We start from the raw sequence: 57671 nt of genomic DNA on the forward strand, positions 1-57671 counted from the left end.
ATGTGTCCTATTTTATGACACTTTGTGCACTCTGCTTACTTTTTTTTCTGTGCTACCCCTACTTATTGAGCCGATACAAATTCTCTATACTATGCTGATTAAAGATATCGGAGAACAAGGTCTTTTAAGAATACTACAAAAATTCTGCCCCGCCGAAATTGTGGGAGATGATTGTGCGGTACTTCCGACAAATCCTGACCAATCTCTGGCGGTGACGACGGATATGTTGGTGGATGGTGTGCATTTTAGCGATCGCACCACAGGCCCTTATTACGCAGGCTGGCGCGCCGCAGCGGCGAATTTGTCGGATCTCGCGGCAATGGGAGCAACCCCTCTGGCGGTGACGGTAGCCCTGGCTGTGGCGGCGGATACGGCTGTGGATTGGGTGGAAGAGTTTTATCGGGGGATGACGGCTTGTTTGGAAGTTTATCATACGCCGATCGCCGGTGGGGATGTGGTGCGATCGCCCGTGGTGACAGTTGCGATTACGGCTTTTGGACAAGTTGAGTGCGATCGTACCATCTGTCGGTCTAATGCGCGATCAAATTGGGCGATTGTGGCGACTGGCGTGCACGGAGCCTCCCGCGCGGGATTAGAATTGTTGTTGAATCCAGAATTTGGGATCAATCTGGAAAAGGGCGATCGAACTTCCTTAATTCTCGCTCATCAGCAGCCTAAACCGAGACTGGATGTTTTGCCGATTGTTTGGGAAATTTTAGATGCTGCGGGTGCGATGGAACCCCCCCTCAATCCCCCCCTTGCTAAGGGGGGGAAGCAAGAGTTGGAAATGGAACCCCCCCTCAATCCCCCAATTACTAAGGGTGAGAAACAAGAGTCGAATTCTCTTTCTCCCCCCCTTAGCAAGGGGGGGCCGGGGGGGGTTAATCCCGCGATTTCCATCGCCGGAATGGATAGCAGCGACGGTTTAGCAGATGCGATTGTGCAAGTTTGTCGGGCTAGCGGTGTGGGTGCAAAAGTCGATCGCGCCACAATACCAATTCCTCCTATTTTAAGGGAAATCGTATCAACCGAAACAGCTTTAGATTGGGCGTTGTACGGCGGCGAAGATTTTGAGTTAGTGTTGTTTTTGCCGATCGCCCATGCTAAGCTATTGGTCGATCGAATTGGTGATGGTGCTGCGATCGTGGGAATCACTACCGAAAGCAGGGATATTTTGTTGAGTGATAGCAGCGGTATTTTTCCTGATGTTGGCTTAAAGATCGATCGAGGATTTCAACACTTCTAAATTCTCTCTTATTTCTTATCTCTTAGTCCGCGAAGGCGGACATCGTTTGTGTAGACGCGGTTTCAACCGCCGAGTCTCTCTTTCTGAGTTTGTATAGACGCGGTTTCAACCGCCGAGTCTTTCTTCTGCCGCTTCCTGTGCAATATCATTAACTGGTGGACGTTGGGAATCGTGCAATCTCCGAGGTTCAGACTTGCGCCGAAACCATCTCAAATGATTAATCTTCCACGCACCATTAATCCAGCCCATCAATCCAGAAACCAGAATTACAACCAAAAGACTCAACAACAGACTAGCTACAGCCGGATGAAGCACATCCCCTTTTTGAGGTATTCTAAACACTAGGGGTGTCTGGATATAATTTGAAACCGCAGACACCACAAGGCCTCCAGCCCCTAATCCAGTACCCCATATTTGAATAGTTCTTTCTAAAGAGCGATCGATTTCTGCTTGTTCGATATCCACAATCCCCGCTACCAAATCCACCGCAATCTTAATCAAATCAGTACCATGTTTAAAATAGCCTAAATCGCCCTGAATTTGTCGTTGAAAATACGGACAACTTCTCTCAATGAAAAAATTAAATGCGCTCAATTTATCCGTTGAAAATTGCCATTTATAAGAAATCTCAGAGAGCTTTTCCTGATAATTGTAAACGTGAATATTAATCGTATTATTAAAATCTTCGAGATATTCTAAGGCTCTTTCATAATTCAAACTTTCTCCCAGTAACTCTTTTAGTTTGATTTTGAGATAGGTTAAAGACTCATCTACATCGACATTTTCCTGGGAATCAACCTCATTGTTCGATTCAAAGTCAGCGACTTTTGTTTGTAAGCTAGCGATTGTCACCTCAATTTCTACATATAGTTTCTTAAGTAAATCATAATTGCTGCGGCTATCCAGAAAAGCTTTAGTGATTTTATGGCGGTAATAAAACAGTTCAAACAAAGGTTGAATAATTTGCCCTAATTTGTCCTCAATATCATCATCAACCAGATAAACAAAGACTTGCAGTTGACTGTTTATCGAACTATACTCAAAAATTGGAGAACCCAGTAACTCAGTATCGCGGTAAAAAGGTGGACGCACAGATGCTTCGGGGAACAGATTATTTAAACATTTATCTGCAACTTGGCGGATGGAATCTTTGGTTGGATGTGAATCAGTTTGTAATTTGTAGGTAATAAAAATAGTCTGTCCTAGCCAATCTTGATAATTATCAGGAATTAGGAGATAATTTTTATTAAATTGTTGTAATTCTGTAATTTCTAGGTTTTTATTTTCCTCGGTTTCGGGGCTGCCAATTCTCGCTAAAATGCCTTCGCTATCATCCAGAAGGCAAAACTTAAAAGAACCATCAATTTTATGGGAATGCGAGAATTTTTTGACTCTAGTGAGGGGATAACCGAGGTTGGCTTGGGAAAAAATTATCTCTTTTTCTGGGCTAAAATGTTGCCAGATACTATTAGCCCAAGTCCAGATTGAGTTAGCTTTGGTTTTGCTTTCCTGGCTGAGTTGGTAGCTGTAGATGTAGATTTGGGGATGGTCAATTTTTAGCATCGGCTTTGTCAATGCGTTTTTTCAAGCTTGCTTCTAGCTTTTTGATGTCGGGATAGGTATTGACGATTGTTTCATAACCGGGCGTGGCTTCTGCTTCTACATCATCGAGATTTTTTCTGACCAGATTTTTGATGGCATCTCTAACATCTTTAAATTGTTTGTAGAGTGTATTGATAGCATCTTCTACAGTATCATTATCAGCACCAGATTCTGCTAAAGGGAGGACTTCGGCGAGCAATCTTTCGATGAAAGGGGGAGTCAAAATTGCCGGGGCGGTGGTAATGGCGTTATAGATTTGGGACAAAATATCGACTTCGTTCATAATTTTACCTCAGAAATGGATGTTGTTTGAATGAGCAATTAGGCAAGTGTCACACTTTGATCGACTTGTAAGGTGGGTCAGTCTTAGGTTGGTTGAAAAATCAGGGTTTTCGTAACTGACGCACCCTACTAATTTTAGCGTGGGTTGATTAATTTTGCTCGGCTTGTTCAGCTTGTTCTTTTTGAGCTTCGGCGATAGTCGCTGTTACTTCAGCTAGGGGTAAGTTAAAGATTGTAGCAATTTGTTCTGTAGCCAATCCCAGACTAAACATTTTGAAAATAAGAGCTTTGTCTCGTTGTTTAGCTTTAGCTTGTTCTTCTGCTTGTCCTTCGGCAAAAACATCTTGATAAAATCGGGTTTGTTTTAAGTCGGTTAGGTTAAACATGGCGGCAACTTCCTCTCTAGTTTTTTGGGGTAATTTGTAAACAATGATGGTTTCTAGTAAGTTGATGAAGTTTTTTCTGGCTGTGGAATCCGATATTTCGGTTTCGGCTTGTCTGGCTAAATCTATGGCAAAGTTTTCGGCGGTGTTGTCTGGTTCGATTACCAGTTTAATCAATTTTATGGGTAGAGATGCTGTTTCTGATGCACTTAGTTCATTGATGTAAATACGGGTGATTTGTGGGAGGGCGAGCATTTCCTGAAAGTGGATGTTGCTTTGTCTTTCGGTTTGCCGATTTGGGTAGATGACTACCAATTGCCAAGGGTGCGGCGGTTGGTATTGTTTGAGATAGATGAATAGTTCGGCAAACAGACGGTAGTAGAGAGTTGGATCTGGTTGAAATTGGACTTCTACAACGTAGAATGGTAGTTGAGGATCGGGAATAATTGGTAGAAATAAACCGTCTAGGCGAAAAGCTAATTGTTTGACTTCTTGGGATGTAAATTGGTATTGGTTGGCACTCTCGGCGGGTATGCCCAGAAGGGCAAAAAACACAAAGGGGAATTCTTGGAAGATGTTGTAAAATATGCTATCGGTTTTCATCGATTAAATTAAATCTTTCCTTGGATTATAAGCCTATCGCACAAAACGCTCCCCAATGATAAACATCGCCATAGGGTTGTTCGTCATTATTGTAGCCTTTTAATTCCTTGAGGATCGGTTTTTTTCTATCGGCCTCGAAACTGTCCGATTCCTGCACCCATGATAGCAAATCGGAAGTTGCGGCAGACTTAAACCAGCGCTGGGTATCGTGGAGGGCTTTACCGATGCTGACTCCTGGTTTGAGCAATTCATAGAATTTTACCATCATCAAGGCGGTGGAGAGGTCGTTGACAGCCCAAAGACTGGCTAGGGTTCCCATTGCACCGGCGTGGATAAATCCTGTCGGTAATCCAATATAATCGGAGCGATTGTTGGTGTCAATTAGCGCGGTTTCGCAGGCGGAAAGCACGACTAGGCGGCAATGTTTGAATTGCAGTAACAAGATATCTGCTAATGTTAGGCATTTGTTAATATCCGCTGTTTTGCCGTCGCGCCATTCCACGTAACGATTCGATTCATCTAAATCCGATCCCGCCCTCGACTGGGAATCTCCGCCGATGATGCCGCCAGACAAGATTAAAAACGATTTTAGCGGATCGTCGGGATTGAAGGAGCCGTGACAGGAAAAGTGCGCGCAGTGGGCGTTTTCTAACTGTTCTAGATACTTTTCTAGGAGATTTGTTTTACTCGCTTCATCGCCGGGGAGAATTTGACTGAGCGCGAATTTGGGGGCGATGCTGGCGACTTCTAAATCGGTGTAGCGCAGATCGGAGGTGGGGTTTTGCAGGGCGAGGAGTTGGTCAAAATTTGGGTGGATGGTAATCTGTTGCAGGAGTTGGCAACTGGGGGCGTATTGAATGCCTTCGAGGAATCTATCTAATAAGAATTCGCCGTCGGTTAGGGGTAGGGCGTGGAGGGGGAACAGGTGCAGCAACCAGTGGGGAATTAGGATTAACCTGGTACTTGATGGCGGCAGAATTGTGGTGATTTGGAGGATTTCGGCAAGACGCTGGAGATAGTCGGAGAGTTTGGTTTGCCAGTGGGTTTTGCTTTGTTTGTAGTCGGCGCGGTAGTCGTTAACTAAGTCGATTAATTCATCGCATTGACGGTTGCGATGCACTGTCAGCACGTCGGGGTAAGTGAGGACAAAGGTGATGATTTCTTGGTCGGTGATGTACCACTCAATTAAGGCGGTGTCTGGGGTGAGGAGTTGGGTAATTTCGGTGAAAGTAATGGGTTTTAGGACTTGGGGAGTTTCCTGTTTTTGGGCGATGACTTCGGCAAGGTTGCGGGCTTTGTTGGCTTCGGCATATAAGAGTGCTTCTTGGTTGCTTTGGCGATCGAGGCATACTTGCACCATGCCTTTGTAGAGCCTATCCCACTCCCAATCGTGTTTTTGCTTGGTTTCATCTCCCGATTCTAACTCTCGTAATTTGGAGGCTCCGGTTATGGCATTTTTAAAGGTATCGTAGGCACTTTGGAGAGTTGCTGCTTTTTGGTTTGTGTTTTCTGGTTTTTCTCGGTTGATGTAGTCTAGTTTTTTCAGATAAGCCCAGCCCAGGTTATTTAAGGTTTCTACATTATTGAGCGGGAAATCCTCAAGGGTATAAACTGTTAAAGCAGCGTCAGAAAAGCCGATCGCCTGTTCCAGATTATCCGCCCGCGAACCGTTGATTCTGTCACTGTAGGCAATAGCTAGGTTATTTTGAGTCGTTGCCCATTTTTCAGGGAAATCCTCAAGGGTATAAACGGTTAAAGCAGCCTCATAAAAGCCGATCGCCTGTTCCAGATTGTCCGCCCGCGAAGCGTTGATTCTGTTTCTGTAGGCTTCTCCTAGGTTATTTTGAGTCATTGCCCATTTTTCAGGGAAATCCTCAAGGGTATAAACGGTTAAAGCAGCCTCATAAAAGCCGATTGCCTGTTCCAGATTATCCGCCCGCGAATCCTTGATTTTGTCACTGTAGACATTAGCTAAGTTATTTTGAGTCATTGCCCATTGTTCAGGGAAATCCTCAAGGGTATAAACTGTTAAAGCAGCCTGAAAAAAGCCGATCGCCTGTTCCAGATTATCCGCCCGCGAACCGTTGATTCTGTCACTGTAGGCAGCAGCTAGGTTATTTTGAGTCATTGCCCAATCTTCAGGGAAAGCCTCAAAGGTATAAACTGTTAAAGCAGCGTTATAAAAGCCGATCGCCCGTTCCAGATTATCCGCCCGCGAACCGTTGATTCTGTAACTGTAGGCATTAGCTAGGTTATTTTGAGTTTGAGCGTATTTTTCGCTTCCCGGTTCTCGATTGCTCAAAACTATTTGATAACCAGTAATTGCAATTTCAATATTATTCGCTATATTCCCGCGGGGAAATTGATTAATATGAATACTCAAATTTTCAATGAGGCCGACAATTGAGCTAATTGTTTCTGCATTTTTGCCATCAAGTAACCTCTGGGCTACTTGCTGTAAAGTTTCGGCAAAACGGGCATTGAGGAGATGTTGCCCTTTAGCCAGCATGGGGTAAATTACTTTAATATCGCTATTACTATCTTGTTCTGCTTGCAATAATTCTATGAAAAAATTTGCATACTCTTGGGGATTTTTACTTGGAGAGTTATTGCTATCTCCGTTATCATTCATATCGATAAATTGTCCTAGCTGACTGGCCAGATTTCGGAGGAAATTAGCGCCATTCTCGCCTCCTTGTTCTGCCAAGGTTGATGCTACTAACTCGCAAGTTTCCAGAAATCCGCGATCCAATAATTCAGAGTTATCCTGTAATATCTGCGGTTCGTCTCCGTTGGGGCAATTCAGCAGGGTGTGAATTAATTGCAGATAGGCTTGGGCGCGGTTTTCTTCCATTGTGGCGAGTTGTCAATAACACCGGGATTTATTTTATCATGATTGGGGGTGGGTTTTTGGGTGGCGAGAAACCGGGTTTTTGCGAAGATATTCGATGCGAGGCGAAGATATCGGAAAAAACCCGGTTTCTGAGATTGTTAAAGCAGCCTCACATTAGGTATTAGCCAGCTTCTTTTGAATCATTGCCCAATATTCAGGGAAATCCTCACGGGTATATACTGTTAAAGCAGCCTCATAAAACGATCGCGCCTTTTCGATATTTTCATCCCGCGAACCGTTGATTCTGTCATTATGGGCATTACCTAGGTTATATTGAATCATTGCCCAATCTTCAGGAAACTGTTCGGGGTTACGAACAGTTAAAGCAGCCTCAAAAAATGCGATCGCGCGATCAATATTTTCGGCCCGCGAACCGTTGATTCTGTTGGCGTAAGCAGCAGCTAGGTTGTTTTGAGCCATTCCCCAATCTTCCGGGAAAGCCTCAAGGGTGTAGACTGTTAAAGCAGCGCCATAAAGGGCGATCGCCATTTCCACATTTTCCGCCCGCGAACCCTTTATTCTGCTAATATAGGCAGCAGCTAAATTGTTTTGAGTTTGAGCAAATTTTTGGCTTCCGGGTGGCCGATTATTCAAAACAATCTGATAAGCAGCAATGGCAATTTCAATATTATTCGCTCTATTCCCACCCGAAAAATTGCTAATATTAATCGTTAAGTCTTCCACCAGGCTGACCATTGACTCAATAGTTTGGGCATTTTCTCCAGCAATTAACCTCTGCAATACTTGCTCTAAAATCCCAGGAAAACTGTCATTGAGGAGATGTTGTCGTTCAGCTAGCATGGGGTGAATTACTGCTGCATTGCTAGTGCTAGCATCTTCTGCTTGCAATAATTCTAGGATAAAGTTTGCATACTCTTGGGGATTTTCACCTTCGGAGTTATCGCCATCGTTGATATCGATTAATTGTAATAGCTGACTAATCAGATTTCGCAGGAAGCGAGCACCGTTTTCTCCTCCTTGCTGTGCCATTTTTTCTGCTACCAACTCGCAAGTTTCCAGAAATTCGACATCCAACAATTCTATATTATCTTGCAATATCTGCGGTTCCGATCCGCTGGGGCAATTCAGCAGGGTGTGAATTAGTTCGAGGTAGGCTTGGGCGCGGTTTTCTTCCATTATTGGGGAGTTGTGAATAATATCGGGATTTATTTTATCATGGTTGTGCGTGTGGCGAGAAACCGGGTTTTTGCGAAGATATTCGATTAGATGCGAAGATATCTGAAAAAACCCGGTTTCTGAGATTCTGCGTGTGGCGAGAAACCGGGTTTTTGCAAAGATATTCGATTAGTGGGGAAGATATTGGAAAAAACCCGGTTTCTGAGATTGTGCAGGGGTAGTAATTATTCAAAATCTCTAGACAAATAATGTGGCTACCGACACGCTAAAACCGGGTAACAAAGGACTGGTTAAATTATCTTCTTTAAATAAAGTCATCGCTAATTTCAAAATTCCGCTTTCCCGACGGTAAATTTCTACTTTTTGCTGTATGCGGTCAAATATCCAATATTCGCGCACGCCTTGAACTGAATATAATTTTAGCTTGGATTGGCGATCGCGCTTTTCATTCTCTTCACCGGGAGACATCACCTCTACCACCAACTCCGGTGCACCCGCCAAATGTCCGGCTTCATCTAATATCTGTGCTAAACATTCATAGCTTACCCAAACTACATCAGGAATAACATTATCACTATCCGTGAAAATAAGACCCGGTACCTGGACAGCTTTACCTAACTTCGTCTGTCTTGACCAAATAGTTAATTCAACACAAACATTGTTAGCAACGTCTTGATGTTCCCAGTGAGGTGCTCTTGTCACAACCAATTCTCCTTCGATTATTTCGTAACGGTTGCCGTTATCGGGTAAGGATTCTAAATCAGCGCTTGTCCAGCGAACTTTTTCTGTGGTTGACATAGCTTTGACTCCGCTCTGTTCTATTTTAATTATATACGAGTCTTTTCATAATTTGACCGCAGATGTTGGCGGATGTACGGGGATGGACGCAGATGAATCATGGGTTGGCCGCGAGAAACCGGGTTTTTGTGACAATCTTTGGTGAAAGGCGAAGATATCGGAAAAAACCCGGTTTTTGAGATTGTTTCTAATGCCTACACAATTCTACCTTGGGCATTAATCTATCTAAGATTTGCTCGATCGCAATTGCCGTCCAATCAATATCAGCTTCGGTTGTTTCGCGTCCCAGTGTCAAGCGAATTCCACCAACCGCGCCGGTTTCATCATATCCCATTGCCAATAATATCGGACTGGGTGTTAGTTTGCCGCTGCTACAAGCCGCACCGGAACTAATGCCAATTCCGGCTAAATTTAGCTGTCTCACCAGAGTTTTGCCTGTGATTCTCTCTGTATCTCTCTTTTGGTAAGGGCGACAGGATGGGGAGACAATGCAAAAACTGGTGTGGTGCGGCAGTCGGTAATATCGATCGCCCGTGGGGACTAAACTGGGTATGTGGGATAATTGGTCAAAAAGTCGATCGCGCAATCCAATCAACCTCGGCGTTTCCACATCCATTTCCTGCAAAGCCAACTCCGCCGCCACTCCAAAACCGACGATTGCGGGCAATGCTTGCGTCCCTGAACGCAGTTTCAACTCTTGTCCGCCCCCGCCGAACATTGGCACCAATTCGAGTCCTGGACGCACGTACAGCGCGCCTGCACCTTGCGGCCCGTAAAGTTTGTGACTGGAAAGCGAAAGCAAGTCTACGGGGAGTTTCTGCACGTCAATCGGTAGTTTGCCGGCAACTTGAACTGCATCGGTGTGAAACAGGATATTGCGATCGCGCGCAATTTGTCCTAAAGTCTCTATTGGTTGCAGTGTACCAACTTCGCTTTGTCCGTAGATGATCGAAATCAGCACTGTGTGCGATCGCAGTGATTCTTGCAAATCCAAAGGATGAATTCGCCCGTACTTATCGACTGGTAATCGCGTTATTTCCCATCCCAATTCTTCGAGTTGTCGCGCCGTTTCTGATACTGCCGAATGCTCTACACTGGAAATAATGATATGCTGGGGTTTTGTATAAAGACGCGCAACTCCCATAATTGCTAAATTGTCCGCTTCAGTGCCGCCCGAAGTAAAAATCATCGATTCCGGTAGCGCATTAATCAAGCTAGCAACCTGCATTCTGGCTAATTCTAAAGCAGTTGCCGCCCTTTGTCCCCACTCGTGCAAACTAGAAGGATTTCCCCACTGTTGAGTGAGAGCTTTTTGCATGGCTTCAATTGCTTCTGGGCGTGTAGGTGTCGTCGCGCTATAGTCGAGGTAAATTTGCATGGCTTTAATTAATGATGAACTAATAATGAATGAATGACTACCTAATGAATAAGGCACTTATCCTAAAGGCATTAATGATTATTGACTAATGACTCATGATTGTTAAATTATGACTGATAACAACTGCCAAATGCCAACTGTCAACTGTCAACTGTCAACTGTCAACTGTCAACTGTCAACTGTCTAATGACTTCCTGGTTTACAAACGTTGTACTCTTCGTGGGACAAAACTTTTTGGGGAATTAAGTAAGTGCCGCAATCTTCACAAAGCATTCTGTAGTTGCGTGTTACAGGAATACTCACAATCCAACGGTTGTGACGCAGACGTTTGCCTCCGAAATCTCTGTAATTCTTATTTTCCCCCAAAGCTGCTATAATAGCGCGAGCTTTAGTAACTACGTGGTCTGGCAGACCTCTGAGATCGATCGCATCTCTAGCAAATGATGCTTCCCTCTCTTGTTTTTTGGTTTGTTTTTCTGCCAGCATTTCAACATATTGCTGCTGCGCCATCAACTCTTGCGTGCAGCGATGGCACGCTTTACCATATCCTTTGTGACCGCAATTAAAAATTGTTTTTCTTTTAGCCATAAAGCAGCAGTATCGGGTTTGACCCACGCCCCTGAATGCTGCTACCCTACCAGTGATGCTTCCGGCATCGAGGCAGTTCTACAAGACGTAAAATCTATTCCCTTTCATAAATTTTATAGGTTCTAAGTTTACTTTATCGAGTATGTTTGAATTGTGGGTAAGCCTATAACCTCAATAATTTTTTAAATTTTGTGACTGTATTTGATGATAATTTACTCGGTTTGTGTTGTGCTGGACTGCTGGCGATCGCTCTGGCGGCCTGCGGACAAGCCAAGCAGGAGGTGCAGAATTTGCCTCCGAGTCTGCCTCCGCTGCCTCAAGACGCCTTGTTGCAAGTATACTTCAATCAGTCCCTCACTTCTAATTATACAGAGCCTTATCGCGCGCAAACTAGACCTGGGGATGATTTAGAAAAGTTGGTCGCCGAGGCCGTAGCAAGTGCTGGATCGACCGTAGATGTGGCGGTTCAGGAGTTTCGCTTGCCCGGTATTGCGCGACAAATGGCCGATCGCGCGCGATCGGGAATTAAAGTCAGATTAATTGTCGAACATCTGTACAATCGTCCTTGGAGCGATTATACAGCCCAGGAGTTAGCGAAGTTACCCGATCGAGAGCGCGATCGCTACAGCGAATTTTTGCAACTCGCCGATACCAATAAAGACGGCAAATTAAGCCCGGAAGAAATCAAGCAAAATGATGCTTTTGTAATTCTCAAAGATGCCGGAATTCCTGTAATTGATGATACTGCTGATGGAAGTAAAGGCAGCGGTTTGATGCACCACAAATTTGTAGTAATTGACGGTAAAATAGTTATAGTAACTTCTGCTAATTTTACAACTAGCGATATCCACGGCGATTTCAAAACAGCAGCCAGTCGCGGCAATGCCAACAATTTGCTGCAAATTGCCAGCCCTAAATTAGCGCAACTATTTACTCAAGAATTTAACATCATGTGGGGTGACGGGCCCGGAGGGAAACCGGATAGCAAATTTGGCATCAAAAAGCCGTTTCGCCCAGTCCAAAAAGTAAGAGTAGGGAATTCGACAGTTGCAGTGCAATTTTCACCTACGAGTGCGATTTTGCCTTGGGAAAAAAGCGTTAACAGTTTGATTAACAAAAACTTGGGCAGTGCGAAAAAGTCGGTTAATTTGGCACTGTTTGTATTTTCCGCCCAACGGTTGTCAAATACTCTAGAACTTGAATCTAGGCGCGGTGTGGCGGTGCGAGCTTTGATTGACTCAAATTTCATTTATCGCCCTTACAGCGAAGGTTTAGACATGATGGGGGCGACTTTGATGCCAGATTGCGGCGCGTTAGAAGCGGACAATCGCCCGTGGAGAAAGCCGCTGACTACGGTGGGGGTGCCGCTGTTGCCAATGGGCGATCGCCTGCACCACAAATTCGGTGTGATCGACGGAAATACGGTGCTTACAGGCTCTCACAACTGGAGTGAGGCTGCCAATCACGGGAATGATGAGACGCTATTGGTGATCGACAGCCCGGTAATTGGGGCCCATTTTGACCGGGAGTTCGATCGGCTTTACAAAGGTGCAATCTTGGGAATTCCCGCCCGAATTAAACAGAGAATTGACGCTAAGAAAAAAGAGTGCGAATCAGTGCAAGCAGCATCAAAATTTTCCGATGCTAAACCTCAAATTTCTGGCAAAAAGTTAGTTAATTTGAATAGCGCAACTCAGGAAGAATTAGAAACTTTGCCAGGAGTAGGCCCGAAGCTAGCCCAGAAAATTATTGCAGCGCGGGAAAAACAGCCTTTTCAGTCTTGGGAGGATGTGGAAAACTTGCCAGGAGTCGGAAACAAAACAGTAGACAAGTGGCGCGATTTAGTCGCATTTTAAACACTAGAAAAGATTGCAAAAATACCTAGGACGGGCAAGATGCCCATCCCACAATTTTTTTACATTAGGGGAAAATTTTTTAGGACGGGCAAGATGCCCATCCCACAATTTTTTTTTCTTGTGGGATGGGCTTCTAGCCTGTCCCAAAATTTGATGCAAATAACTTCTACAATCTTGTCTATTACTTCAAGTAACTGGGTGAAAGTAAAATGCCGCAGCTAACACGATATATGTCGCTAAAAGCAGCACTCCTTCCAGCCAATTAGAACGTCCGTCGAGACTAATTAGATTAGCGATTGTCACCGCGATGGCAACTGCAACCACTTCAAACGGATTAAAGTTTAAATCCATCGGCTGATGAATCACTATACCGATAATTACCAACACCGGCGCTACCAGCAAAGCAACTAGCAAACTCGAACCCATTGCTACAGAAACTGACAAATCCATATTGTTTTTCATCGCAACTCCCACCGCCGTTACGTATTCCGCCGCGCCACCCACAATTGGTAACAAAATTACGCCTGTAAACAGCGGTGTCAATCCCAATCCTTTGGTAGTTTCTTCGACAACGCCTACGAAAATTTCTGATTCAAAAGCAACGGCAACAGTTGAAGCAACTAGCACCCCTATCCACAGCCACAAATTCGGTTTGTGCGCGGTGGATTCATCGGTATTTTGAGGATTTTCTGACTCTAGTTCTAGCAAGCTGACTTCGTAAAGATAGCTGTGAGTTTTTAAGGAAAATAGCAGTGTTAGCGCGTAAACTGCAATTAGGACGATCGCAGTTATCAACGAAAGATTCTGAATGGCTGCGGGTTCGACTCCATTGGATGTGTAAATTACCATTGTCGGCAGCAGAATCGCAATCACTGCGAGAGTCATGGTGGAACCGTTCACCCGCGCGATAATTGGCTTGAATTCTTGTTCTTTGTAACGGATTCCTCCTAGCAGCATGGAAAATCCCATAACTAAGAGTAAGTTGCTGATAATTGTGCCCGTGATGCTGGCTTTTACAATGTCAATTAAGCCAGCTCTTAGGGCAACTATGGCAATAATTAATTCCGTAGCATTGCCGAAGACTGCATTTAATAAGCCACCGATGGATGGCCCTGTGACGATCGCCACTTCTTCTGTTGCTGTACTCAACCAAATCGCCAGAGGTATAATGCCTAAAGCGGACGTGATGAAAACCGTGAGGGAACCCCAGTGCAAATACTCAGCGGCGATGGAAATGGGGATGAAAACTAACAGGGCTATGGAAAGAATTTTTTTGATTGACATAGGGAGTCAGATGGTGTATTGAAGGGTGAAATCGAGTTATCGGGGCGATCGCAAAGTTGATTTTACACTATTCAACTATTCTCTGACAATTCTGGTGGCAAGTGCGATCAATAATTGGGAATTTTTAACCGCAAATGCACGCAGATCGAAGCAGATTGAATATAATATAATTATATCGACATCCGTGAAAAGATATGTCTCAATCTGTAGTGCCAGTTGTTGAATCAAAGCAAATTGATACTTCACCCACTTTGACCTTTGAAGAATACCGATTTTATCAAACTGATTCCGACCTACAATATGAACTGTACAAAGGCAAATTAATTGCGATGCCAACCGCAACAGTTTTACATATCAAAATTTGCGAATATTTAGTTTACAAATTGCAGCGTTATTTAGCTGAACACAATCTTGACTTAGTAGCAAAAACAGGCCTGGGAGTCAGAACAGAAGAAGATACCTCTCGGATTCCTGATGTAGTTGTTTGCACTCAAAGTCTTTTAGAACAAGCTGCTGCTAGACCAGGTTCTGGCATCCTCGATTTTGAGGAAAAGCTCCTGTTAGTCATAGAGGTAGTGAGTCAAAATCGGCGCGCCGATTATGTGATTAAACGAGCTGAGTACGAACTAGCTAACGTACCTGAATATGTAATTGTTGACCCTACACCTAACAAGGAACTCGTGCGAATTTTAGCCTTTCCTGAAGGGGAAGACATCTATACCCAGACTGATTTTATGGCGGGGCAACAAATGGTATCTGTAGTATTTCCCAATCTGACATTATCAGTGAATGAAATACTGTCTCCGCCATTAGTTGAAGGGTTGATTAAAGCAGAACAAGCTCGGTTCCATGAACTTGAACAACGGGCTGAAAGATTAGCGGTGAGGTTGCGAGAATTAGGAGTAGATCCCGATCGCATTTAGGAGCTTAGATGACCCAGAAGTCATGAGTTAATTGTTATTACTTCTATCAAATCCGCGCTGCATCGGAATTATTCAGATATCTCCGATCTGCATCTGCGTGAATCTGCGTCAATCCCTTGTCATCTGCGGTTCACAAATTCTCTTTTTTTGACCGCAGATTAACACAGATTAACGCAGATGAGTTAGATATATTCCGGTTGCACAGTCCGTGATTGTTGACACTTTTTTGCGTCCATGACTGCCATCGATCGGGCTTGATACTGTGCAGCTATTCAACCCAACGCACCCGCACAAAATGAGCTTCGCGTCCCCAGAAGTCCTGACTTACAGTAATATCAACAACACTCAAATTAAACGGAATAGCAGTTGTGACGTACCGCTGAGCCAGAGCTCCCAAATCAGGAGCTAACTGAGCCGCCGCCGCTGCTGCTGCACCCAAACCCAAAAGTTGTAAAATTGGCCCTCGCGGTAAGGCTAAATTAATGCCAACAGCAAGTCCAGCCGTTAGCAGCATTGCCACCGACAAATTCGTGCCACAGCGCGGATGTACAGCTAAATCCCACTCTCCGCTGGCAATCCGCTGCAAAGCCTCGCGCACTGCCTGACGCAACTGTGCAATGTTAACGTGGCCATAAAGATAGAACCCTTGGTCTGTGGACATCCCGCCCAATAACTCATTATCGGTTCTTGCTGTCGTCGCACCAACCGATTGGCTTAGTACCCAAACAGTAGCGTGTTCCAAAGCATGAACTTGTCGCAAAGCCAATATTTCCTTCAAGCCGGGCACAAAATCGAGTTGTCGCAACAAATCAGCATCTTGAGTCCGCTGCGGGGCAAAGTCGAAGGGAAACTGGTCGGTGCGGCCGGAAGCAGAAGCAGTAGTTGTCATATTAAAACGCCTCCATTAACTCCATTAAGTGGATATTTAACATTAGCAATTCGGTTGAGAAAAAGCCGTTAACAGTTGACAGTTGACAGTTGACTTCGGAGTGCGAAGTTTTTAGGCAGGGGATTTAAGCCCCTGCCTAAAAACAATCCACCTAAAGGTGGGGGCTTAAATCCCCTGTGCTTTGGTCATAAATTATCAATAGTTGTGACTTTAAAACCTAGCAATGGCAGGTTTTGTGCAAAAATTATTAGCACTCAACCTGCCCTTACTAAAAGATCGCACTTATTCCCAGTTTATTGCTCTAGTCGCTGGCCCTCACGGAATACTCCCGGAAGTCGCCGGCCTCTGGTATCGATAATTGTGCCTTTGCCGTGAGGCAATCCCTTGCGTAACTCTCCCTCATAGCGGATACCGTTAGAGAACGAACAGTTACCCCTACCATCAAGTTCTTGAGTATAGAACTGTCCCGAACACCGACTGCCGTCAGCGCGGGTGAACGCTCCCGTACCTAAAGGCTTGCCCCCTAAAAATTGACCGACAAAGCGATCGCCATTGGCAAAAATGAATTGCCCTTGTCCAGTGGGCACGCCTACTTTTTGATCAAGAGAAAACGACCCCACATAGCGATCGCCATTAGTAAAAATAGCTGTCCCGGAACTAACTTTGCCATCTCGGAATATGCCCTCCACCCGGGCGTCGTCCTTAAATATAAATTGTCCTCGACCATTTGGTTTGCCCAGACGGAACTGCCCCTCATAGCGATCGCCGTTGGAATATATGTATACCCCAGTGCCACTGGGCAAACCGTTGACGAACTGTCCGATGTAGCTATCACCGCTGTCATAATCACACCTAACTCTACCTGTTGCGATAGCTGGCACGCAGCGACCGGTTCTAGCTTCTGTTCCTTGCGCCATTGAGGGCAAGGGATAAGTCGCGTAACTACCAATTCCCGACACTGATGCAACTAATAAAGCGATTCCACTGATCCAAGAACGGGAAATCATCAATCAACTTTCTCCTATGCGCTGTTAGATATTATCTTCTTCTGTCCTTTGTCTTTTGTCCCATTTGTTGTCAAAAGTTGGCTGAAAACCTCAATCATTTATCCTTTACGAAACTCCGGGCTTGCCGTTGCGAAATACCCCCGGAAAGCGCCTACCGCTAGCATCGATCATCGTTCCGACACCGTGAGGCACTCCCTTTCGCAATTCTCCTTCATAGCGCGTACCGTTGGGAAAAGAGCAGGTGACACTAGCGTCTAGTTCTTGATTAAAAAACCTGCCAGAACAGCGAGTCCCGTCTACGCGTACTAAATTCCCTGGGCCAAAGGGCGAACCTGCAAAGAATTGTCCTTCATAGCGATCGCCATTAGTATAAAAAAATTGACCCCGCCCAGCAGGTTGGCTGCTAATGGCATCAGTCTGAACGTTCCTGACGACTGCGAACTCTCCGACGTAGCGCTCGCCGTTGGGAAAAACGACCGTCCCAGATCTCATTGTGCCGTCTTGGAACACGCCTGTGTAGCGGGCATCATCTTTAAAAATGAATGTCCCTCTACCATTTGGCACTCCCTTGCGAAAATTTCCTTCGTAGCGATCACCATTAGCGTACACGTAGACTCCACTGCCGTCGGGGAGGCCGTTGACGAAATTTCCATCGTAGTTATCGCCTCCCTCGTAATTGCATTTCACTCTCCCCGTCGGAGGGTTTCCTTGGCAGAAGGGAGAGCGTTTTCCTTCTTCTGGTTTTGGATCAGGTGTTGGTTGAGCCATTGATGGCTGGGGATTCAAGAGATTAGTGGCGCTGCCGATACAAGAAGCAACTAATATCACCATCCCTACTTTTTGAATTGAACCGAGCATGATCAATCTCCTTTAACTTCAATTACTAATAGGGATTTTCTAAAAGCTAATACTCGCTGAAAAGTCCTCTCTTTTTTAATCCCTCTACTAATTTTACCTTCAGGTTAGAGATCTGCCCTAAATGCAAAAAGGCAAAAACTCTAATTTTTGCCTTTAGCATTTTTCCTGCTTTACTGTCAATTTTCAGCGTCGCGCTGAGTTATTCGGATTTGGGAGACGGCTAATAACTGCATTGGCGGGTTGTGGTTGGCGACTTGCGGGTTTTTCGCCAACACCTTTGGCTACCTCAACGCCGTTTTCCTCCAGAATCACGATCGGATCTGCTCCTTGCTTGAGATCGACCCGCTTCACCAACACTTGCCCGTTAGACAGCCGCTGCCCGACTTTGACATATCGGCTGGTTGGTTCATTCGGTACTTTGACAATCACTTGCGTCTCGTTCCCGACTTTTACCACCCCGCTGACTTCAGTCCCTGTAGCGAGGTCAGTAGAAGGCGGTGGCGGTGGTGCAGGAATTACTGGGATGACGGGAGGAGGTGGGGGATTTGGGTCTACCCACTGGGGCGGGCGCTTGTCTACTGGCAGTTCCGGCAGATCCGGTACTCCTATAGGTCTAGCTGCTATTGGCTGGGGCGGGCGCGGGGGTGCTGGAGGGCGAGTCTGCCGATTCGGCGCACCTTGGGGTCTAACTGCTATTGGCCCAGTTGCAGGAGGACGGGTGCCAGTAGTTCTTCTTGCCCTGGCATTGGGGTCTCTCCATTGGGGCGGGCGCTTGTCTACTGGTAGTTCCGGCAGATCCGGGACTCCTATGGGTCTAGCTGCAATGGGTTCGAGTCCAGGCGGGGATGTACGAGTACGACCTAACTGAGGAGGAGTTAGCCCTGGAACTAGGGGCGGCAAGCCAATTTGTCCCCCGGTGCCTCCGGGTAAGGAACCATTTCTGCCACCGCCACCTAACCGAGGAGCAGTTAGCCCTGGAACTAGGGGCGGCGAGCCAATTTGCCCCCCATCACCTCCGGGAAGTAAAGAGCCTCCCGGACCTCGTACTTGCTGAGTGCCTCCTCTACCGCCCGTGAATGCCGTGGGGATAACCGTCTGATCAGGCCTGTTAAGTGGGGGGGGAGCCAATAACTCGGGAAGATCGGGTAGCACGGCAACTTGTCGCTGTGGCAGTTTGGGGATTTCTGAGGTAATCCCACCCGCCCCGTTGGCTCCTGGAGGGATTTGTAATGCGATCGGCGGCAGCGGCCCAAATGGGTCTAACTGAGAAGGATTCGCTGTCACAGGGCCTTGGGGCACCGGCTGAAGCGGAAGCGTTGGATTCCTGTCCTTTTTGTTGCCGATACTGGTTTGAGCCTGTCTCGCTCGTTCGTCTGGGTTGGTCGATCGAATTAACCCTGGAGGCTGGGCGGCTACTATTGGAGACTGGAAAGTCTGAGTTCCTGGGGTGGGGCTGGCAGAGGCTGCCGGAGACGGAGAGGCTGCACTAGGGCTGGGGCTGGGGCTGGCTGTGTTGCTGCCCTCGCCACCGCAGCCTGCGATCGAGAAAGCTAGTAGTCCTATAGTCGCAAAATATAAAAGTTTGTGCATTGCCGATCGCCCCCAAATGCTTAATTTCAAGATATCCAACAAGGCTGTGCAATTACAGCCTGTTGCCGTTTATCAGTTTATCTGTGTTCGATGTTATGCGATCACTTGAAAATTGCCAAGTTTTCCTGATTATCTGATCTGGGGATGGGGCGATCGGTTTTTGGGAGCGGGTTAGGATATCAGTGGCGGTTGTTGTTTGACATATTGAATCAATTAAGGTATTTAGATCATGGCAAAAGTGATTCTCAAGCGGATTTGGCGATCGGGCTTGGTTTGTGCGAGCGTTTTGGTTGGTATGGGATCGGTGGGGGGCGAGGTGCATTCTTATTCACATCAGCCAGAAACTCAGGTGATGACATTGGTGCCCGATGTTAGTTCCCAGCCGCTCGATCGCACTATAACGGGATCGGGATTCACAACTGGCAAATTGTACTCTCAGTTTTGGAACCCATCCAATCCTGGTGCCAAACCCCCAGCCAATCAACCGGCTAAGCCACGGGGGAATCCACAGGTATTTCAAGCTAAAATCAAGCGCCGCGCGGGCGGGACGCCGGTGATTGATGTGGTTTTTAACGGCAACAAGACTTTTGAGATGATTCTCGATACCGGGGCCAGCGGCACTTTGATTTCTCAGCGGATGGCTACTGCACTGGGAGTGAGACCGGTGCGTACCATCAGAGCGGGGATCGCTGACGGTAGCGTTGTCGAGTTCCCGATCGGTCTGGTGCGATCGATTCGGGTTGGGGGTGCTGCGATCCAAAATGTCGAAGTGGCGATCGCCAAACAAATGCCAATAGGTCTGCTTGGTCACGATTTCTTTGGCAATTACGATGTCAAAATTAAAAAAGATGTTGTAGAATTTTATGTCCGCTGAGAGTGAGCCGATTCGGAAACCGATTTTGACAGTTGACAGTTGACAGTTGACAGTTGACAGCGAACTCTACATGGAAGGAAGAGGATCGGAGTAATGAATCGTCTGATTTTAATTTCTCCCCGATCAGGGTTCCGGCTTTAAACCAATTCTTTCTGGTAAAGTTATTCGCAGCTTTAGTTAAGGCTGTTTAATTTATTTCTTGAGGCAGTAGCAAAACGCAGCTAAGTGTGCTATCGTTTTGAGTGTTTCAAGAGCTACCGACCGTTAAACTATCCGTGAAATCCGGCCGCAAAAGAACGACCGCTGTTGGTGAGATCTGTAACAGTCTCCGAGTGTGGATTCACAGTTCAAGGCAAGGCAATCAATTAAACAATTCGCTGATCAGGTAGAAATTAGTTCCCAAAATGCTGCGGCTGAGGGAATTTTGGTTGGCTTTTTTGGGCCGAAGCGTCGAAAATATGTAAACTGATTAGCGGAAGATGTCCGCAAAATCGGAAATCATGAAGATCGATCGAGAAATTAATTATTGTAAATAAGGTATTCGCATGGCACAAGCGTCTGTATCTCCTGTAGTGCTGATTATTCTAGATGGCTGGGGTTATCGTGAAGAAAAAGACGGAAATGCGATCGCCGCTGCGAAAACACCCGTGATGGACAGTCTCTGGGCCGCTTATCCCAGAACTCTGATTAAAACATCGGGCCGGGCGGTAGGGCTGCCAGACGGGCAAATGGGTAACTCAGAAGTGGGTCACTTGAATCTGGGCGCGGGCCGCGTGGTTCCTCAAGAGTTGGTGCGGATCTCGGATGCCGTCGAAGACGGTTCTTTGCTCAACAACCGCGCGCTGGTTGGGCTTTGCGAGAAAGTCCGCGCCACGGGCGGCAAGTTGCACCTGACTGGTCTTTGTTCTGAAGGTGGGGTTCATTCCCATCTCAGTCATATTAAGGGTTTGCTGCAATTAGCAAAAGCACAGGGAATTTCTGATGTTTGCATTCACGCGATTACTGACGGTCGTGATACTACTCCGAAAGAGGGTGTCGAAGCTCTAGGCAAGATAGAAAGTTATATCGCAGAGGTAGGGGTCGGTCGGATTGCGACCATCAGCGGCCGCTACTACGCTATGGATAGGGACAAGCGCTGGGATCGGGTGCAGCGCGCTTACGAGGTGATGACGACTGAGGGTGCTCCTGACGGTCGATCGGCTGTGAATGTGTTGCAGGCCTCATATACTGAAGGAGTGACCGACGAGTTTGCTGTTCCGACTCGGATTTCTCCGGGGGCCGTGGCATCCGGCGATGGGATGATTTTCTTTAATTTTCGCCCGGACAGGGCGAGAGAATTGACTCAGGCTTTTGTATCTCCAGATTTTAAGGGGTTTGAACGACAGTTAATTGAGCTGCTGACGTTTGGGAGTTTTACTCAGTACGACCCGAAACTGTCGTCGGTAATGGTGGCTTTTGAACCGCAGAATTTGAACAATATTCTAGGCGAGGTGATTTCTAAGAACGGTTTGCAGCAGTTGCGGACGGCGGAAACTGAAAAGTACGCTCACGTAACTTATTTTTTTAATGGGGGTCTGGAAGAGCCTTTTATCGGGGAACACCGGGAGTTGGTGCAGAGCCCGATGGTGGCGACTTACGATGAGGCGCCCCAGATGTCGGCGGACATGGTGACGGATGGCGTGGTGACGGCTTTGGAAAAAGGCATATATTCGTTTATGGTGATTAATTACGCTAACCCGGATATGGTTGGTCATACGGGGATGATGGATGCGACGATAATTGCGATCGAAACTGTGGATAAATGTTTGGGGCGGCTGTTGAGCGCCATTAGTAAAGCTGGAGGTACGGCAATTATTATTGCTGACCACGGAAATGCTGAGCAGATGTTTGACGAGGACGGGAATCCTTGGACGGCTCACACTACTAACCCGGTGCCGTTTATTCTGGTAGAAGGCGAAGGTCGGAAGATTCCGGGTCACGGAACGGAGGTTCCTCTGAGGGCGGACGGTTGTTTGGCGGATATTGCGCCGACGATTCTGGAGCTGTTGAGGTTGCCTCAGCCCCCGGAGATGACGGGGCGCTCTATGATTGAACCCGCTAATTTTGAAGTTCGTGCCAATCGCACTCCGGTGCGAGTTCGATTGTAGAAAGTCTGGGTCAAATCTAGTTACAGCTAGGGGCACGGCACTGTGCCCTTATTCGTGCCAACTTAAGCCTGAAGCCCTTGATAAATCTCGTTTTTACCTGAGTCTCGATCCCCCTAAATCCCCCTTAAGAAGGGGGACTTTGAAAAGACTCCTGTCCCCCCCCTTCTTAAGGGGGGCTAGGCAGGGTGGATTAATTGTCGAGAGGTGAAATCTTGAAAGGCTGATTACTTCGTTGACCTTTGAGGAATGCTCGATCACAGGCCAACCAGCTTTCGGTACTTTCAGATTTCCTTTCCCGACAATTAAGCCACCCTGCTTCTTAAGGGGGGCTAGGGGGGATCTAGATTTAATAGTCAAACAGCAGTCTCTGACTACGTTTGAGCTTAAGTTGACACGCCTTGGGCAGTGCCGTGTCCCGGAGGAGTTTGTGTGCGATCGACCGAATTTGATATGATGATTGATTACCGATTACTAATTACCAATTACCTCAGATTATGAATATTGTTTCTGTGTTACAAGTTATCTGGTCTTTGTCTGCTTTAGGACTTGTGGTTTTTGTATTGCTACACAGTCCTAAAGGCGATGGTATTGGAGGGATTGGCGGACAAGCTCAATTGTTTACCAGCGCCAAGAGTGCAGAAACGAGTCTAAACCGCATTACTTGGGGTCTGTCTATTGTTTTTATGGGTTTGACTGTGATTTTGAGTGCTGGTTGGTTAACGCCTAAGTTATAAGATTTGGATTTGTAACCGCAGATGAACGCAGATAGACGCAGATAATATCAAGTTCATCTGCGTTTATTTTCGTCTATTTGTGTCTATCTGCGGTTGCAAAAATGCGGTTGTGGAAACTTACAGTAAAACCTCGATTGCTGGCTGGTTTGGGATTGGCTTTATGTTGTTTTAGCCTGATAATTTTTAGTCAGGTTAATACTCCGGCTGCAAGTCTTTCTCCTCTCCCGAATAGTTGGCCGCCTTCATATCGTTTCCGATTGCATCGGAATAATAAAATCGAGTCAACAGTTAACACTCAACCATTGAGTTTTTCAACCCCTAGTCAACAGTCAACAGTCAACAGTCAACAGTCAACAATCATTCCGGTGCAACCGGAATTGATATCACAGGTTCACCCTTTGCCGCCAACGCTGGCCAATTGGCAAGATTCCACCGATAGCGGTGATTATTTTGACCAGGTTAAGCCACCGAATTTCGGTCATTTGTTGTGGTCGAAGTTTCCGATTCAGGTTTATGTTGAGCGTCCTGTTGATGCTAATAAGTCTGAAGCATGGGTGGCTGCTGTGTTGGATGTTGTGCGGGAATGGGGGGTTTATTTGCCTTTGGAAGTGGTGGATAGTTCGGAGGTGGCTGATATTAGGATTTTACGTCTGGCTCCGCCTTTGCGTCAAGGGGTTTTGCGATCGCGCTCTGGAGAGGCTACCTATGAATTGTTCGCCCGTCGGGATGGAGATAAAACTGTTTTATCTCATCGGTTTTCGGTTTATTTGAATCCGAATCAAGTGGGTAAGTATGTTCCGGCGACGGCGCGGCATGAGTTGGGTCACGCTTTGGGAATTTGGGGCCACAGTTTGATGGAAACTGATGTGCTTTATTTTTCTCAGGTGAGAAATCCCCCGCCTATTTCAGCGAGGGATGTTAATACTTTGAAGCGGGTTTATGAACAGCCGACTCGGTTGGGGTGGGAATTGTAGTTACGCGCGAATGGAATTGGCTTCTACAGAAACCAAGTCCGCCTTCGCGGACTCTAAGAACACGATAGTTAATAGGAAAAAGAAGAAAGATGAAAGATGAAGCTTTTGGGATTGTGCCAGTTTTTGCGACTGAAACTGATAGTTTATTTTTGTTGATTCAACATCAAGCCGGACATTGGGCGTTTCCAAAAGGTCACGCGAATCCGGGGGAATCGGCGCTAGAAACGGCGAAGCGGGAGTTTGAGGAGGAAACTGGCATCCGCGATTGTGAAGTGCTTGAGGAGCCTAGTTTTGTGGAACGTTATTCCTTTGTTAAGGAAGGGAAGCCTAGTTCTGTGCAACATTATTCCTCTGCGAAGGAAGGAGAATCAATTGAAAAGACTGTTACTTACTTTTTGGCTTTTGTAAATTCAATGGAAGTTCAGTTGCAAGTAGAGGAAGTTCAAAATTCGGCCTGGACTTCCTTTGAGGATGCAGTTAAGCTGATTACTTTTGATGGGAATCAGCAAGTTTTAAGGGAAGTTAAAGCATTTTTGGACGCGAGGAATGAGTGTTAATCAGTCTTGGACGCACACTTGTTTATGTAGGCTGCGGAATGCGAACCTTACAGTATAAGTAGCGTGTTAAAGCACTTTTGGCGTCCACGACTGTTAATATTTAGTGTGGTTATATAGCAATCCTAAATGATTTGTGTAATTCTTGTAGGGGCAAACCCCCCGTGGTTGCCCCGCCTTGGCTGGGGTAGGCACGGGGGCACTACCCCTACATATTTTTACAACTGATTTAGGATTGCTATACGATCGCAATTAAGTTTGTAGTAAGGACGTTAGTGCTTAGTGGCCACCAGCTTTAAGAGAGGGCTCCAGTCCTTACTACAAACAAATTGTTTTGTTAGATACCCCACTTCTTGAAAAAGTCGGGTATCTAGGTATTGTGTGGGATTATTTGTTGGTTTTCTGGGCTTGGGCGTGGTGTTGCAAGCGAGAGAAAACGTTGTAGGCGTCGGGGCCAGGATTATCGTGTTCGAGAGCGCCGTCTATGGGGCCGTCTATGGCTTTCCAACCAGGAATTCCGCCTTTTAGTTCGGCTACTTTTCTAAAGCCTGCTGCGCGGAGAAGATTGGCAGCTTCGGCGGTTTGTTGGTCGTTTTCGCCGTAGATGTAGATGTCGCGGATGGGTTCTAAACTGGATTGTGCGCGATCGACTAATTCGTCTATTGGCATCGGTACGGCGCCGGTAATGTGGCTTTTGGTGAAGCTTTCAAAGTCACGGGCGTCGATGATTGTGAGTCCGGGTTCGCCCCAATCTAAACGGGCTTTGAGGTCGTGGCTAGATGCTTGAGCTTTTAAACCGGGAGGGGTGGGAGTAAAGTCGGGAAGTTTTTCTTTGATGTTGGAAATTTGGTCGGGAATAGTTTTCATGGGTAAAGTGTTGTTGAATGTTTTGATTGCCATTGCAATGTAACAAGATGCTTAACTTGAATTCGTCTTTCTAAAGGCAGAATCGAGCATTGAACTAAAGTCGCAGTTAGGCTGGTTTCCGGGTTATTAGCTGCGGTTGGGATCGCTACATTTGTTGAGGTTGCTAGAGCCTAGCGAGCTGTGCTTAAAATTGTTTCGATCGCATTTGGTGCAGAGATTTTGAACTGCGATCGCTCGTTTGATTCGCTATTTTATCAAACAATCACATTTTAGTCAATGCCTATTATTTTTAAATTAACTTTGCATAAGTTGTGCGTAGCCTCGCGCGGATTTTTGCGGAAAAGTTTAAATGTTTGCCAGCAAGGTTTCTGGTAAAATTTAAAAGTAAAAACAAGTATTTAAAGGTATGGATATGTCTGAGAAAAGTGAAATTGCGGTGCCTATAACTTTGACACCGGAAGAGCAAGCGGTGTGGGATGCGAAGGCGAAAGTTCGGGTACTGCTGAATTTGTGGGATTTGAGCGGCGGGAAGATGAAGGTGAAAAAGGGGGATTTGACTAAGCGGATTGTGCGGACTAATGAGACGAGTCAGAGATATGTGGAAGTGCTCGGCGAGTTGCAGGCGACTGGGGCGATCGAGTATTCGCTGGTAAATCGGGTGACGCTGGTGGAATTGACGGCGAAGGGGAAAGAAGTTTTAGCGCAGGGGCTCAAAAGTCGGGATTCTTTGTTTGAGTTTGATGGTTCTCAAATTGGTACTCGGCTGGGAAATTCTTTGTTGAAGTGGATTCGGCATCAGGATAGTGCGGCAAGTGTTGCGGTTGAAAAGGGGAAGGGGGATGTAGGGGCGATCGCATCCTATGAAGATTTTAAGGCTGTGGCGATCGATGTGTATGACAGCTTGAACCGGGATTATAACTTAGATGATTTAGTGCCGATTTATCGGATGCGTCGGGCGATCGGGGAAAGAGTCAGCCGTTCTCAGTTCAATGAGTGGCTGTTGGAAATGCAGGCTAAGGGCTTTTTTCTGCTTCAGGGGGGTGAAATGACAGATATTACGCCTGATAAAGCTGAAGACTCCATTAAGACTTCATTGGGTGAATTACGCTACTACGCAACGCGCTTAATTTCTCAAGCTTAAACGATTAAGCTTCATTCTGGTTCAGCTTTTTACCTCACACAAATCACTATGACTATTTCTCCGATTGAAGAACTCAATGCAGCTATCCAAAGTTATAACCCATTCCCAAGTGGTGCTGCCGTTGTCAGAGAACAAGACGTTTGGGAGCAGGGATTCCCTGATGTTACGACGCTGAATGCTCATGCTTCGGATGCAGTTTATCAGGCAATCAACCGAGTTCATCATGCTAGAACAGCCCGTGAAAAAGTAACTTCAATGGTCATAACAGCTAGTAAAGGAGTTGGTAAGAGCCATGTTATTAGTCGTATTCATCATCGTCTTAAAGCTGATGGCAGTGCCTTATTTATTTATGCTGGTGTGGAGACATACGACATAAACTTTGTTAATTATTACTTTCTACAAACTTTAGCAGATAGTCTCAATCATAACGGTAGTCAAGGGGTAACACAGTGGCAGGAACTAGCCGCAGCTATGGTTAACCAAGTGGAGAAAAATGTAAATTCCAATGCAGAGACTATTGCAGCTAAAGATGTAGTCGAAAAATATAGTCAAGCCGAAAATAATAACTGGGTAGATGAGTTAGTAACTAAATACAGGCGAATAAGACGCAGTGACCCTGACATTATTCGTGCCATTTTTTTGACACTCTCGGAAGACTATTCAGATTTTGCAGTTAAGTGGTTATCTGGAAAGAACTTAGCTGAAGTGAGAGCTAAGGCTATGGGATTACCAAATCCTAGCACAGAAGAGAAATATCAAAATGCTGAAGCCTTTAAGACGATTTCACAAATTTTGAGTTTGGTTAGCGAATATAAGCCTTTAGTTATTTGTTTTGATGAACTCGATTTGGATAACGGAGTTGATCCCGAAACTGGCTTAACAAGACCACTAGCGATAGCTGGTTTAATTAAGCCTTTGGTAGATGACATTAAACTGTCTGAACAAAGTAAAGGTTTTGTAATTCTAACCGTAATGATGCCTGATACATGGACACAGAAGATCAAGCTTATGCCTGGTGGAGTGGTAGATCGAGTTTCTAAAAGAGGAGAGCCAATCCGATTAACATTTATGGATGGTGACTCTATTATTCAGCTAGTTTCACTATGGATGCAAGAGTTTTATCAGTCAAGCAATTTAATCCCCCATAGCCCAATATATCCTTTTGAAGAAAACCAACTGCGAGACTTGGGCAGAAATTCTGATAGCTCTGCCAGAAGAGTGTTGATATGGTGTTCGGAAAACTTTAAGATTCTTGGTGCTGTCGATCCAAAACCATCAGAAGACCTTGTTGAAATTGAATATAATAAGGCCGTTATATCTGTTGAAAATTCCCTCACAACCTTGCTGGACGAGAAAATCACATTAGCTGATGCTCTTTGGCTGAGTTTCTCCACCATAATTGGACAGACTTTAGAAAATGTTAAAATCAATAGTCTTGAAAAGATTAAGTGCAGTCCGTCCGAAAAAAGCTACAGCATGGACTTCAAAATCATAGGTGAAGAAAATGGAAACACCGTCAAAATTGGAGTAATGGTTCTTCAAATACCGAGCGGGATGGGTGTACAAGCTGGATTGAAGCGTCTAATCGACTATAAAAAGTTTAAAATCACTCGTGGCTGCTTAGTTCGTTCTAAAGAGATTAATTCTGGTGCGACGAAAGCCCAAGGATATTTAAGCGATCTTCTGTCTCCTCAGTTAGGTGGGGAATGGGTAAAGTTGACAAAGGATAACGTCAAGACCCTTCTAGCTATCCGATCAGTTTATTGCAGTCGTGAAAATTATGATTTTACGGAGGCAGAAATTTTTGATTTTATTGCCACAAAGAAGCTAGTAGTTGATAATTATATCATCCGTGAAATTTTGAGCAATCCGTCTGGTCAGGTTCCTAGTAATTTGAGTAAGGAATGAATAAATAAGTGTTGATTGACATTGCTCTACGTCTACCAGCTCCAGATATTGAGGCTTTAATCGAAGGACGAATGATTGCAGCTATGCCTCGGATGTTTCTGAATCCGGGGCGGACATTTGCTTTGTATCCTGCCGATAATTCTAATATGCCCTTGATGAAACCTAAGCAAATGAGCTTGTTTCCAGATTCAGGTCAATTAGAACTCCCCCTGGTAATTTTAGATAAAGTTTCGATCAAAGCTTGGGCTAGGTGCGAATTGTGCCAAATGGTTAATGAGCCTGAATCATTAGAGGCTTTGTCGCGGTTAACAGTCTGGAAAACAGAGGCATTACAGCAAACTCTCCTAGAAAAACCTTATATTTTTGTAGCTTACCTGCGAGTTTATTTACTGCCTCAGCCACTGGAAATGCCAGTGCATCCCAGCGGCAATTTTGTACCTTTGCCAAAATCCCTAAATGTTACTGATTCAACGCCTGTGTTGAGCGAGTCTATCTTTGCCAAACGCCGTCAAAAGCTGGAAAAACTAGAGCCTCCTGAACATCCAGAATTGGAAGAGTTGCAAAGTGCATTAGTGCATTTATCCACCACCAACCCAAAAGCCAAACAACTAGACGCAGAAATCAAAATGTTTCTAGGTTGGAGTAGCGATAAGCCTGTAAAACCAATCAAACCGGATTTAGCTTGGATAAAGACTATAGCAGCTTTGGGAAATCGCACCAAAGAACTAGATACAGACAAAAGCAACTATCGAGCAGGAACAGACTTTGAAATTGTAGTGCGCGATAGCCTTAAGTTTTTGGGATTTACCATAGATTATGCTCACAAAGGTGGTGCTGGTGGCTTAGATTTATTATGCTCAAAACCTTACCCCTTAGTTGGCGAGTGCAAAGCCGGTAAAAAAATCCCTAATGATACAGCAGTTCAATTGCTGAATTTAGGAACGCTACGGCTCCAAGATAAAGAAACCCTCGCAAAAGCAACTAAGTTGATTATTGGCCCGGGCGTTCCAACTACTCAACTTATGGATGCAGCAAAAGTACACGGTATGGCAATTATGAACCCGGAGACGCTTGAAAAACTGGTTAAACTTCAAAGCAACTATCCTAACTCGGTAGACTTATTTAAACTGAAAGAATACTTAAAACCGGGACAATCAGATGATGAAGTTGCTAAATATATTGAGCAAGTTGAACAAGAAATTAAAGTGCGATCGCACTTAGTCCAACTCGTGAAAGATTACTTGGAAAAAACCCAATCTCAAAATGTGGGATTTGGCGAACTCTACGGCGTCTATGCCTACTCAAATACCCCTCAACCTTTGTTAAGTCGAAAACAATTGCATGAAGTGACAGTCGAACTTTCTTCACCGCTGACGGGTTACTTAGGGCGAGAAAAGGGAAGTGATGCGGAGGGCGATCGCTTTTATTTCCTGCGCGAATTGTCGCTAGATGATTGAGATACGTCAAGGGCGATTCCCTGCGGGATAGCTTCGCTTCACGTACTTCATTCAATTTCCTACACAGCATCAGGATCTACGCCCAATTCCCGCAACCTCGCCGCCAACCTTTCAGCTTTCTGCAATTGAGCTTGTTCTGCCTTAATTAACCCTTCCACCAATGGCGGATCTAAAATTTCAGTGACTGATAATCTCAGATTGGGAAATACTACCGATTCCATTTCCTCACCAGGCAAGAAATCTGTACACGTGTAACCATCTTCACCTTCAATCAATGCAAAAAGCCGAATTTTTTGCTTGCCCATTTTAGGGTCAACTATGCAATATTCCGGCACATTAGCTAATTCGTATTCTCCGCGTTTGATTACGTAATCTTCGCGGCGATTTTCGCTAACTACTTCTACCACTAACAGCGGCTTTTCATCAAATTCGAGGATACCTGCACCGGGTCTAGCAGCAGCTTGTTCCAAAAGACTTTGAGTGCAGACAACTACATCGGGAATCCGAGATTTATCTTCATCTGTTCTCACTCCAAGACCCGTTTTTACTACTAAGTCGAGATTGTGTTCAGCTAGGTAACGCTGCAATTGGTAAACTAAATATTCGCAAATTTTGATGTGTAAAATTGTTGCTGTTGGCATCGGGATTAATTTGCCTTTGTACAGTTCATATTTTACATCAGATTCTCCTTGATAAAATCGGTATTCTTCAAAAGTTAATGTCGGCGAAGTATCGAGCTGTTTTTCTTCGACTGCTGGCACAATAGATTGAGACATATATTTTTACCTATCTCGATAGTTTTCTATTATACTCAATTTTGATTTTAACACTCAAGGCATTGAGTACGAAAAGATCGCCCTTATTGACAATCAAGCAATTTGATCCGGTTAAATATTTAGTTCAGTTCACCATTTGGGCGATCGCCTCAACAAGGCTGTAGCTGCCTCACTGTCGAGAGGTTTAGAGAAAAAGTATCCCTGACCGTACTCGCAGCCGATCGCCCGCAGTTGAGCCAATTGGACGGCGGTTTCGACACCTTCTGCCACTACCTCCATCCCCAAACTGCGGGCCAGCATGACGATCGCCCGCACGATTTCCAAATTTTCGCCCGTTTCCCCGATGCGACTGACAAAAGAGCGATCGACCTTCAAAATATTAATCGGGAACCTGTGCAAATAACTCAGAGACGAATAACCAGTGCCAAAATCATCAATGCACAAATCAATCCCCAAATCTCTCAACTGCGAAAGCATCGCCGCCGCCGCTTCCCCATCTTCCATCACCACAGTCTCAGTAATCTCCAACTTCAAACAGCGAGCATCAACACCCGTTTCCTGCAAAACTTGCTTAATTTGCTCGATAGATTCCGGTTCCGCAAACTGCCTGCCGGAAAGATTTACTGCTACAGTCAGCCGCGAATTTCCCACAGGTAAATTCAAACTCTGCCACTGAATAATTTGGCGACAGCTTTCGTTCAAAACCCACAAACCCAAAGGCATAATTAACCCAGTTTCCTCCGCCATCGCAATAAATTCCATCGGGGAAACTAAACCCCGTTCCGGGTGCAGCCAGCGCACCAGCGCCTCAAATCCGATAACTGAACCAGTTTTCAAACTAACGATCGGCTGATAATAAACAGTAAAAGGACATTCCAATTTATAAGGAGCCAATGGCGATTTCGGACGCTCCAACTTCCGATCTATTTCACTCATCGGTGAGTTTTCCTCCACCGCCACACATCCAAAATCCAGTATCGAATATTTCAAATTTAGTTCTTCAACCGACTCCCGCAAATCGTGTTCCAAGTGCATCAAAGCCACAGCCCGAGTGTGCATCGCACTGGTAAACACTTCGTAGCGAGCTTTACCCAGAGCTTTTGCGCGGTACATCGCAATATCAGCATCCCGCAAAATATCTCCCGGTAACTGATATTTGTCCGTACTCAAAGCAATGCCGATACTAGCAGTAATTAAAACTTTATGACCTTCTAAATAAAGCGGTCGTTCGATCGTTTTGAGAATTTCCTTTGCTTGGGCGATCGCCTCATCAACACCGTGAATTTCTTCCAGCAAAATCACAAACTCATCTCCCCCCAGACGAGCCACCGTATCGCCAGGGCGCAAACAAGTCAAGAGACGGCGACCCACAGCCACCAACAGCTGATCGCCCGTGCGGTGTCCCTGACTGTCATTAATCACCTTAAACCTGTCCAAATCCAGAAACAGCACCGCAAACTGATAGCTCGGATGCCGTTGGGCGCGGGCAAAAGCTTGCCCCAACCTGTCAGTCAACAAAGCACGGTTCGGCAACTCTGTCAGCGCGTCGTGTAAAGCATCGTGCGACAATTGGTCTTCAGCCGCCTTGCGCTCAGTCACATCGTGACAGTTGACCACAATTCCCCGCACCGAAGGTTCGTTGAGCAAATTCGTCGCCACCGCTTCCAACACGCACCAGGAACCGTCCTTGTGTTGCACTCGGTATTCCGCCATTCCCAGGCTAACTCTCGGCATTTGCATGGCACCTTTAAACACTTGATCGACTATCAGCAATTCGTCAGGGTGAATCAAGTCAAAGATAGACCGGCCGAGGACTTCCGCCGTCGGGTATCCCAAAATCCGCTCTAGGGAAGGAGAGACATAGCGGCAAAAGCCTTTCTCGTCGAGAATCACAATAATGTCTCTAGCATTTTCAATCAACGATCGAAAGCGCTTCTCGCTTTGCCGCAGTTCTTGTTCCGTGCGCTTGCGATCGGTAATATCGGTATTCATGTAAATCAGACCGACAATTTTCCCTGTGGGGTCTTTAATAGCATCGGCCCGCAGCAGCACTTGCAAAGTTTCGCCGCTTTTAGTGCGGTTGGTAATTTCACCAAACCAAGAATAACCTTGGGCGATCGTATCGAGTACCTCCCTGGCGACTGCGGGGTCAGCAAAAACTGCCGATATACCTCCGGCTAGCTTAAATTCCTCTGCGGTGTCCCATTCAAATAGCTGAGAAAACGCTTGATTTTGATAAATGTGAGTGCCGTTCGCATCGCTGATGCCGATCGCGTCACTCGAACTTTCCACCGCCTTGCGAGTCAGCACCAGAGCTTCTTCTGCCAGCTTGCGCTCGGTAATATCAATTCCTACCAGACAAGCTGCATTGCCCCGATCGTACTTTTGAGCCACAATCAAATAGTATCCCGCCGACTCTGCGCCATCCGTTTTCACCTTAACGTTGAGTTCTTTAACCGCTTCCGTAGCGTCGCCAGCAAAAAACTCCACCACAAAAGAGTTAAAATCCGAGCTAGCGCCCAGAAAACCAATATCTTGACCGACAAAAGCCGACGGCGGCAAACCATACAGTTTGGCTAAGTGCTGGTTAACCCCCAAATAGCGCAAATCCGAGCTAATCCAAGATACTGTTCCCGGAACTGCTTCCAAAATCGTTTGCAGTTGGTCGTTAGCTTGCTGCAATGCTTGCTGCACTTCACATATTGGTTCCGACAAGTCAGACTGAACTCCTACAAAGTGAGTCAAATTAGCGCTGTCGTCTCGCACGGGAGATAGCGACAATTTGCTCCAAAAAGGACTGCCGTCTTTGCGGTAATTTTTGATTGTTGTCTGGATTTCTTGACCTTGGCGCAAGGCGTCGCGGATCTTAGCTACTGTAGTTCGATCGGTATCGGGGCCTTGCAAAAATCGGCAATTGCGCCCCAAGATTTCACTGGCACAGTAACCTGTCAGCCGTTCAAAGGCCGGATTGCAATAAATTATCGGACAATCGGGTGCATTGGCGTCAGCAATGACAATGCCACTGCTAGTAGCTGCCAAGGCTCGATCACTTAGCCACAGTGCTTCTGATGCAGAATGGCGATCGGCATCCCCCACTTCACCTAAATTAGAAATTGACTGGTTCTCGCGATCTCCCATCAGCCGAAGTTTCAAGCAAACCTTTACAATTTCCGAGTTGCTTCTTACTTTAGCGTTTTTCAGGATTCGCGCAACGTAAATTGTATCTCCGCATTTAAGTAAGCGGGATTTCACCTTAGTGGTTAGTTGTATTTTCTACCCTTGCTGTTGGGCCTTTAAAAAAGCACATCTTCACCTCCGCAGTGAAAAACCCTCTATTCTTCTCCCCCTCAGACTCTCTCCCCCTCTCCCCTTCTCCCCGCGCCCTGGCAATTATGATCTGCAGCAGCTTATTTAGCAGGAGTTGCAGCTTGAGAACTCGGCGGCGCAATATTAATCAATGGCAAAGTTCCGCCTCCTCCCATTACTGTCGGAAACTGGCCATTCCATTTTTCAATTGCTTGCTGCTGCAAAATTTCGGCTGTTAAAGTTTGCCGCTGCAAGCGTTGAGATTCAGCTTTACCTTTAGCGCGGTTAATTTCAGCTTGAGCATCTTGGGTGGCTTTTTTAACTGTAAATTCTGCTTGTTTAGCTTCTTGTTCTGCTATTTGTTTGGATTCGATGGCTTTGCTAAATTCTGGAGAAAAGCCAAAATCTATTAACGAAACATCTCTGACAATGACGCCGTAAGGTTCCAAGCGCTTTTTGAGGCTGTTGTCGATTTCTGTTTTGAGTTCGGTGCGCTTAGTGATAATTTCTTCGGCGGTTTTTTTAGAAGTTGCTGCTTTGAGAACTTCCGAAATTGCCGGACTCAGAATGCTGGTAACAATTTGTTCTTCGTCTCCGACTTGTTGGAAAACTTGATTTACTTTGGCGGGGTCAACATTCCAGTTGACTGCCAAATCTGTAGTAATACTTTGCAAATCTTTGGAGGCTGCATCTGCTTTCAAGTCTGTTTTTTGTACCCGCACGCTGAGAGTTTTTACAGAAGTGACGATCGGTAAAATCGGGTGGATGCCTTCATCTAAAATCGCGTCTTGAACCTTGCCGAAGCGCATCATGACGCCGCGTTCCCCTGCGCCGACGATGGCAAAAGGTTTGAAAATTAAGGCGGCGATGATGAAGACGATGCCACCGAGGACGTAGAGAGCTAGGTTGTACTGAACTCTTTGCATGATTTTCATAGGTTACTTCGGCTATGTGGTGTTACTAGATGTTAGTTTTCTATTCGCTATTATCTAAGATTATAACTTCATGTTAATGGTGCGACAACTCATGAATTTATTTATTTTTTATCATAAAAGTCATATAGGTGCGAGGGCTGGGAACCTCTTAGCTCGATGAGCGGGGATGAACAATGGCACTTGTAGCTGGGTGAGATTATTGATGAATAAATGTTTCAATCATCTTGACAATGAGGAGGATTTTAGATAAAGAAGAAGCAGAAGAAGAAGAAGAAGAAAAAGAAGAATAAGAAGAAGTAAATAGATAGTTCGATCGCTCTGTGACAAGCGATAAAAGGGCGATCGGAAAGAGAAAGCTTTCTAGAAAGCTAAAAAATCAGCATCAAACAGGTATTTTTTGTGAATTTTGAGTATAAAATTGGAGGTGCGTGCCGATAAAACCTTTGGGGGTTGGTTCAAGCATAAGCGAAAGATAGAATTTCACTCTCCGACCTACAGACTCTATTGGTAGAATTGGCATCGGCCCGCCTTGCTCAACCCTCCTGAGTAGAAAAAAAACTCCTTGGGCAAGTTAGGAATTTATAGCTACAAACGATAAAAATTTGAGTTTAAAAATGCCCGAAAATAAGTTAAGCTTAGATGAGAACGGTTGAAGAGAAATCAAAATGTTGCAGCGACACCCTTGGCCGCAGACAATTGAAGAGGCGATCGCCATTCAAGAACAGCTTCGGTCAGAGGTAATTACCGAAAATCAACTGGAGACAGTTGGGTACGTCGCAGGCGTAGATGTCGGCTACGACAGTGCAGACGATGTATCGCGGGCCGCTGTAACAGTTCTGAGCTTTCCCGACTTGCAGTTGCAGCAGCAAGCTGTGGTTCGCAGTCCTACAACTTTTCCTTATATTCCGGGTTTCCTGTCTTTTCGAGAAGTGCCGGCAGTCCTTGAGGCTTTGGAAAATATCAGTTTGAGACCAGACTTGATATTGTGCGACGGTCAAGGACTAGCCCATCCCCGCAGGTTCGGTCTTGCCTGCCATTTGGGGGTTTTGACAGGAATTGCCACGATCGGAGTTGCCAAAAATCGATTTATGGGAGAACATTCAGAAGTCGGACTCGACCGGGGCAGTTGGCAACCCTTGCTACTGGAGGGATCAACGATCGGCGCAGCGCTAAGGACGCAAACAGGGGTAAAACCGATGTATGTTTCGATCGGTCATAAGGTAAACTTAATAAGTGCGATCGAGTACGTCCTGCACTGCGCCCCAAAATATCGCTTACCAGAAACAACTCGATCGGCAGACCAACTAACATCGGGATAACTGGCAAGCGCGGAAGGCATCAAAAAAAAAGTAAAAAGACCAAAAAAGCATCCGTCTTTGGACTTTTAATTTTTGAGGTGGCGCGGTTAAGTCAAAAAATCCTCTGAGTCTACCGCCAATCAGCTTTCGGTTCCATCCTTCCAGCGAACTAAAGAATGACTATACCTGAGAAAGAGGTATAAAAGTTGGGGGGTTTATAGAATGATTGAAAGACAGTAACCAGCTTAAAACATTGGCGGCTCTAACTATAGTGCCCGGGCGTGAACTATTTTTAGTTCACATTTGTAAATTATGAAAGAGTCATCCTGCGAGTTAAACCAAAAGCTTAGATTCGTCTGATCAGGTTTCATAATTTACCGTCGGATATCTCACCACTGACTGGGAGTAACCACGACAGTGGGAGGCGAAGGCGCGATCAAGCTAAAAAATCAGAAACAAACAAGGAGACAGTCATGGCTGAGAAAAGCAAACGCGGATTCGCTTCTATGGATGCAGAAAAACAGCGCGCAATTGCTAGCAAAGGCGGAAAAGCTGCACACGAGAAAGGAACTGCACACGAATTCACCTCTGAAGAAGCCAGACAAGCTGGTCAAAAAGGTGGCGAAGCTGTCAGCAGAAATCGCGAACACATGGCTCAAATTGGTCGCGAAGGCGGTCGGAAAAGCCGCAAGAGCGAAGCTTAAGTCTCTCAAGGCTTTGGCTGCAACGAAAGATTGCACAGTTGCAGCGTGAGAGATAGCACGCTAGACAGTGAACGTTTGAGGAGGTGGGGCGATCGAAGTTACCGAGGTAGTTCGATCGCCCAACCTCCAAAAATCGTCACTAGCGCACCAAAGCCTCGCAAATCTGAAAACCCCACAGGAATTAGTTTTTAGCAATCGCTGGCAAATCTTGAACGGCAATTTTTTAACCAAGCTGCACTGCGGTCAATAATTTTGCGGGAAAGAAAAGCTGGCAAGCGCGAGTCAGTCTCTCAAAAAAAGCCAATACGAGCACTAAAATCCCCGACTTCGGGGCTTTTTTGTTTAGCTGCACATAATATTTTTAGAAGTGCGATCGAGTCGGCGTCAATAATTATAATTAAGTTTTTTGGTGAGGAACTCCGTCCTCAAAATAAATCAGTTAATATTTTTTTATATTTTTGAGCCAACCGATACAATCATGACAAACCAGCTCACTTTAGCATGGACAGAAGCTGGGGTGCGTCAAACTCGAACAATTGAAAACGGACAGCCGAGCAAAAATCCGGGAACCGTGAGGCTAGGGCGCGATCCGGCGAAGTGCGATATAGTATTTTCGCATCCCAGCGTATCGGGGCTGCACGTTGAAATATTTTTTAATCAGGAATTGCAGGAGTATGCAGTGCGGAATTTGCGCGAAAGCAATCCGCCCCTGGTAGACGGAAAAATTCTCACCCAAGGCGAAGCAACATTGAGATCCGACAGCCACCTCCATTTAGGTCAAGTGGAAATTGAGGTGCTGAAGGTGACGGAGGTAGAGGTAGCCGGGCCGCTGACTGTTTTGCTGTCCGGGCCTCCGGTTCAAAGTTCTTCCCCGCCGACGGGGCCTTCAAGCTACGGTTTGCAGTGTCCCAAGTGCAGCCGAATTTCGCCTTACGCACAGTCGAATGCGGGGTGTCCGTGGTGCGGTACTTCTTTGGCAGCGGCGGCGAGTGTGATGCTTTCTCCGTGAAAGTTTGAAAAACTGAGATGTTGCACCATTCTCAAGAACGGGCAAGATGCCCGTTCCACAAAGAGTTAATTTTCTTGTGGAACAGGCCGGAAAGCCTGTTCATAAAAGGCTAATTGACAATGGTGCAACATATGAGAAAAAGGGAAAATGGGGCTATCCGCTAAACACTCTCAACTTCAAAAATCTTTTTTTGCAGAAAGCTCAAAGCCGACGGCTGATGTTTAAAAAATAATCATGAATTCTCAACCCTTGCGCCTGCGACTGACTTGGACAGATACAGCTACGGGGGATTGTCGATCGCCCATACTCGACTTACCCATCGCTTTGGGACGAATTTTTGAAGCTATGCCGGCGACAATCAACGGGGAACGAGTTTCTCGAATTGCCCTCAGCAGCAGTCAAGTTTCTCGGTTCCACGCAGTGATTGGCACCGAAGGCAACAGTATTGTACTCACTGACACGGGCAGCCGCAACGGTACTTTTGTCAACGGCGTTCGCCAAACCCGTTGCGTGCTGGCAAACGGGGATATGCTGCAAGTTGGGCCCTACGTGATCGGCATTTCTTTTGCTGTTAATTCCCCAGAAACGCCGTCGGTCAATTCTCACATTTTCTTTAACCCGCAGACCAATGGGCCAGACCCGGCATTGGGACACCAAATAATGTTGCAGGTTCCTCAGACAAGTAGTAGGGGAGAATTTCCGCCGATCGCATTTTTGCAAGCTTCTCAAGTGTCAATGCGATCGCTCGAATCTATGGGACTTCCTGTGACAGAAGTTGATTGGGCTGCCGTTGGCGGTGGTTTGGGCAGCTTTATTTGGGTGGATTTGCTGAGAATTTGCGGCGTGAAAATCGATCGAATTGCGGTTTTGGGCATGGAAAACCAGCCTTACGCCCGCTACCTGCGTTTGTGCCTGAATTCTCAAATTCCGCTGCGGGAACGCCTAAGATCGAATTCTGACTCTTGTCCAGACAACATTTGGGGCTGGCCTCCCTATGCTTTGCGGGAAGCTTGGCAGGAATTGCTGAAAGGGCGTTTGGGGATGTCGTTGAAGTTGATGTGGCAGGTGTTTGCTGAACCGACTTTTGCCGAAACTTATACGCCTCGCGCGGGAAATGTGTTTGATTCTATTGACAGGGAGGTCGATCGAATTGGGTGGAATCAGATGTTTCGCTACGGTAGAGTGCGGGGAATTCGCAAAACAGATGACGGCAGGTACGCGATCGCTTATTCTCGATCGAATGCGGATCACCGCGACCACGCTTTTTTAATCGCCAAATACGTACACTTAGCCACCGGCTATCCTGCCATTCAATTTCTGCCCGACTTGCAAGCTTACCGCGAAAAAACCCAGGATTTTGAGTCGGTTGTCAACGCTTACGAAAACCACGACGGCGTTTACGAAAAATTGGAGGCCAGCGGCGGCAGCGTGTTAATTAGAGGCCGGGGAATTGTGGCTTCACGGGTTGTGCAGCGAATTTACGAAGCGCGACAGCGGAACCGCAACATTCAAGTATTGCATTTGATGCGATCGCCCAAACCCCAAGGCAACAAATTTAACCTCGCTCAGCGTAACGTCGAAAATCACTACGAATTTCAACCTTTCAACTGGCCGAAAGCTTGCTGGGGCGGGGAACTCCGCCTACTTTTGGAAAAAGCCGCCCCCGAATTTCGGCCGCAGTTGCTCACCGACTGGGGCGGCACTACCACAGCCCAGCGCAGCGACTGGCGGCGGATTGTCAAAGAAGGTTTAAGTCACGGATGGTATCAAATTACCTTCGGTGAAGTCGAGCGAGTCGAGCGCGACAGTCAAAACCGCACGGTGACGTACATTCAGGAGAAGGAACTCAAGGGGCAAATTAAGTTAGAAGCTGATTTTATTATTGACGCTACGGGTTTGGACGCTAAGGTAAAAACCAGTCCCCTGTTAAACGATTTGGTAGCTCAATATAATCTTCCCCTCAACGGTTTGGGCCGGCTGAGCGTTAACAATGATTTTGAAGTGCCCGAATTGCGGAATTCTTCTGCTAGCAACACAGAAGGCCGAGTATACGCAGCCGGCGCGATTACTTTGGGAGGGGCTTACGCGCCGGTAGACAGCTTTTTAGGCTTGCAATACGCCGCCTTGCGATCGGTTGAAAGTCTGGCCGCCAACCGAGTTCCGGATGTGCGGAAATTGAGCGTTTGGCGATCGTTCGTGCAGTGGTTGAAGTGGATTTTCAATAAATCTCCCGGCTAATTTGAAGGACGAAGTTCGGCAACAAGCAATGTACAAGATTTAATGAATTTAAGTGAGATATTGCACTATTTCAATAGGTTTTTTACGGGCGGGCAGGATGCCCAACCCCTACTCCCCACAAGAAAACTCACTCTTTGTGGAACAGGCATCTTGCCTGTTCTTGAAAATGATAAAAAATGTCAGATTTAACTGATTTAAACGAACTTAGCCTTCAATCTACAATCGAAAATTCAAGCCTTCGCTAGCCACACAACCTTCCCATTCAATCTAAAATCTAAAATCTAAACTCGCATGACTCCCACCTTATTCGGCCGCTGGCAAACTCGGTTCTTGCTATTTGCAACCGTAGGCATTTTAGTAACGCTGCCTTTTTTTCTAGGTTTAATTACCTCCCAATCAGGCTCAATCTTTTTCTGGATTTTAGGGTATGTAGCGATTTTTGGCATCGGCTGGGATGCGTTATATATCTACATCCAACAGTTCCGCTGGGATCGAGATTGGCCAGGCGCATTTCAATTGCTCGCTGGGATGTGGGAAGCACTTTTTGTGTTATTTTTAATCAAAATTATCGGTTTGCCGGGGATACCGCCGGAAGATTTTGACTTGGGAGCTTTTGCCTTGCATTATAGTTTAGTGTGGCTAGCTATTTATGTGGGATCGCAAACACTGATGCGAATTTTGTTTCCCTACTGGCGTTTCCGAGGCGGCCAATGGTTGTAACAATATTGTGTGATTTTTGTGATGCCTGTAGGGGCGGGTTTTACAAATAATAATCGCCTCAAATTAATAATCTCATAAACCCGCCCCGCCCCGGTCAATTACCAATTACCAATTCCCAATTCCCAATTCCCCATGCCCAATTCCCAATTCCCAATTCCCTGTATTTTCTCATTTTTTTCAGGTTCAGGCTTCCTCGATTTGGGTTTTGAATTAAGCGGCTTTAATGTAGCGTATGTCAATGAAATTTTCCCACCATTCATGCAAGCATACCGCTATTCTCGGCAGTGCCTGAATTTGCCGCTACCAGAATACGGATATTGCGAAGGAGAGGAAGCAGATGTAACTCGACTTGTAGGGGGAGAACCAGCTTTTCGCCTGCGGGAATTGATGCAGGATGCCCGCAAGCATCACGATATTGTAGGATTTATCGCGGGGCCACCTTGTCCTGATTTTTCTATTGGTGGCAAAAACCGAGGCGGGGAAGGAGACAAAGGTCAACTTTCAGCTTCATACATTGAATTGATTTGTCAGCAGCAGCCAGATTTCTTTTTATTTGAAAATGTCAAAGGTCTGTGGAGAACCAAAAAACATAAATCTTTTTACGACGAACTAAAACATCAGTTGGCCAATTCGGGATACGTTTTTGCCGAACGTTTAATTAATGCGATAGAATACGGTGTGCCGCAAGATAGAGATAGAATTATTTTGATTGGACTTAGAAAAAACCTTGTCAAAAATCTGGGCATTTCCCTCGATGAAAAAAGCCAAATGTTATCCGAAAGTTTATTTAGTTGGGAAAGTCAGATATTATATCCCAAATCAGAAATCTTTTCTCATCCTTGGCCGGATAGAACGGCCTTTGCAGAGGATGGTTTCTTGCCTTGTCCTGATGGCATTTTCCAAGATTTAACGGTAGAATTTTGGTTCCAAAAAAATGACGTTCTCAACCATCCCAATGCCAAACACTATTTCCAACCCAAAGCAGGCATTAAGCGGTTTGCTTCCGTTGATGAAGGAGATGATTCCAAAAAATCTTTCAAGCGATTGCATCGGTGGCGTTATTCGCCAACAGCTTGTTACGGCAATAACGAAGTTCACTTGCACCCTTACAAACTTCGCAGGCTTTCAGTTGCAGAAACACTGGCTATTCAGTCACTGCCAAAAGATTTTGCACTGCCGGCTAAGATGACGTTGACTAATATGTTTAAAACTGTTGGCAATGGGGTTCCTTATTTGGCTGCACAAGGTATTGCCAAAACAATTTTACAGTTTTTATCTAACTAAAAAAAACGAATAGCCAGATACCCGACTTCGCAGATTTTGTCGGTATCTAAAAATATTTGTAGCGATAAGGGGCGCATTGCACACCCTATAATTACTAAAATTCCCAATTACCAGACGTATGTCGTTTAACACAGAAGTGTTATAATAAAGTGTTAAGGTTGAAAACCTATATTTTTTATTTGCCTGCAATTCGCCATGACTGTTAAACCCCGCCGCTATCACATCACGACTTTCGGATGCCAGATGAATAAAGCCGACTCGGAACGGATGGCCGGCATTCTGGAAAATATGGGCTTTGAGTTCTCGGAAGACCCGAACGAAGCTAGCTTGATTCTCTACAATACTTGCACGATTCGCGACAATGCCGAACAAAGAGTTTATTCTAACCTGGGAAGGCAAGCTCATCGCAAGCGCAAAGAACCTGGTTTGACTTTAGTTGTGGCTGGATGCGTGGCGCAGCAGGAAGGTGAAGCACTGCTTCGCAGAGTGCCGGAATTGGACTTAGTAATGGGGCCGCAACACGCTAACCGACTTGAAGATTTGCTGGAAGAAGTTTTTCAGGGAAATCAAGTTGTGGCGACTGAAGCTGTGGAGATTATGGAGGATATTACTAAGCCTCGCCGTGATAGTAAGGTGACTGCTTGGGTGAATGTAATTTATGGCTGCAATGAACGCTGCACTTATTGTGTTGTGCCGAATGTTCGCGGGGTTGAACAGTCACGAATGCCGGAGGCTATTCGGGCAGAAATGGAGGAGTTGGGTCGTCAAGGTTACAAGGAAGTAACTTTGTTGGGGCAGAATATTGATGCTTACGGGCGCGATTTGCCTGGGACGAAACCGGACGGCAGCAACCAGCATACTTTGACGGATTTGCTTTATTTTGTGCAGGATGTTCCTGGGGTCGATCGCCTCAGATTTGCTACTAGCCACCCGCGCTATTTTACGGAAAGATTGATTAAGGCTTGTGCGGAATTGCCGCAGGTTTGTGAACATTTTCACATTCCTTTTCAGTCGGGAGATAATGATATTTTGAAGGCGATGTCGCGGGGTTATACTCAGGAAAAATACCGCCGGATTATTGATACAATTCGCCGTTATATGCCGGATGCTTCGATTACTGCGGATGCGATTGTCGGTTTTCCTGGGGAGACGGAAGCGCAGTTTGAGAAGACTTTGAAGTTAATCGAAGACGTTGGTTTCGATTTGGTGAATACTGCTGCTTATTCGCCGCGTCCGGGAACACCGGCAGCTTTGTGGGAAAATCAGTTGAGTGAGGATGTGAAGGCCGATCGCCTGCAACGAATCAATCATGTAGTCACAACAACGGCGATGGAGCGATCGCAGCGCTATTTCGGACGCACTGAAGAGGTTTTGGTGGAAGTTCAAAATCTCAAAGATTTAACTCAGGTGATGGGGCGCACTCGCGGCAATCGCCTCACATTTTTTAAGGGCGATATCGCTGAATTGGCTGGTAAAATTGTGCGGGTTAAAATTACAGATATTCGCGCTTTTAGTTTGACAGGGGAAATCCTTTGAATAGCACCGGAATGAGAGAGGGGACGGCTTACTGGTGAACTTTTCTAAGAAGATGTGATTTTTTTACCGCAGAGAGCGCAGAGGACACAGAGGAAGGGTGGAAGGGTGGAGATAAGTAGTCTTAAAGCGGTTCGTATGTGCCTTAGTTGCGCTCTGTGCGTGTATATTTGTCAAAAAGTACCGGGAGTATGGAAAAATGACGAAGATGCGGATTGGGTTACTCTTCGGCGGGCGATCGGGCGAACATGAAGTCTCGATTAGTTCGGCGCGGGCGATCGCCCGTGCCCTCGCGGATGACGAAAATGCCTCTAAGTACGAAGTTCTGCCCTTTTACATTCAAAAAAACGGCCGCTGGCTGTCGGGAACATTACCTCAACAAGTCTTAGCCACCGGAAAACCTCTGGAAATAGAGGAACAAACAGGACAAGACGACTCTCCCGCTGGACAGTTTCCTAATTTTAATGCCGTAGATGTTTGGTTCCCTGTTTTGCACGGGCCAAATGGCGAAGACGGTACGGTGCAAGGGTTGCTGAAATTAATGCAACTTCCTTTTGTCGGTTCGGGGGTTTTAGGTTCGGCGCTGGGAATGGATAAAATTGCGATGAAAATGGCTTTTGCTCACGCTGGTTTGCCACAGGTAAAATACATCGCTGTCAACCGTTCCGAAATCTGGTCTAATCCTTGCGTTTTCCCCAAACTATGTGATAAAATAGAAGCAGAATTGGGCTATCCTTGCTTTGTTAAACCGGCGAATTTGGGTTCGTCTGTGGGAATTTCTAAAGCTCGATCGCGCGCTGAGTTAGAAGCAGCTCTCGATAGCGCCGCCAGCTACGACAGGCGGATAATTGTCGAAGCGGGTGTGGTTGCTAGAGAATTAGAATGTGCAGTTTTAGGCAACGACAACCCCAAAGCTTCAACGGTGGGAGAAATTACTTTTCAAAGCGATTTCTACGACTACGAAACTAAATATACCCAGGGACAAGCCGACTGCTCAATCCCGGCAAAAGTCAGCGGTGCGATCGTCTCCCAAATCCAAGAAATGGCAGTGCAAGCATTTTTGGCTATAGACGCGGCAGGTTTAGCGCGAGTAGACTTTTTCTACATTGAATCCACCGGAGAAGTTTTGATTAATGAAATTAACACTTTTCCCGGCTTTACAGCTACCAGTATGTATCCGCAAATGTGGGCAGCGGACGGCATTTCTTTCCCGGAATTAGTAGACCGTTTAATTCAATTAGCTCTCGAACGGCACGGGGAAAAAGGTTGAATTGCGAGCGGCAAACTGCTTTCGTGCCAAGAGCAAAAAATAAATTATTTTGCCGATAATATATCCATGCCAGCGGAAACGATATAACATGGTTGTGGCAGGCAGTGCCTGCCCGCAACCCTATTTCTGCTGCTGGTCGAGCAACAGGGAATTTTTAGCAGGCTGGTATAAATTAAATGCAACATAAAATGTTTAAGGGAGAACGGCGAATAGCAGCGTCAATCTCACATCTTGCATCTCAAATTTTAACTCGGTTAACTTAGATGAGAGGTTTCACTCAACTTTCGCAGTGGTGGACTTACGGACTGGTATTTCCCCTAGCGGTACTCAACTGCTGGTTAGCCCTCCTAGTCTTTGAATATTTTCGCGCCCTGATTACAGTTTTGGTAGTGGCTACAGTGCTGTCTTTTTTGCTAGATTATCCTGTGCGCTTTCTGCACAGATACGGCTTGAAGCGCGATCGAGCCGTTTTGTCGGTATTGTTTTTGACTTTACTGGTATTGGTGGTTTTAGGTATCACTCTGGCTCCCATTCTGCTAAACCAAATCACTGAACTCGCTACCCGACTGCCGACTTGGATAGTTTCTGGCACAGAACAGATTGAAGCATTCCACAATTGGGCGGAAAATCGCAATCTCCGCATTGATGTCAGCGGTTTGACTACCCAATTGAGCGATCGACTTTCATCTCAATTGCAGTCTCTCACTGGCGAAATTCTCAAATTTGGCTTGGGTGCTGCAGACAGTCTGTTGAATTTCCTCCTCACAATAGTCGTGACATTCTACTTGCTCTTGCACGGCGATCGCGTATGGGAAGGATTGTTTAAATGGTTTCCCTCCAAACTGAGCCTTCAATTGCGAGAGTTGCTGGCGCGAAGCTTCCACAACTACTTCGTCGGGCAAGCAACTTTGGCGGGTTTGATGGGACTGTCTATCACTGTTGCTTTTTTAATTATGCGAGTTCCCTTCGGACTTCTGTTCGGCTTGGGTGTGGGTGCAATGACTATGATTCCCTTCGGGGCACCTTTCAGTATTTGCATTGTCAGTTTGCTGATCACATTAAACAACTTTTGGCTCGGCGTCACAGTTTTAGCTGTCGCTACAGTAATTGAGCAAATAATTGAAAGCGGGGTTGCTCCTCGGTTATTAGGCGGTTTTATCGGTCTCAATCCTGTGTGGATTTTAGTGGCGCTGCTGGTGGGGGTTAAGGTGGCAGGAGTAGCAGGTTTGTTAGTGGCTGTGCCGATGGCTGGTTTTATTAAGAATACTGTTGATATTTTGGAGAGTTCGAGGAACAAGTCGAGGGAAATCGATTCGGTTAGTTCCATTGAAAATATGGAGCAATAAAATTCCTCCATCTGTTCAAATTTGAGATTTGAATAAAATTTTTGCAGGCTATTTTGACTTAGTTTAGTTTGTACTTTAGCTTGAGGCTTTAGAAGTTTTTTACCAGAAAGAATTGGTTTAAAGCCGGAACCCTTGTAGGGAGAAATTAAAAGAAGACTATTCATTACTCCAATCCTCTTCCTTCCAGGTAGCAGTCGCTGTCAACTGTCAACTGTCAACTGTCAACTGAATTCCTGCTTTAGGGTGAGGCTTTCCGGTGCTTTAGCTGCTATGCTTCCTCGATGCAGGCGGGGTCAAAAACCCCGTTTCTAGGTTAACGTCGATCGCTCACAACGAAGATTTTGCCTAGAATCCTGGTTTTTTTGAGTGCAGGATTGTTGTTGACTTCGGATATCAATCCTGTGAAAAGTTTGCGGGAAATACGGAATATGCGAGCTGGCTAGCGTAGTTTGTATTATCGCACTCAGGCAGTAATTCGCCAGTGCAGACCCAGTTCGATCGCACTCAAAAGCTGGAATCCACAAACAATTTGCCTGCGATTGTCCGGTTTCTACCCCAGCTTGTAGGGTAAACCCCACCAGTCAAGCAGAGTTCATCAATGCTTGAATTAAAATTAAAGAGCCTTTAGTTCTAACTTAATTACAATAGGTGCTAAAAATGCAAAATACTAATTATAACTCTCGCTCTAACTCCCACCAACTCAATACTATGTCAACCAAAAATATGCCTGCTACAACTGTGCGTTCTCGCTGTTTTTATTTGCCGAAAAAACTGGCTTTTTTATCCCTAATTTTGCTCGGCTCCACCGCAACTGTTGGGTGCAACGCCCTAACTTCTCAAGTTCCTGGAAGTTCTAACGCCATTCAAGCTGAACCTTCAACTACAGCGCCAATCTCAGTATTGCCTGCGAATATACTGCCCTCTCAAGACTCTAATTTTGTCACTAAAGTTGTACAGGAAGTCGGCCCTGCAGTGGTGCGGATCAATTCGTCTCGCACGGTAACGAACCAAGTTCCAGATGAGATTCCCGAGCAATTCCGCCGCTTCTTCGGTTCAGAATCTCCGATTGCGCGGGGAAATCGGGTAGAAAAGGGTTCAGGTTCGGGTTTTGTTTTTGGTTCCGACGGCCGCATTTTGACTAACGCTCACGTTGTTGATGGCGCGGATACGGTGACGGTAAAACTGAAGGATGGTCGCGAATTTGTCGGCCAAGTTTTAGGCGTAGATACAGTTACTGATGTGGCTGTTGTTAAAATTGAAGCTAACAATTTGCCTGTGGTGAGTTTGGGCAAATCTGAAGAGTTACAGCCGGGAGAATGGGCGATCGCGATCGGTAATCCCCTCGGTTTGGACAATACTGTGACTGTGGGCATTATTAGCGCTACAGGCCGTTCTAGCGCCGATGTCGGTGTTCCCGACAAGCGCGTCAACTTTATTCAAACCGATGCTGCGATCAATCCCGGCAATTCCGGTGGCCCGCTGCTGAACCAGCGCGGTCAAGTTATCGGCATGAATACGGCGATTATTCAAGGCGCTCAAGGATTGGGTTTTGCTATTCCGATCGATCGAGCACAACAAATTGCCAACCAATTAGTAACAACCGGAAAAGCCGAACATCCTTATCTCGGCGTTCGGATGTTGAGCATTACTCCCGAAGTCAAGGCAGAATTCAATAAAAATCCCAACGCCAAATTGAGGCTGACTGAAGATAAAGGCGTGTTAGTTCTGGGAATTGCCAAAAATTCTCCGGCGGCACAAGCTGGAGTTCGCGTTGCCGATGTGATCAAGAGAATAAATGGTGCAGAAGTCAGCGATGCTGGCAGCGTACAAGAAATTGTCGAGAAAAGTACAGTGGGCAGCGATCTGCAGCTTGAATTGAGTCGCGGCGGACAACCTGTTACTGTGGCGGTGAAAGCGGGTGCTTTTCCAGCGGAGCAGCGGTAGAATTGTTGATTGAAACTTAGATTTTGCACCATTGTCAATAATCCTTTTATGAACGCAAGATGCCTGTTCCACAAGAATATTAATCTCTTGTGGAACGGGCATCTTGCCCGTTCTTGAGAATGGTGCAAGAGGTGAGTTTTAATCGGCTTGGTCTGTGAGACGGGCGTTTAAACCTCCGGCAGGATGTCGGGGGTAGTCGTTAGAGTAAGTTACCATAATTTATATGGGTTATTAAGAGGTAGAAAAATGGCTAACATTAATCGGAGGCGTACTGAAAATATTAATGGTAACTTTTATGTAGACAGTACCTGCATTGACTGTGATACTTGTCGGTGGATGGCACCTGAAGTATTTGGTCAAGCGGGAGAACAGTCTGCGGTTTACCAGCAGCCAACTAATGAAACTGAAGAAATGCGATCGCTCGCGGCTCTTTTGTCTTGTCCCACAAGTTCGATCGGCACTGTTGAAAAACCCAAAAGGATCAAAGAAGTTCAGCAACATTTGCCCGCACTCGTAACACAAAATGTCTACCACTGCGGCTACCACTCAGAGAAATCTTACGGCGCAGCTAGTTATTTAATTGTCCGCCCCGAAGGAAACATTTTAGTTGATTCTCCCCGTTTTGTGCCGCCGCTAGTCAAAAACATAGAAGCTATGGGCGGCATTCGCTATCTGTACTTGACTCACCGCGATGATGTGGCAGATCATCAACAATACCACGATCATTTTGGGTGCGATCGCATTCTCCATGCTGATGAAATTAACGCGGATACTCGCAGTGTAGAAATTCAATTATCAGGCAGCGAACCGCATCAATTAGCCGATGATTTGTTGATTATACCTGTTCCAGGTCACACGAAAGCTCACACAGTTTTGCTTTACAATAACAAGTTTTTGTTCAGCGGCGATCATCTTGCTTGGTCGGAAAGTTTGCAGCAGCTAGTTGGCTTTCACGAAGTCTGTTGGTATTCTTGGCCGGAACAAATCAAATCTATGCAGAATTTGGCTAATTACTCGTTTGAATGGGTGTTGCCGGGACACGGCCGCAGGTATAATGCCGATCGAGACACAATGAGCAATCAAATGAAAAAGTGTGTTGCTTGGATGCTTGATGCTTAGTAGTTTTAAACCCCTTTTATACTCGGCGGTTGAAACCGCTACTACACATACAAAGTCCGGATGGTGCGCGGACTAAGAATAAGAGGGATTTTGTATTACGCTTTTGGAATGGCAACCAAAGTGATAGAATTAGCGGGGTAAGTTGCCTGGAATCCAGTATCACTGACACCTACATCGCTCTGACGGACGATCGCCCGCAAATTCGCCTCGCTGTAAGTGTAAACTTGAGCTTTGGCGATCGGCTTAAATCCTTTCAAACTCAAGTTGCCGGTCAACTTTTGGCTGGTTTTGTTAATAATTACCAGCGTCAAAGCACCGTCGCTGCTGCGTTGCGATCCGTAGATTGACAAAAGTCCCTGATCTGTGCTGTGCGATCGCACCCAAGTATCCCCATACTTGCTGCTCTTCCCGTCATAATTCATGTACATTCGGAAGGCATAGGAACCCGGTTCAGAAGACTTCGGAGGCCCCCACAGCGTCGCCAAATCGAGTTGTTCCCGCCCAAAAATCCCCAGGATGTCGGCTTGAGTCAACGCGCCGTTAATCGACTCTAAACCGCCCCAATTGTATTCAGTAATCGCGACTTTTGTACCTGGATAATCCTGCTTTATCCAGTCTCGAAACCGGGGAATAATTGTTAGTGGCGGGTTAGATTTACCGATCCAACTTTCATCAGTATAAGTGCTGTCCCACAGAGAACGAGTCGATCGCAACCTGGCTGCTTGCGTCTTAGCATCGCCGGCGGGACAATTCGCCACACAGAGGTCATCGACGATAGGGTAGTAGTGTTCGTCGAAATAGTCGAGAATCCGAACACCTTTTTGCTTTTCATAAGCGCGCATTTGCTGCAAGTACCACCGCGCAAACCAGACGCCACCGTGTTTCTGGCGATCGCCCTTTACTCCCGAATCCACATAAACAGGCCAGCCAAAATCCGAGGGGCCGAGTACCTTAGCGGTGGGATCTGTGGCTTTTACCATTGACGCATATTGGTAAGTGCGATCGCGCAATTCGTCATAACTTGTCGGTTCTGGATGAACGTCGCGGTGAGTGTTTCCCCAACCGCTTGGTTCGTTGTCCATTTGATAAATTTGTACGCCGCCGTTAGCAGCAGTACCGTGGGTTTTAACTAAGTGTTCAACCCAAGGTTTCTGGAAAGCTGGATTGCTAACAATACTAACATCGAGGCGGTTATTATCAGTTATCAAAGTGCCGTCGGGACGCTTACCGTTGCCACACTTATCGCCTTCTGGAAAAATGTAGGGATTTGTTTTTTCTTGCGGGCCGTATTTCGATACTCGAAAGCCGCAGTTCCAGATGCTCAATTTATTTACATAGCCAATCATCGGGATGGTAACGATGCTTTTGCTACCGTTATTGCGGTTGGTTTTGACAATTTTGTCGATCGAATCGCCGGGAATCGGGTTTTTGTTGTCGCCGCCGCCCATGAAAAAGAAGTCATCGCCGCTGTTGGAGGAATCGACTAACCAGTTGTAGCGGCTGGTGTGATTTGCGCCCCAGCGTTCCACCGGAATTCGCAACTCTTGCGCCAGGGCCGGATCTAGGGCATAATCGTTCATACCGTAGATGTCTGGCGATATGGGATGTCGATCGGCTGTAACGTCTACAGATAAGGTGAGATTTGCTGTTTGGGCGATCGCGCTTTTGAAGTAAGCTGCGGTTACAGCGATTGCCAAAGTCGTGATTAAACCCAATAAAAATAGAACCAGCCAACGAGGTTTATTTTCGGGAGACAGCCACAAAAATCGTGTATTCATTTTTTATTTTACTTAGGGATTTTTGGATTCTTTTATTAAATCGTTTTCGGCGCGTTTATCTAGGTTAATAAGCTGTTAAGCTGTTTTGCATATAAATTATATGTCAAGAAACAATTCCCCGTCTTGTGGGGCGTCTCGCCCGCCCTGAACATACAATTTAAATGTCCGACAGCTTATACATTTAGATATAACTTTTTGGGCGGGCTAGAAGCCCAACCCCTACTCCCACAATAGTATGTGTGTAAGGTGCCCTGGCCCACCCGGAGAGACTTATTTAACCTTGACTGTAAGCCTCCATTGGCAAACAAGAACAGACAAAATTCCGATCGCCAAAAGCATTATCTATCCGGCCCACCGCAGGCCAAAACTTATATTCGCGAGTTCCAGCAGTCGGATAAGCCGCTTGCGCGCGAGTATAAGGACGGTTCCACTCATCAACCATCAGAGATTCTGCGGTGTGCGGCGCATTTTTCAACAGATTATTTTGCGCGTCAACATTGCCTTTTTCAATCTCCGCAATTTCGCCTCGAATCGCAATCATCGCATCGCAGAAACAATCTAATTCCTGCTTCGATTCGCTTTCCGTCGGTTCCACCATTACCGTACCCGCGACAGGCCAAGAAACAGTCGGCGCGTGATAGCCGTAATCCATCAAGCGTTTGGCGATATCATCAACTTCAATAGCAGCAGATTTTTTGAGAAGGCGCAAATCCAGAATACACTCGTGCGCCACTAAACCCGATTTGCCTTTATACAAAACCGGATAATAAGATTCTAACCGATGCGCCATGTAATTAGCATTAAGAATTGCAACTTTTGTCGCCTCAGTTAAACCCACTCCTCCCATCATCCGAATGTACATCCAAGAAATCGTCAAAATGCTAGCACTTCCCCAAGGTGCCGCCGAAACAGCACCTATAGAATTGCTATCTTTCTCTGGGTTGGGTTCTCCCGAAACATCCGGTAAGAAAGAAACTAGATGAGGCATAACTCCAATCGGCCCCATGCCAGGCCCGCCGCCGCCGTGAGGAATGCAGAAAGTTTTGTGCAAATTTAAGTGACAAACATCAGCACCAAAATCACCGGGGCGGCACAAACCAACTTGAGCATTCATATTTGCGCCGTCCATATAAACTTGTCCGCCGCAGTTGTGGACAATCTCGCAAATCTCTTTAATTTCTGACTCAAACACGCCGTGGGTAGATGGATAAGTCACCATCAAAGCAGCAAGTTCGTTTTTGTGTTTCTCGGCTTTTTTCTGCAAGTCGGCGACATCAATATTCCCCTGGCTATCGCACTCGACAGCAACTACTTTCATCCCCGCCATGACTGCACTAGCCGGATTTGTACCGTGGGCTGACTGGGGAATTAAACAGATATTGCGGTGAGATTCTCCTCGGTGTTCGTGGTATTGGCGAAGGACTAACAATCCCGCGTATTCTCCCTGGGAACCGGCGTTTGGCTGCAAAGAAATTCCCGCAAAACCGGTGATTTCTGCCAGCCACTGTTCGAGTTGCACGAACATCATTTGATAGCCGCGAGTTTGATTGCGGGGTGCAAAGGGATGTATATTCCCAAATTCGGCCCAAGTTACCGGCAGCATCTCGGCTGTTGCGTTCAATTTCATCGTGCAGGAACCCAAGGGAATCATCGATGTATTCAGCGATAAATCCTTGGTTTCTAAACGGTGCAAGTACCGCAACAGTTCGGTTTCGGAATGGTAGCTGTTGAAAACTGGATGGGTGAGATAGCTGGTTGTGCGATCGCAAAAATCTGGTAAAGTCAAATAGGAATTTAATGCGTCTGCATCCAGCGGAATGTTGAGAGCGTTCTGCCCCTCGACCCTGATATAATCCTTATGCTGTCCGAAAATTTCCCATAAATCTTGCACGTCTTCAACAGTAACAGTTTCATCTAAAGTTATTCCGACTGTCGCCTCATCAAAAACTCGAAGATTAATGTTGCGAAGTTGGGCAGTTGCTAGAAGTTCTGACAGCGGTTTGTCTCCCAATTCTACTCGCAGAGTGTCGAAGAAAGGTTGAGAACCAATTTTGTATCCGAAGCTTCTTAAACCGGATGCCAAAAGTGCAGTTAAACTCCATACTTTTTCTGCAATGTCTCTGAGTCCAGACGGGCCGTGATAAACAGCATACATACTCGCCATCACTGCCAGCAAAACTTGAGCAGTACAAATATTGCTAGTTGCTTTTTCGCGGCGGATGTGCTGTTCGCGAGTTTGCAAAGCCAAGCGTAACGCAGACTTGCCGTTGGCATCTTTGGAAACGCCGACAATTCGCCCCGGAACTTGCCGTTTAAACTCTTCTTTTGTGGCGAAATAGGCTGCGTGGGGCCCTCCGAATCCCATCGGCACTCCGAAGCGCTGAGTGCTTCCTACGGCTATGTCAGCGCCGAATTCGCCGGGGGGCGTAAGCAAGCAAAGGCTTAAAATGTCGGCGGCTACTGTGACTAATGCGCCGACTTCGTGTGCCGATCGAATAAAATCCCTATAGTCGTAAATTGTGCCGTCTGTTGCTGGGTATTGCAGGAGCGCGCCGAAGATTGTACGATCGAACTCAAAGCTTTGATGGTCGCCCACAATAACTTCAATTCCCAGCGGTTTAGCGCGAGTTTGCACCACTTCAATAGTTTGAGGGTGGCAATCTTGAGCCACAAAAAACGCTTTCGCCCCCTTTTTGCTAGCGCCGTAACTTACCGCCATCGCTTCCGCCGCCGCAGTCCCCTCATCCAGCAAAGAAGCGTTAGCAATTTCCAAACCCGTGAGCTCGATTATCATCGTTTGGAAGTTCAGCAAAGCTTCCAATCGTCCTTGGGCAATTTCGGCTTGGTAGGGAGTGTAAGCTGTATACCAGCCGGGATTTTCCAGGATATTCCGCTGGATGACCGGCGGTGTGATGCAGTCGTGATATCCTGTGCCGATGTACGATCGAAATATCTGATTTTTTGCAGCAATTTCTTTCAATTCTGCCAAAGCAGCGTACTCGCTTTGCGCTGCGGGAAGTTGCAGGGGTTGATTCATGCGAATCGCCGCTGGAACAGTTTTGTCAATCAACTCATCGAGGCTGGAAATACCCAAAACATCCAGCATTTGCTGGATTTCGCTGGGTGTCGGGCCAATGTGCCGCCCCGCAAAACCACCGATGGGGGAAAGGTTTTGCTGCTGGCTGGGTTCAACTTTCGGGCTGTAGAGTACCAAGGCGGATTCTCCTGAATAGACTTTTGCTTCTTTGTTTGTAACATTTTGCAAAGGGAACAAGGGAGATTTTCTCCGTCTATGAAAGTCCAACAGGAGTTTCAACTCCTGTCTCATATCGTTTCCTGTTGCACCGGAATTATGAGGACACGGCAGTGCCGTGTCCCTACAATTAATCGCGGTAGGGACACGGCAGTGCCGTGTCCTCTATATCATAAGGAGTGCAACCGGAAACGATATGAACCCCTGGCGGATTGTGGAGGAATCAACGAGCCCTAGCCCCAAATTCCCAATCAAAACTCCAAACTCAGAACTACTCGCCTTCCACCATTTGGCGATACTTCTCGACAGACAAAGCATCACTGTCGTCGCTGAGATTGTCAACGCGCACTTTCAGCAGCCACCCAGCCCCATAGGGGTCTTCCGCCAAGTTTTCGGGAGACTCTATAATGTCATCGTTGCGTTCTACGACAGTACCCGTAACAGGCGCTTTCAAATCTTCAACTGCTTTCACTGACTCGACTGTACCGAAAGCTTCGCCTTTTTCCAGGCGAGAATCGACTTCGGGCAAATCTAGAAACACGATATCGCCGAGTTGGTCAACTGCAAAGGCACTGATGCCTATCGTGGCAATTTCGCCTTCGAGTCGGATGTATTCGTGGGTGTCTAAGTATTTCAGGTCATCAGGGTATGTTAGTGCCATGTCTTTTCTCGCAATAAACAAAGTATTCAGTAAATCTTAGTGAACTATGGGCATTTATTGATGAATAAGTGGAACAAAAAAAATATTAAACGCTGGCTTTTTGGAGAATTTTCTGTCAAAAGACTGATGCAATCTATAATTTTTATTTACGCATTTTTATGTTTTTATGGTTTCTTTTTTTCAGAACGGCTAATTTTTCAACCTCCGCCATCTAGCCAGAGTGATAGCAGGGAATTTATCAAAGTTAGCTCAGCTAATGGCATGAAAATTTCTGCTGTTCATTTTCCTAACCCGCAAGCTAAATATACTATACTTTACAGTCACGGGAATGCGGAAGACTTGGGCGACATTTTGTGGCTAGTCGGAGAAATTCGAGATAGCGGGTTTGCGGTGTTTGCCTATGATTATCAAGGTTACGGCACGAGTCAGGGAAATCCTTCTGAGGATAATACTTATCGTGACATTGATGCTGTTTATAATTATTTAACCCAACAGTTGGGAGTATCTGCAAAGCACATTATTCTTTATGGGCGTTCTGTGGGCGGTGGGCCGGCAATTGATTTGGCATCGCGGCAAAAAGTCGGTGGTTTGGTGGTTGAAAGTTCCTTTGTTTCGGTTTTTCGGGTGTTGACGCGGATTCCGATTTTACCTTTTGACAAGTTTGTGAATATTGATAAGATTGGCAAAGTTCGATCGCCTGTTTTGGTGATTCATGGTAAGGCTGATGAGGTGGTACATTTTTGGCATGGAGAGCAGCTTTTTGCGGCCGCTAAGCAGCCTAAATTCAATTTTTGGGTCGATCGCGCCGGACACAATGATTTGATGGACGTGGCGGGCGATCGCTATGCTACAACTTTGCGGGATTTTGCTAAAATGCTTTCGCAATAGCAACTCCTAGGGTGCGTCAGCCCGCGATTTTTTCGATTTGCAGCGCAGATAATTTGAGCTGACGCACCCTACATTTAATTTGGGCGGTTGGGAGAGCGATAAAATGGTTTTTTAACCACCGTCGCCGGGTAATTTTTCCCGCGAATCTCGACTTCTAACCGCTGGCCGATTTTCGCTAATTTTACCGGAAGCATCGCGAGGGCTACTGCCCGATTCAAGGTAGGCGACAATGTACCGCTAGTAACTTCTCCTACTGTTTCGCTTTCAAATATTACCGGATAGCCGTGGCGCGCAATGTGCCGCCCTTCCATTTCTAACCCTACCAACCGCTTCGATACTCCATTGGCTTTCTGCTGTTCCAAAACCTCGCGCCCAATAAAATCGCCTTTGCTGTCGAGGTGAACTACCCAACCCAATCCAGCTTCTAAAGGTGTGGTACTGTCGTCGATATCTTGGCCGTAAAGTGCCATTCCTGCTTCTAAACGCAAGGTATCTCTGGCCCCCAATCCGCAGGGAACAACGCCAGCATCGAGGAATTTTTGCCAGACTTTTTTTCCGGTTTCTATATCCACCATGATTTCAAATCCATCTTCGCCGGTGTAACCTGTTCTGGCGATAAAACTTGGCTGTCCCAACAAATTTGTTTCTAAGTGTCCGAATGCTTTAATTGGGGCGAGGTTATCTTCCACAAAAGGCTGGAGGTATTTAACAGCTTCCGGCCCTTGAATTGCAATTAAAACTTGGTCTTGGGAGATGTCGGTAAAACTAATTTCGCTAGATGCTAAATGGGCTTCTATCCAGGCTTTGTCTGTGATGCGAGTGGCGGCGTTGACAATGATTACTGCACGTTCTTCGCCCGTAGTGGGATCTGGTTCTTGGCAGTAGAAAATAATGTCGTCTAAGATGCAGCCTTTGTTATTTAGTAAGACTGTATATTGAGCTTGACCTGGTTGCAAGCGGCTTAAGTCTGAGGGTACTAAGGGTTGAAATTTTTCTATTAGTTGTTTCCCTTTCAAGCAGAATTTTCCCATGTGGGAAATGTCGAACATTCCAGCTTGTTGGCGTACTGCTTGGTGTTCGCTGCTGATGCCTGCGTACTGCACTGCCATCTCCCACCCGGAAAATGGTACCATCCGACCTTTGAGCTGTAATGATAGGTCGTACAGAGGCGATCGCGCAAGCTGGCTCGGCCTCTCTGGATTTTTGGGTTCAGTTGACTTTGCCACGGGATAATTGCTTTTTTTGCGGGTAGATTGTTTTAATTTTACGGGAAAGTGCGATCGAATTTAAGAAGACGCTGGCACTTTCAACCGCCGTCCGATCTAATTTTGTTGATCTAATCTTGTTTATGGAGAATAGCGGGCTCGAACCGCTGACCCCTACAATGCCATTGTAGTGCTCTACCAACTGAGCTAATTCCCCTTTCTTTTCGCGCTCTCAATCATGCCTTAATGGAGTAATGTTTGTCAAGCCTTTTTGAAAAAATAGTTTGGAGCCTTGAACTGGCAAGGCTTTGGACTTTTTTTTAAATCTCCTGGCTGCTTTTCAATGAACGAATCCCTACTATTATTTAATAAGTGTGTTGGGATATTGCGGTTAAATGGCTCAAGCAAGAGCCCATGAGGAAGTAGACGAC

Annotated in this window: 45 protein-coding genes and 1 tRNA gene (1 of these 46 running past the window's edge); 23 read left to right on the plus strand and 23 right to left on the minus strand. The window is 46.1% G+C overall.

Annotation, left to right across the window (positions count from 1 at the left end; all coding sequences use genetic code 11):
* Positions 1-91: 91 nt before the first annotated feature.
* Positions 92-1246, plus strand: coding sequence for a thiamine-phosphate kinase (gene thiL, locus QUA44_RS19430; protein WP_333253541.1), 1155 nt, complete (start codon positions 92-94; stop codon positions 1244-1246).
* A gap of 105 nt (positions 1247-1351) precedes the next feature.
* On the opposite strand, the gene QUA44_RS19435 is transcribed toward thiL, so the two are convergent.
* The 8 genes from QUA44_RS19435 to QUA44_RS19470 form a co-directional block, all read right to left on the minus strand.
* Positions 1352-2809 (minus strand): hypothetical protein, encoded by a 1458-nt coding sequence (locus tag QUA44_RS19435; RefSeq protein ID WP_333253532.1) that lies wholly within the window; start codon positions 2807-2809, stop codon positions 1352-1354.
* Positions 2796-3131 carry a hypothetical protein gene (locus tag QUA44_RS19440; RefSeq protein WP_333253530.1) on the minus strand — a complete coding sequence of 112 codons (336 nt, stop codon included), beginning with the start codon at positions 3129-3131 and terminating at the stop codon, positions 2796-2798. The genes QUA44_RS19435 and QUA44_RS19440 overlap by 14 nt, the downstream gene beginning before the upstream one ends.
* Positions 3132-3279: 148 nt before the next feature.
* Complete coding sequence (locus QUA44_RS19445; RefSeq protein ID WP_333253528.1) at positions 3280-4116, minus strand: Rpn family recombination-promoting nuclease/putative transposase; 837 nt, start codon at positions 4114-4116, stop codon at positions 3280-3282.
* A 25-nt stretch (positions 4117-4141) separates the two neighbouring features.
* Positions 4142-6970, minus strand: a complete 2829-nt coding sequence (locus QUA44_RS19450) for a CHAT domain-containing tetratricopeptide repeat protein (RefSeq protein ID WP_333253526.1) — start codon at positions 6968-6970, stop codon at positions 4142-4144.
* A 153-nt stretch (positions 6971-7123) separates the two neighbouring features.
* Positions 7124-8146, minus strand: a complete 1023-nt coding sequence (locus QUA44_RS19455) for a hypothetical protein (RefSeq protein ID WP_333253525.1) — start codon at positions 8144-8146, stop codon at positions 7124-7126.
* A 237-nt stretch (positions 8147-8383) separates the two neighbouring features.
* Positions 8384-8944, minus strand: coding sequence for a Uma2 family endonuclease (locus QUA44_RS19460; protein ID WP_333253523.1), 561 nt, complete (start codon positions 8942-8944; stop codon positions 8384-8386).
* Between the two features lie 187 nt (positions 8945-9131).
* Entirely contained in the window at positions 9132-10322 is a 1191-nt protein-coding gene (locus tag QUA44_RS19465) for a cysteine desulfurase family protein (protein ID WP_333253520.1), read from the minus strand.
* Positions 10323-10505: 183 nt separating this feature from the next.
* Complete coding sequence (locus QUA44_RS19470) at positions 10506-10910, minus strand: DUF7682 family zinc-binding protein (RefSeq protein WP_333253518.1); 405 nt, start codon at positions 10908-10910, stop codon at positions 10506-10508.
* A gap of 191 nt (positions 10911-11101) precedes the next feature.
* Here QUA44_RS19470 and QUA44_RS19475 point away from each other — a divergent pair, with 191 nt between their 5' ends.
* Positions 11102-12766 (plus strand): DUF655 domain-containing protein, encoded by a 1665-nt coding sequence (locus QUA44_RS19475; RefSeq protein WP_333253516.1) that lies wholly within the window; start codon positions 11102-11104, stop codon positions 12764-12766.
* A gap of 186 nt (positions 12767-12952) precedes the next feature.
* Here QUA44_RS19475 and cax read toward each other — a convergent pair whose 3' ends face one another.
* Positions 12953-14050: a calcium/proton exchanger gene (gene cax, locus QUA44_RS19480; protein ID WP_333253514.1), complete on the minus strand. Its 1098-nt coding sequence runs from the start codon at positions 14048-14050 to the stop codon at positions 12953-12955.
* Positions 14051-14244: 194 nt separating this feature from the next.
* On the opposite strand from cax, the gene QUA44_RS19485 reads away from it, so the two are divergent.
* Positions 14245-14973 (plus strand): Uma2 family endonuclease, encoded by a 729-nt coding sequence (locus QUA44_RS19485; protein ID WP_333253511.1) that lies wholly within the window; start codon positions 14245-14247, stop codon positions 14971-14973.
* Between the two features lie 268 nt (positions 14974-15241).
* Here the strand turns inward: QUA44_RS19485 and QUA44_RS19490 are convergent, their stop codons facing one another.
* The 4 genes from QUA44_RS19490 to QUA44_RS19505 form a co-directional block, all read right to left on the minus strand.
* Entirely contained in the window at positions 15242-15862 is a 621-nt protein-coding gene (locus QUA44_RS19490) for a DUF6391 domain-containing protein (RefSeq protein WP_333253509.1), read from the minus strand.
* Positions 15863-16155: 293 nt separating this feature from the next.
* Positions 16156-16869 (minus strand): MORN motif-containing protein, encoded by a 714-nt coding sequence (locus tag QUA44_RS19495; protein ID WP_333253539.1) that lies wholly within the window; start codon positions 16867-16869, stop codon positions 16156-16158.
* Between the two features lie 105 nt (positions 16870-16974).
* Positions 16975-17727 carry an MORN motif-containing protein gene (locus QUA44_RS19500; protein WP_333253507.1) on the minus strand — a complete coding sequence of 251 codons (753 nt, stop codon included), beginning with the start codon at positions 17725-17727 and terminating at the stop codon, positions 16975-16977.
* A 183-nt stretch (positions 17728-17910) separates the two neighbouring features.
* Positions 17911-19317 (minus strand): hypothetical protein, encoded by a 1407-nt coding sequence (locus tag QUA44_RS19505; protein WP_333253504.1) that lies wholly within the window; start codon positions 19315-19317, stop codon positions 17911-17913.
* Positions 19318-19546: 229 nt separating this feature from the next.
* Here QUA44_RS19505 and QUA44_RS19510 point away from each other — a divergent pair, with 229 nt between their 5' ends.
* The 5 genes from QUA44_RS19510 (at position 19547) to QUA44_RS19530 (ending at position 24603) form a co-directional block, all read left to right on the plus strand.
* Positions 19547-20191 (plus strand): retropepsin-like aspartic protease, encoded by a 645-nt coding sequence (locus tag QUA44_RS19510; RefSeq protein WP_333253502.1) that lies wholly within the window; start codon positions 19547-19549, stop codon positions 20189-20191.
* A gap of 545 nt (positions 20192-20736) precedes the next feature.
* Positions 20737-22338 carry a 2,3-bisphosphoglycerate-independent phosphoglycerate mutase gene (gene gpmI, locus QUA44_RS19515; RefSeq protein ID WP_333253500.1) on the plus strand — a complete coding sequence of 534 codons (1602 nt, stop codon included), beginning with the start codon at positions 20737-20739 and terminating at the stop codon, positions 22336-22338.
* Between the two features lie 494 nt (positions 22339-22832).
* Positions 22833-23072: a preprotein translocase subunit SecG gene (gene secG / locus QUA44_RS19520; RefSeq protein ID WP_332957461.1), complete on the plus strand. Its 240-nt coding sequence runs from the start codon at positions 22833-22835 to the stop codon at positions 23070-23072.
* Positions 23073-23173: 101 nt separating this feature from the next.
* Positions 23174-24046, plus strand: a complete 873-nt coding sequence (locus QUA44_RS19525) for a peptidase (RefSeq protein WP_333309867.1) — start codon at positions 23174-23176, stop codon at positions 24044-24046.
* An 89-nt stretch (positions 24047-24135) separates the two neighbouring features.
* A complete protein-coding gene (locus QUA44_RS19530) occupies positions 24136-24603 on the plus strand; it encodes an NUDIX domain-containing protein (RefSeq protein WP_333253498.1) in 468 nt (155 codons plus the stop codon).
* Between the two features lie 384 nt (positions 24604-24987).
* On the opposite strand, the gene QUA44_RS19535 is transcribed toward QUA44_RS19530, so the two are convergent.
* Positions 24988-25500: a rhodanese-like domain-containing protein gene (locus QUA44_RS19535; RefSeq protein ID WP_333253496.1), complete on the minus strand. Its 513-nt coding sequence runs from the start codon at positions 25498-25500 to the stop codon at positions 24988-24990.
* Positions 25501-25879: 379 nt separating this feature from the next.
* Between QUA44_RS19535 and QUA44_RS19540 the strand changes: the two genes are divergently transcribed.
* Genes QUA44_RS19540 through QUA44_RS19550 form a run of 3 tightly spaced genes read left to right on the plus strand, consistent with a single transcriptional unit; the run spans position 25880 to position 29973 of the window.
* A complete protein-coding gene (locus QUA44_RS19540; protein ID WP_333253493.1) occupies positions 25880-26608 on the plus strand; it encodes a hypothetical protein in 729 nt (242 codons plus the stop codon).
* A gap of 48 nt (positions 26609-26656) precedes the next feature.
* Positions 26657-28516, plus strand: a complete 1860-nt coding sequence (locus QUA44_RS19545; RefSeq protein WP_333253491.1) for an AAA family ATPase — start codon at positions 26657-26659, stop codon at positions 28514-28516.
* A gap of 8 nt (positions 28517-28524) precedes the next feature.
* A complete protein-coding gene (locus QUA44_RS19550) occupies positions 28525-29973 on the plus strand; it encodes a DUF1802 family protein (protein ID WP_333253489.1) in 1449 nt (482 codons plus the stop codon).
* Positions 29974-30032: 59 nt separating this feature from the next.
* Here the strand turns inward: QUA44_RS19550 and QUA44_RS19555 are convergent, their stop codons facing one another.
* The 3 genes from QUA44_RS19555 to QUA44_RS19565 all read right to left on the minus strand — a co-directional run bounded on the left by QUA44_RS19555 (position 30033) and on the right by QUA44_RS19565 (position 34990).
* Positions 30033-30749, minus strand: coding sequence for a Uma2 family endonuclease (locus QUA44_RS19555; RefSeq protein WP_333253486.1), 717 nt, complete (start codon positions 30747-30749; stop codon positions 30033-30035).
* 129 nt (positions 30750-30878) lie between these two features.
* Complete coding sequence (locus QUA44_RS19560) at positions 30879-33887, minus strand: EAL domain-containing protein (RefSeq protein WP_333253484.1); 3009 nt, start codon at positions 33885-33887, stop codon at positions 30879-30881.
* Positions 33888-34156: 269 nt separating this feature from the next.
* The gene (locus QUA44_RS19565; RefSeq protein ID WP_333253482.1) at positions 34157-34990 is read right to left on the minus strand and encodes a prohibitin family protein; all 834 of its coding nucleotides are present in this window, start codon (positions 34988-34990) and stop codon (positions 34157-34159) included.
* 665 nt (positions 34991-35655) lie between these two features.
* On the opposite strand from QUA44_RS19565, the gene nfi reads away from it, so the two are divergent.
* The 11 genes from nfi (at position 35656) to QUA44_RS19620 (ending at position 49455) form a co-directional block, all read left to right on the plus strand.
* Complete coding sequence (nfi, locus tag QUA44_RS19570) at positions 35656-36309, plus strand: deoxyribonuclease V (RefSeq protein WP_333253480.1); 654 nt, start codon at positions 35656-35658, stop codon at positions 36307-36309.
* A gap of 452 nt (positions 36310-36761) precedes the next feature.
* A complete protein-coding gene (locus tag QUA44_RS19575) occupies positions 36762-36992 on the plus strand; it encodes a KGG domain-containing protein (RefSeq protein ID WP_333083789.1) in 231 nt (76 codons plus the stop codon).
* 478 nt (positions 36993-37470) lie between these two features.
* Positions 37471-38001, plus strand: coding sequence for an FHA domain-containing protein (locus QUA44_RS19580; RefSeq protein WP_333253478.1), 531 nt, complete (start codon positions 37471-37473; stop codon positions 37999-38001).
* 234 nt (positions 38002-38235) lie between these two features.
* The gene (locus QUA44_RS19585; protein ID WP_333253474.1) at positions 38236-40239 is read left to right on the plus strand and encodes an FHA domain-containing protein; all 2004 of its coding nucleotides are present in this window, start codon (positions 38236-38238) and stop codon (positions 40237-40239) included.
* 291 nt (positions 40240-40530) lie between these two features.
* The gene (locus tag QUA44_RS19590) at positions 40531-40959 is read left to right on the plus strand and encodes a hypothetical protein (RefSeq protein ID WP_333253471.1); all 429 of its coding nucleotides are present in this window, start codon (positions 40531-40533) and stop codon (positions 40957-40959) included.
* A gap of 132 nt (positions 40960-41091) precedes the next feature.
* Positions 41092-42243, plus strand: a complete 1152-nt coding sequence (locus tag QUA44_RS19595) for a DNA cytosine methyltransferase (protein WP_333253469.1) — start codon at positions 41092-41094, stop codon at positions 42241-42243.
* A gap of 195 nt (positions 42244-42438) precedes the next feature.
* Entirely contained in the window at positions 42439-43779 is a 1341-nt protein-coding gene (gene miaB / locus QUA44_RS19600; RefSeq protein WP_333253467.1) for a tRNA (N6-isopentenyl adenosine(37)-C2)-methylthiotransferase MiaB, read from the plus strand.
* A 196-nt stretch (positions 43780-43975) separates the two neighbouring features.
* The gene (locus QUA44_RS19605) at positions 43976-45046 is read left to right on the plus strand and encodes a D-alanine--D-alanine ligase family protein (protein WP_333253465.1); all 1071 of its coding nucleotides are present in this window, start codon (positions 43976-43978) and stop codon (positions 45044-45046) included.
* Between the two features lie 263 nt (positions 45047-45309).
* Positions 45310-46392, plus strand: coding sequence for an AI-2E family transporter (locus QUA44_RS19610; RefSeq protein WP_333253463.1), 1083 nt, complete (start codon positions 45310-45312; stop codon positions 46390-46392).
* A gap of 657 nt (positions 46393-47049) precedes the next feature.
* On the plus strand, positions 47050-48336 hold the full coding sequence (locus QUA44_RS19615) for an HhoA/HhoB/HtrA family serine endopeptidase (protein ID WP_333253462.1): 1287 nt from the start codon (positions 47050-47052) through the stop codon (positions 48334-48336).
* 246 nt (positions 48337-48582) lie between these two features.
* Positions 48583-49455, plus strand: a complete 873-nt coding sequence (locus QUA44_RS19620) for an MBL fold metallo-hydrolase (protein WP_333253461.1) — start codon at positions 48583-48585, stop codon at positions 49453-49455.
* 95 nt (positions 49456-49550) lie between these two features.
* Here the strand turns inward: QUA44_RS19620 and QUA44_RS19625 are convergent, their stop codons facing one another.
* The 3 genes from QUA44_RS19625 to gcvH all read right to left on the minus strand — a co-directional run bounded on the left by QUA44_RS19625 (position 49551) and on the right by gcvH (position 55147).
* The gene (locus QUA44_RS19625) at positions 49551-51233 is read right to left on the minus strand and encodes a glycoside hydrolase family 44 protein (protein ID WP_333253459.1); all 1683 of its coding nucleotides are present in this window, start codon (positions 51231-51233) and stop codon (positions 49551-49553) included.
* A 274-nt stretch (positions 51234-51507) separates the two neighbouring features.
* Positions 51508-54393 (minus strand): aminomethyl-transferring glycine dehydrogenase, encoded by a 2886-nt coding sequence (gene gcvP, locus QUA44_RS19630; protein ID WP_333253534.1) that lies wholly within the window; start codon positions 54391-54393, stop codon positions 51508-51510.
* Positions 54394-54757: 364 nt separating this feature from the next.
* Positions 54758-55147, minus strand: coding sequence for a glycine cleavage system protein GcvH (gcvH, locus tag QUA44_RS19635; RefSeq protein WP_333253457.1), 390 nt, complete (start codon positions 55145-55147; stop codon positions 54758-54760).
* Positions 55148-55207: 60 nt separating this feature from the next.
* Here gcvH and QUA44_RS19640 point away from each other — a divergent pair, with 60 nt between their 5' ends.
* Positions 55208-56035, plus strand: a complete 828-nt coding sequence (locus tag QUA44_RS19640; RefSeq protein ID WP_333253455.1) for an alpha/beta hydrolase — start codon at positions 55208-55210, stop codon at positions 56033-56035.
* A 74-nt stretch (positions 56036-56109) separates the two neighbouring features.
* Here the strand turns inward: QUA44_RS19640 and gcvT are convergent, their stop codons facing one another.
* The 3 genes from gcvT to QUA44_RS19655 form a co-directional block, all read right to left on the minus strand.
* Complete coding sequence (gene gcvT, locus QUA44_RS19645; protein WP_333253453.1) at positions 56110-57261, minus strand: glycine cleavage system aminomethyltransferase GcvT; 1152 nt, start codon at positions 57259-57261, stop codon at positions 56110-56112.
* Positions 57262-57384: 123 nt separating this feature from the next.
* Positions 57385-57457 (minus strand) — tRNA-Ala (locus QUA44_RS19650).
* Positions 57458-57605: 148 nt separating this feature from the next.
* On the minus strand, positions 57606-57671 hold the end of the coding sequence (locus QUA44_RS19655; protein ID WP_333253451.1) for a hypothetical protein. Its footprint extends 138 nt past the window's final position; only the last 66 of its 204 coding nucleotides appear in the window; its start codon lies off the right edge, out of view; its stop codon occupies positions 57606-57608.

Origin of the sequence: Microcoleus sp. N9_A2 (assembly GCF_036701775.1) — a bacterium.
GTDB lineage: Bacteria > Cyanobacteriota > Cyanobacteriia > Cyanobacteriales > Microcoleaceae > Microcoleus.

Bases quoted from the DNA above. Each gene is read 5' to 3' on its own strand.
- thiL (WP_333253541.1), top strand. From the start codon at position 92: ATGCTGATTAAAGATATCGGAGAACAAGGTCTTTTAAGAATACTACAA.
- QUA44_RS19435 (WP_333253532.1), bottom strand. From the start codon at position 2,809: ATGCTAAAAATTGACCATCCCCAAATCTACATCTACAGCTACCAACTC.
- QUA44_RS19440 (WP_333253530.1), bottom strand. From the start codon at position 3,131: ATGAACGAAGTCGATATTTTGTCCCAAATCTATAACGCCATTACCACC.
- QUA44_RS19445 (WP_333253528.1), bottom strand. From the start codon at position 4,116: ATGAAAACCGATAGCATATTTTACAACATCTTCCAAGAATTCCCCTTT.
- QUA44_RS19450 (WP_333253526.1), bottom strand. From the start codon at position 6,970: ATGGAAGAAAACCGCGCCCAAGCCTATCTGCAATTAATTCACACCCTG.
- QUA44_RS19455 (WP_333253525.1), bottom strand. From the start codon at position 8,146: ATGGAAGAAAACCGCGCCCAAGCCTACCTCGAACTAATTCACACCCTG.
- QUA44_RS19460 (WP_333253523.1), bottom strand. From the start codon at position 8,944: ATGTCAACCACAGAAAAAGTTCGCTGGACAAGCGCTGATTTAGAATCC.
- QUA44_RS19465 (WP_333253520.1), bottom strand. From the start codon at position 10,322: ATGCAAATTTACCTCGACTATAGCGCGACGACACCTACACGCCCAGAA.
- QUA44_RS19470 (WP_333253518.1), bottom strand. From the start codon at position 10,910: ATGGCTAAAAGAAAAACAATTTTTAATTGCGGTCACAAAGGATATGGT.
- cax (WP_333253514.1), bottom strand. From the start codon at position 14,050: ATGTCAATCAAAAAAATTCTTTCCATAGCCCTGTTAGTTTTCATCCCC.
- QUA44_RS19485 (WP_333253511.1), top strand. From the start codon at position 14,245: ATGTCTCAATCTGTAGTGCCAGTTGTTGAATCAAAGCAAATTGATACT.
- QUA44_RS19490 (WP_333253509.1), bottom strand. From the start codon at position 15,862: ATGACAACTACTGCTTCTGCTTCCGGCCGCACCGACCAGTTTCCCTTC.
- QUA44_RS19495 (WP_333253539.1), bottom strand. From the start codon at position 16,869: ATGATTTCCCGTTCTTGGATCAGTGGAATCGCTTTATTAGTTGCATCA.
- QUA44_RS19500 (WP_333253507.1), bottom strand. From the start codon at position 17,727: ATGCTCGGTTCAATTCAAAAAGTAGGGATGGTGATATTAGTTGCTTCT.
- QUA44_RS19505 (WP_333253504.1), bottom strand. From the start codon at position 19,317: ATGCACAAACTTTTATATTTTGCGACTATAGGACTACTAGCTTTCTCG.
- QUA44_RS19510 (WP_333253502.1), top strand. From the start codon at position 19,547: ATGGCAAAAGTGATTCTCAAGCGGATTTGGCGATCGGGCTTGGTTTGT.
- gpmI (WP_333253500.1), top strand. From the start codon at position 20,737: ATGGCACAAGCGTCTGTATCTCCTGTAGTGCTGATTATTCTAGATGGC.
- secG (WP_332957461.1), top strand. From the start codon at position 22,833: ATGAATATTGTTTCTGTGTTACAAGTTATCTGGTCTTTGTCTGCTTTA.
- QUA44_RS19525 (WP_333309867.1), top strand. From the start codon at position 23,174: ATGCGGTTGTGGAAACTTACAGTAAAACCTCGATTGCTGGCTGGTTTG.
- QUA44_RS19530 (WP_333253498.1), top strand. From the start codon at position 24,136: ATGAAAGATGAAGCTTTTGGGATTGTGCCAGTTTTTGCGACTGAAACT.
- QUA44_RS19535 (WP_333253496.1), bottom strand. From the start codon at position 25,500: ATGGCAATCAAAACATTCAACAACACTTTACCCATGAAAACTATTCCC.
- QUA44_RS19540 (WP_333253493.1), top strand. From the start codon at position 25,880: ATGTCTGAGAAAAGTGAAATTGCGGTGCCTATAACTTTGACACCGGAA.
- QUA44_RS19545 (WP_333253491.1), top strand. From the start codon at position 26,657: ATGACTATTTCTCCGATTGAAGAACTCAATGCAGCTATCCAAAGTTAT.
- QUA44_RS19555 (WP_333253486.1), bottom strand. From the start codon at position 30,749: ATGTCTCAATCTATTGTGCCAGCAGTCGAAGAAAAACAGCTCGATACT.
- QUA44_RS19560 (WP_333253484.1), bottom strand. From the start codon at position 33,887: ATGGGAGATCGCGAGAACCAGTCAATTTCTAATTTAGGTGAAGTGGGG.
- QUA44_RS19565 (WP_333253482.1), bottom strand. From the start codon at position 34,990: ATGAAAATCATGCAAAGAGTTCAGTACAACCTAGCTCTCTACGTCCTC.
- nfi (WP_333253480.1), top strand. From the start codon at position 35,656: ATGTTGCAGCGACACCCTTGGCCGCAGACAATTGAAGAGGCGATCGCC.
- QUA44_RS19575 (WP_333083789.1), top strand. From the start codon at position 36,762: ATGGCTGAGAAAAGCAAACGCGGATTCGCTTCTATGGATGCAGAAAAA.
- QUA44_RS19580 (WP_333253478.1), top strand. From the start codon at position 37,471: ATGACAAACCAGCTCACTTTAGCATGGACAGAAGCTGGGGTGCGTCAA.
- QUA44_RS19585 (WP_333253474.1), top strand. From the start codon at position 38,236: ATGAATTCTCAACCCTTGCGCCTGCGACTGACTTGGACAGATACAGCT.
- QUA44_RS19590 (WP_333253471.1), top strand. From the start codon at position 40,531: ATGACTCCCACCTTATTCGGCCGCTGGCAAACTCGGTTCTTGCTATTT.
- QUA44_RS19595 (WP_333253469.1), top strand. From the start codon at position 41,092: ATGCCCAATTCCCAATTCCCAATTCCCTGTATTTTCTCATTTTTTTCA.
- miaB (WP_333253467.1), top strand. From the start codon at position 42,439: ATGACTGTTAAACCCCGCCGCTATCACATCACGACTTTCGGATGCCAG.
- QUA44_RS19605 (WP_333253465.1), top strand. From the start codon at position 43,976: ATGACGAAGATGCGGATTGGGTTACTCTTCGGCGGGCGATCGGGCGAA.
- QUA44_RS19610 (WP_333253463.1), top strand. From the start codon at position 45,310: ATGAGAGGTTTCACTCAACTTTCGCAGTGGTGGACTTACGGACTGGTA.
- QUA44_RS19615 (WP_333253462.1), top strand. From the start codon at position 47,050: ATGCAAAATACTAATTATAACTCTCGCTCTAACTCCCACCAACTCAAT.
- QUA44_RS19620 (WP_333253461.1), top strand. From the start codon at position 48,583: ATGGCTAACATTAATCGGAGGCGTACTGAAAATATTAATGGTAACTTT.
- QUA44_RS19625 (WP_333253459.1), bottom strand. From the start codon at position 51,233: ATGAATACACGATTTTTGTGGCTGTCTCCCGAAAATAAACCTCGTTGG.
- gcvH (WP_333253457.1), bottom strand. From the start codon at position 55,147: ATGGCACTAACATACCCTGATGACCTGAAATACTTAGACACCCACGAA.
- QUA44_RS19640 (WP_333253455.1), top strand. From the start codon at position 55,208: ATGAATAAGTGGAACAAAAAAAATATTAAACGCTGGCTTTTTGGAGAA.